This window comes from Halolamina salina (assembly GCF_054653455.1).
Map to the genome: position 1 here is coordinate 641773 of NZ_BAAIGE010000002.1, position 54638 is coordinate 696410.

The window sequence follows — 54638 nt, forward strand, 5'->3', positions numbered from 1 at the left end:
CGAGCTCGTCGGGCTCGAACAGCACGCCGTCGGCGTAGACGGCGCGCAGGTCCAGCCCCACCTCCTTGGGCTCGATGCCCATCTCGGCGAGCACGTTCGCCAGGTCCTCGGAGACGGTCTCACCGGCCTCGAGCACCTTGGAGTCCTCGGTGACCTTGATCGACCCCTCCATGATTCGCGCGGAGGCGCCGACCGACTGGAGCTCGCCCACGAACGGACCGGGGTCGATCCCGGTGTCACCCTCGGGGATGACGATGTCGTTGGGGGCGACCTCGCCGGCGCCGATCGGCGCCGGGGTCTTCGAGGCTTCCAGCTCCTTGAACAGCCCGAAGGGGTTGTCGTTCGAGCCGACGAAGGCGACCTCGCCGCCGATCTCGGCGGCGAGCTGTTCGAGGCCCTCGTCGACCTGCTCGACGGCGCGGGTCATGAGCGTGTTGCGGCTCATGCGCACCTCGGCGGTGCCGTGGAGCCCGCGGCGCATGCTCTGGAGCTGTCGCGAGGGGATGCCCGTGACGCCGACGATGCCGACGGCGTCGTAGCGCTCGAGGAAGTCGACGAGCTCGTCGACCTCCTGCTGCTTCCACTGGGGCACCGTCTCGGTCTTGCGGACGTCCTCGGCTTCGCTCATGCGGGCACCTCCACGGCCGGCCCCATCGTGGTCTTCACGTAGATGGAGTCGATGTTGAGGGGACCCTTCTCGAGGTCGGCCTCGAGACGACGGATGATGACGTCGATGTTGTTCGAGACCTCGTCGGGGGTCATGTCCTGGGCGCCGACGCGGGTGTGGAACGTTCGGCGGTCACCGGAGCGGATCTGAACGGTGTTCTTCATCCGTTCGATCGTCTCCACCACGTCGTCGTCGGGCTGGAGTGGGGTCGGCATCTTCCCTCGCGGACCGAGCACGGTCCCGAGGTAGCGGCCGATGTCTTGCATCATCGCGGCCTCCGCGATGAAGAAGTCCGTATCGTCGGCGAGGTCCTTCGCCTCGTCGTCGTCGTCGCCGAGGTCCTCGAGCTCGTCGGGGCCGAGCACCTCGTCGGCGACGTCTTCGGCGCGGACGGCGGTCTCGCCGGTCGCGAAGACGACGATACGTGTCTCCTGTCCGGTTCCTGACGGGAGCACGACGCTCTCGTCGACCCGGTTGGACGGGTCGTTCAAGTCGATGTCGCGCAGATTAACTGCGAGGTCGACCGTCTCGGTGAAGTTCCGATCGGGTGCGTCCTCGAGTGCGCGGGATACTGCTTCCTCTATTGAATCTGCCATCTTTCACCTCCGTAGTACGCGTAGGTAGCTCCTACGGGTGAGTGAAACAGGCTACGCCTGTCTCACCCGAGACGACGGCGATGCGAGACTTAAAGCCGTCGAACTAGGGACCCGCCGAAACCCGCCGAGGGCGCCGTGTCGGTCCCTGTGACGCCGTCCCGTGGCGCGTCGACGCGCCGCGTCGGCGAAGGCAAAACCCTATACCACGAACTCCACAAGCGAGCACAGGAATGGAGGACCGCACGCGCAACTACCTCAAGGGGCGATTCGGCGACTACTACGCCGACGCCGACATCTCGGTGCCGCCCGCACCCGCGGCCCGGGAGTGGGGGCACATCCCCTACACCGAGAGCGAGGGGACGACGATGGTGCGCCACCGCTCGCTGCTGGACATGGGCGGGGACGCCCAATCGGTCCGGGAGTTCCTCGCCCGCGAGGCGCCCCGCCACGCCTACTTCTCGGCCGCACGCTACGACGACCCCGACAACCGGACGATGGCCGAGAAGGGCTGGCGCGGCGCGGACCTCGTGTTCGACCTCGACGCCGACCACCTCCCCGGCGTCGACGAGGAGGAAGCGAGCTACGCCGAGATGCTCGAAGCCTGTAAGGACGCGCTCAAGCGACTGCTGGACCTGCTCCGGGAGGACTTCGGCTTCACCGACGACGAACTGCTGATCGTCTTCTCGGGCGGCCGCGGCTACCACGTCCACGTCCGCAACGACGCGCTGCTCGACCTCGACAGCGAGGCGCGCCGCGAGATCGTCGACTACGTGCGCGCGGTCGACCTCGACCGCGACGGCCTGATCCGGACCGTCTCCTACGGCGGCACCACCCGCCGTGAGCTCAAGACCGGCGGCGGGTGGGGGCGACGCGTCCACCGTGAGCTCGTGGAGTTCGTCGCCGACCTCCGGGAGATGGACCGCGAGGACGCCCTCGAACAGCTCACCGCGTTCGACGGCATCGGCGACGGCCGCGCGGGCACCATCCTCGACGCCGCGGAGCGCAACCCCGACGCGATCCGCGAGGGGAACGTCGAGGCCGGCGGCCCCGGCCTGCGGAAGCTGATCGAGGCGCTGACCGCACAGGTCGTCGGCAACGAGACGGCGCCGATCGACGAGCCGGTCACCACCGACGTGCGCCGACTCATCCGGCTGCCGGGGACGCTCCACGGCGGGACGGGGTTCGTCGTGAAACCCATCGATCCCGCGGATCTCGACGCGTTCGACCCGCTGTCCGACGCCGTCGCCGACCGCTTCCGCGGCCAGCGAATCATGGTGAACGTCACCGAGCCCGGCCCGGTCGACTTGGGCGCCGAAACAGCTTTAGAGCCTGGTCCGCAATCAGTGGAAGAGTACGTCGGCGTGTTCCTCATGGCGAGGGGGCGCGCCGAGAAAGCCGCAGAGTAACCGAACGAACCCGCAGGCCACCGTCGCGCCACCCGCGCGGCCCCGACACACAGCATGGACATCGACGAACTCCAGACGGTCCAGAGCAAGGAGCGCCAGAAGGACAGCCTCCAGCACCTGCGGGACTCGTTCTACGAGGACGTCGCGGCGTACATCGAGGAGCTGAAAGAGGAGCGCGACCGCGTGGCCGAGGCGGCCGACGAGCCGTTCTCGGACCCGGAGGTCTCCCGGCTCAGCGACGACATCGAGCGCGCGGAGGACGTGGTCGAGGCGATCTACGAGCGCCGGGTCGGGAAGGTCGTCAAGATGGCCTCGTTCAAGGCCGCGGACATGCCCGTCGAGGAGGAGGGACTCACCACGCAGGAGCGGGACCTGTTCGAGGACATGGTCGGCCGCATCGGCGAGAACCGCTCGCGCGTGCTGGACATCCTCGCCGGCGAGGGCGACAGCGTCGCCGCCTCCCCCATGGGCTCGCCGGGCGCCCAGCCCGAACCGACCGAGACGACGACCGCGAGCGAGCCGTCGCCGCCCGGCGGCGAGGCGTCGACGGCACCCGACGACACCGGCCCCTCCCGCGACGAGCCGGCGGTCGGCACGGGAGCGCCCGAGCCGGACAGTTCGGACGACGACGTGCCGCCCGCGCCGCCGGACAGGCCGGCCGAGGAAGTCGAGGAAACGCCGCCGGAGCCGCCCGAGACGCCGGCCGACCCGCGATCCGACGGCGGGGTCGCAGCCGCGACGGCGGGCGACGCGCCCGCGAGTCCGGCGACTGCGGCCGAGGACACCGACGACGAGCGGACCACCGTCCGCGTCACTGAGGACGTGGGGCGGCTGCTCGGCGTCGACGACCGCGAGTACGAACTCGAGAGCGAGGACGTGGTCTCGCTGCCCGCGGACAACGCCGAGGCGCTGCTCCAGCGCGAGGCCGCCGAGCGACTCTGGTGACCGTCGCCGGGAGCGGAAAGCGTTAGTCCCCGCCGGTCGCACGCTCGGGCATGCTCGAACCCGGTGACGACGCGCCAGAGTTCTCGCTTCCCAACCAAGACGGCGACGAGGTCTCGCTCTCGGATCTACCCGGCGAGTACGCGGTCGTCTACTTCTACCCGCGCGCCGACACGCCCGGCTGCACCACCGAGGCGTGTTCGTTCCGCGACGACTGGGACACCTACGAGGACGCCGGCATCTCCGTCGTCGGGATCAGCGACGACCCCGTCGATGATCTCGCGGATTTCCGCGAGAAGTACGACCTCCCGTTCGACCTGCTCTCCGACGAGGACGGCGAGGTGTCCGCGGCGTACGGCTCCTACGGCGAGAAGAACGTCTTCGGCAACGAGGTGATGGGCGTGTTCCGTAACACGTTCGTCGTGAAGGACGGCGAAATCGTCGAAGTGTACGAGGGCGTCGATCCCGAGAACCACGCCGAGGAGATTCTGGCGGACCTCGACCTCGATTAGGCCCGTAGCCGCCGAATTTCCTCGCCGACTGCCTTCCGGTTCAGCACGAGGAAGCCGGCGAGGATACAGCCGAACCCGGCGACGGCCGCCGGTGGGAGCGCTTCGTCCAGCAGCGCCCACCCAGTGACGGCGGCGACCGGCGGCACCGCGTAGCTCACGAGGTTCGCGGTGAACGGTCCCCGGCGGCGCATCAGCGTGAAGTAGGCGCCGTACCCCACAGAGCTCGCGACGACGCCGACGTAGCCGACCGCGACCCACGTCCACGTCCCCGACGGCACGACGATCGGCTCGCCCAACCCGAGGCTGGCGGCGTGGAGCATGATCGCCCCCAGCCCCATCGCCCACCCCGTCGTCGGGAGGCTGGCCATCGGCGCGTCGACCCGGCGCAGCAGCACGCTGCCAGCGGCGACCGCGATCACCGCACAGAACACCAGCGCCGCCCCGAGCCCGTCCGCACCGAGCAGTTCGAAGGCGCCGTCGAGCACGCCGGGCGCGCCGGCGGGCGGCTCGGTCGCCGCGGTCGGCGACGGCCGCGCGATCAGCACGACGCCGACCAGCCCGAGGAGGATCCCCACGACGTCGCGGGGCGTCAGCCCGTCGCCCGAGAGCAGCAGTGCGGCGAACCCCACCGTGAGCACGGGGTTGAGACTGTACACGACCGACGCGATCGAGCCGGAGGTGTAGAGCTGTCCGAAGAAGAGGAAGAAGACGTTCCCGAACACGAGAAACGCCGCGGCGACGAAGATCGCCTGCCAGTCCGCTCGTGTCCGTGGGAGGTCCAACCGCCCCAGCGCCGCGAGCGCGCCCAGCGTCACGACCGCGCCGATGTCGAATCGAAAGCTGGCGAACAGGATCGGCCGAATCGTCTGCAGGCCGACCTCGATCGCCGAGAACCCGGCACCCCACGCGACAGCCAGCACCACGAACAGCCCGGCATCCTGATAGCGAGACACGTCGGGAGTGGTGGCGGCGACGGCTTGAGCGTGTCCATCGCGGCGCGATTCGCCGCCCCGGAAAGGTGTGAGCCGTCCACACACCGGGCGGGGAGTTAAGTGTCAATCTCCCGCTATCGACGCCGTGGGCCGCTATCTGATCTCCGACCATCACTTCGGGCACGCGAACATCATCGAGTACTGCGACCGGCCGTTCGACTCGCCCGGCGCGATGGACAGCGCGATGCTCGACCGGCATTACGAGACCGTCTCGCCCGAGGACGTGCTCGTCCACCTCGGCGACGTGGCGATGGACATGCAGGACGGCCGGGAGACGATCGAGCGGTTCGACCAGCTCGGCGGCGACCTGCTCGTGCGTGGCAACCACGACGTGGGGCTCGACCCGGCGGAGGCGCCGTTCCCGGTCGTCGACGGCTTCGTTCTGGAACACGGCGAGCGGTCGTTCTACTGCACGCACCGCCCCGAGGACGCGCCGGCGGACTGGGAGGGGTGGCTGATCCACGGCCACCACCACGACAACGACCCCGACACCCACCCGTTCGTCGCCGCCGACGCGCGCCGGGTGAACGTCTCGGCGGAGCTACTGGACTACCGGCCGGTCCGGCTCGGGGGGCTGGCGGCGCTGCTCGATCGGTGTGGGTCGACCGAGCGCGTTCGGGACGCGGCGGCCGCCGAGTCGCGGTTCGAGGTCGAACTCCGGTAGCTTCCGTACCGGCTCCGCGAACGGGAGTCGGGAAAAGGGACGCCGGCTCAGTAGCCGCGGTTGATCAGGTAGTCCGCCAGATCCGCGAGCAGCCGACTGGCCTCGTTGTCCGGCAGGGCGTCGAGGTGGCCCTTCGAGCGGGCGGTCAGCTCCTCCGCCTTCGAGCGGGCGTACTCGATGCTGCCCGCCGCTTCGAGCGTCTCGACGGCGTCGGCGACCTCGGCCTCGGTGAGTTCGTCGGCCGTCTCGGCGCTGACCAGCCCGTCCACGTCGACGCCCTGCTGGCGCGCGTGGAGGGTGATCAGCGTCTCCTTCTCGCCGACGAGGTCCGAGCCGCGCTGCTTGCCCAACTCCTCGCTGGGCACCGTCAGGTCGAGCACGTCGTCCTGAATCTGGAACGCGCGCCCGGAGTCGATCCCGTACTGCCGCAGCGCCTCGACGGTCTCGTCGGCGGCGCCGAGCAGGATCGCGGGAATGGCCGCGGAGGCGCCGTACAGCACGGCGGTCTTGAGTTCGACCATCTCGAGGTACTCCTCGGGGAGCACGCCCGCGCGGTTCTCGAACTCCACGTCGAGCGCCTGTCCCTCACAGATCTCGGTACAGGTGCGCGCCAGCCGGTTGGTCGCGGCGACGGAGAGTTCGGGCCGGCTGCCGGTGTCGGTCATGAACTCGAACGCCTTGGCGTACAGCGTGTCGCCGGCGAGGATCGCCGTCTCCTCGTCGTACTCGCGGTGGACCGCCGGCACGCCGCGCCGGAGGTCGTCGTCGTCCATGATATCGTCGTGGATCAGCGTGAACGACTGGATCACCTCGATGCTGACCGCCGCCCGCAGCAGGTCGACCTCGCCGTCGAACAGCGCGGGGAACGCCCGGTAGTCGGCGCTGCCGGGGTCCACGTCGGCCAGCGCCTCGCCCACGAGGAGACACACCGTCGGCCGCAGGCGCTTCCCGCCGGCGTCGAGCAGGTAGCGGGAGGCCTCGTAGAGGCGTTCTGGCTCCTCGATCGGGAGCTCCTCGACGATGGCGTCGTTGACCCGCTCGCGGCGCTGTTTCACCGCGGCGAGCAGCCGTTCGACCGTCGCGTCCTCACTCATCGTTACTCCGTGAGCTGGATCACGTTGCCGTTGCGCGAGAGGTGGACGTCGTCGCCGAGGTTGTACCCCTCGGACTCACAGAGGTCGACGTACTTCGCGAGGTTCTCGAGGTTCTGGTGGGCGGGGACGACGTTCTCGGGCTGGAGCGCCTCCAGCATCTGGTAGTGGCCCTCCTGACTCAGGTGGCCCGAGACGTGGATGTCGTCGTAGATGTGGGCGCCCTGCATCCGGAGCAGCTGCTCGGACTGGTAGCGCTGGCCCTCGTTGGTCGGCTCCGGGATGACTCGGGCGCTGAAGATGACCTTGTCGCCGTCCTCGATGTCGTAGGGGGTCTCGCCGCGACCCATCCGGGTGAGCATCGCGCGCGGCTCGCCCTGGTGGCCGGTGACGATGGGGAGGTAGTTCTCCTTCCCCTCCTTCATGATCCGCTTGAACGTCCGGTCGACGGACTTGCGGTGGCCGTACATCCCGAGGTCGTCCGGGAAGTCGACGAAGCCGAGGCGCTCGGCCGTGCCGGAGTACTTCTCCATCGAGCGGCCGAGCAGCACCGGCTCGCGGCCGATCTCCTGGGCGAACTCGACGAGGCTCTTCACGCGGGCGATGTGGCTGGAGAACGTGGTGGCGACGATGCCGCCGTCGTAATCCTCCAGACTCATCATCACGTCACGCAGGTGCTCGCGGGCGACGCGCTCGGAGGGCGTCCGGCCCTTCTTCGAGGCGTTGGTACAGTCCTCGATGTACGCGAGCACGCCCTCCTCCCGGCTGATCTCGCGGAACCGATCCATGTCGATCGGGTCGCCGATGACGGGCGTGTGGTCCATGCGCTTGTCCAGCCCGTACACCACGGCGCCCTCCGGCGTGTGGAGCACGGGGTTGATCGCGTCGATGATGGAGTGGGTGACGTTGACGAACTCGAGTTCGGTGTCGTCGCCGATCTGCATCGTCTCGCCCGCGTCCATCTTGATGAGGTCGTTGTCGACCTCGAACTTCGACTCGCTCTGGACCTGCTGTTTCACCAGTTCGATCGTAAAGGGCGCCGAGACGATCGGCGCGTCGTAGCGGTGGGCCAGCTTCGAGATGGCACCGATGTGGTCGAGGTGGCCGTGCGTGGGCACGATGGCCTGCACGTCGCCCTCGATCTCGGACATGACCCGGTCGTCCGGGATGGCGCCCATGTCGATCAGGTCGAGGCTGTGCATCTGCTCGGTCTCGACGTTGTCGTGGATCAGGACCTTACTCAGGTTCAGGCCCATGTCGAAGATGACGACGTCGTCGCCCGCGCGGACCGCGGTACACTGTCTACCGACCTCTTCGTAGCCGCCGATTGTTGCGATTTCGACTTCCATGGTTGGATGCACTCAAAGCCACGTTCGTGGCGGTGTGCGTACTGAAACAGCCGCGAGCGTGGGGGTCGTGGACCCCGGCGTCTTACAGCGCGTCGGTCACCGATCCCCGCAACGCCCCGTCGGCGTTTACCCGCGGGATGTTCTTACCCGTCCTTCTGCGTCCGAGGGTAAAAATGGCGCGGGTCGACGGCCGGCGACCGGAGAACGGCTCAGACGCCGAAAACAGCCCGTAGTAGGTCCCGAGACCCCGGCCCCAGTCCGACGGCGCTGACCGCGGTCAACAGCAGCGTCGTGTACCGCGGCGTCTCCTCGACCAGTTCGGGCTCGAACACCCAGATCAGGAACGTCGCCGCCGCCATCTTCACGACGAGGAACGGCCACGCCGCCCCGAACAGGTCGACGATGAACTGGTTCGCGGGGTGTTTGGGGTTGAGGTTGTACGGCACGCCGAGCGCCATCAGGTAGTCCAGCCCGATCACGTTCGCGGCGCCGTCGACGGCGTGGGCGACGAGCACCATCCCGCCCGCCAGTCCCGTCCCCTCGTTGACGCTCGGTGCGAACGTCTCGATGGCGTACCACGTCCCGACGGCCGCGACGGCCGAGAGCCCGACCGTCGCGATCAGCACCAGCGGGTAGAACTGCACCTGCGGGTCCGTCGCCGCGAGGAAGGCGAGGTAGCCGACCGACAGCAGGACCGCGCCGCCGCCCATCGCCGTCAGCGGCCGGACGTAGTCGTCGACGTACCCCCGTCGGGCCAGCCACAGCGAGAGGAGGATGCAGGCCAGCGCGATGACGAACAGCGTGAGGTAGATGATCGGGCTGATCAGCAGCGTGTTCAGCGGGTAGTCGAACCAGCTATCCCCCATCGCGTTGTGGGCGTCCTCGACGGTCCGGAGCGCGCCGCCGAGCAGCATGAACGGCACCATCGCCCAGAACAGCCCGCGGTCCTCCCCGATGCCGAGCCGTTCCAGCAGCAGCACGACGCCGGTGATCGTGATCAGCAGCGCGACGATGTAGCCGACCTCGCTGACGACCGTGTAACCCGGGTAGGCAACCGGCTCGGCCGCCTCCCGACACGCCGACGTGCTGTAGAGGTACTCGACCGTGCTCCCGGGACGGATCGCACAGACCGCGTTGTGTGCGTCGGCCTGTACCGGCCCCCAGAAGTAGTGCCAGATGAAGCCGTCGTACACCGTCTCGGGGGCGAGTACCGACCCCCCGACCAGCGCCACCAGGAGCGCGCCGACGGCGCCGGCCCAGAGCCGCTCCGGGCTCCGGCCGGTCCACTCGCGGAGGGATGACATACCCCAACACCGCACAGCGTGGGGCTTCAGGGTTGCGGTCTCCCGTATCGCCCGGCGCGGGACCAGTAACGTTACCTCCCGCGACTCCCCCGTCGGGAGCATGGTCAGTCCGACACCGATGCTGGTGGCCGGCGGCGTCGCGGTCGCCGTGATCGCCCTCTACGCCGCCTACCAGAAGGGGCGCGCCGACGGGATCGAGCGGGCCCAGCGCGAGCAGTCGCGGCAGGCCCACGAGGCCGCCACCGAGCGGGAGCCGCCGGTCGACGTGGGCGATCGCGTCTCGCTGGCCGTCAAGGAGTTCGAGAGCCACCACTCCGGCGAGCGGGTCGCGGTCTGCAAGAAGGCGGGTTTCGTGATCTTCGTCGACGGCGTGCCCGACAGCGCCGACGTGGGCGACGTGATCGACGCCGAGATCGTCGACTTCGGCCGCGATCGCAACTCCGCCGAGGCGCAGTACGTCGGTTAGATCGGCAGCCCGTCGGCCTCGTAGTCGGTGCCGAGCACCACCATCGTCTGTGAGCGCGTGAACCCCTCGGTGTCGGCGATGTGGTCGAACATCAGGTCCCGGAGGCCGTCGGTGTCCTCGGCGTGGACCCGCACCATCACGTCCCACTGGCCGGTCGTGAGGTGGACCTCCTGGACCTCGGGCAGGCCGGCGAGGTGGGCCAGCGCCTCCTCCTCGCGGCCCTGCTCGGTGCGGAGACCGACGAACGCGCTCACGCCGTACCCCACCGCGTCGGCGTCGACGCTCGCGTGGTACCCCTCGATGACGCCCGCCTCCTCCATGCGGTTCACCCGGTCGTGGACCGTCGCGCTGGACATGTCGATCCGGCGCGCGACCTCGCTGAAGGGGGTCCGGGCGTCCTCCTGCAGGATGCGGAGGATCTGCCGGTCCGTCTCGTCGAGTTCCATACGCGGGACTGTGCGGTCGGGACTCTTTGGGCTTGTGACTGCTTCCCGAAGGTCAGACCGCGTCGTCGATCGCCTGCGCCGCTTCGAGCATCTCCTCGTGGAGCACACCGTTCGAGACGACCAGCCCGCGGGCGTCGTGGTGCCACCGCTCCCCGCGGAGGTCGGTCGCCGTCCCGCCGGCCCGGCGCACGAGGTGGACCCCGGCGATCGTGTCCCACGGCTTCGTCTGGACGTTGGTGATCACGCCCTCGATCGAGCCGGCGGCGACCATCGCGAGCGCGGCCTGTGCGCTGCCCGGTCGTCGGAGGTCGGCGAAGCGGCTCACGATGGCCTCGCACGCGCGGGCGTACTCGTCGCGCCGCTCGCGCGGCCACCAGACGGTCGGCACGACCGCGGCGCGCTCGGGGTCGCTCACCGACGAGACCGAAATTTCGCTGCCGTTGCGGTAGGCCGCCCCGCTGTCGGCGGTGTACACGTCGTCCATCGCGGGCAGGTAGTTGCAGGCCGCGACCGGTTCGCCCTGGACCACGCAGGCGACCGCGGTGGCCCAGGTCGTGAGCTCCCGGACGTAGCTGTCGGTGCCGTCGATGGGGTCGACGATCCACGCCGGTCCCGTCTCCGGTACCGACTTGAGCGCGTCGCCCTCCTCGCCGACGATCGGCTCCTCGGGGCGCTCCTCCCGGATGACCTCCTCCACTTCGCGCTGGGCGGCGCGGTCGGCCTCCGTCACCACGTCGGTCTTTCCCGCCTTCGTCTCGACGGCGACGCCGGTCCGGAAGAACTCCTTCGCCACGTCGCCGCCGGCGACGGCCGCGCGGCGGGCGAGCGCGGCGCGGCCGGCCGCTCCGTGTTCGTCCATGGTTCTCCGTCTCGGGGAGCCAGCCCCAAGAACGCTCTGGGTCCTGCTCGAACGCGGCGTGACTCGACGACGGCGACGCGACCCGTGGCGCTCCCCTCGCGCGGTCCGAGAGGATTCGGACGCCGAAGCGGTGACGCCACGCGAACACGTCACGCCGCTGTCCCGATGCGATAACCTTCAAGGCAACGCCGAGGGAACTGATAAACTGTCTATGGACATCTCGGATATCGCCGTCAAGGAATTCGTCGAAGTCGAGGCCGACACGCGCGTCGCGAAGATTCGGTCGCGGTTCGAGCGGGAGAACCCGAAAGGGGTCGTCGTCATGGAGGACGGCGAGTGTATCGGCGTGATCCGTGAGAAGCAACTGGTCCAGTCTCACGTCGAGGACGACATGAAGGTCGGCGCCGTCGTCCGCTCCTCCCGTAGCGGCGGGAGCCCGCCGAAGGTGGGCCGGCACGACGACGTGCGCGAGGTCTCCCGCGTGCTCGTCGAGGGCGACGTGAAGATCGCGCCCGTCTACGAGGGCGAGAACCTCTGGGGGATCGTCGCGGCCGACGACATCCTGCGGGCGGTGCTCGAGAACCTCGAAGCCATCACCGTCGGCGACATCGCCTCGGAGTCGGTCGTCACCGTCACCGAGGACGACCACGTCGGCAAGGCGATCAACCGCCTGCGCGAGAACGGCATCTCCCGGCTGCCCGTCACCAACGAGACCGGCGACCTCACCGGGATCGTCACGACCAACGACATCGTCGACTTCGCGGTGCGCGACGAGGACCGACAGGGCGAGGGCGACCGCAGCGGCGAACTCGAGCGCATGCTCGACATCCCCGTCTACGACCTGATGTCGAGCCCGGTCCAGACGATCACCGCCGGCGAGACCGTCGAGGAGGCGGTGTCGATCATGTTCGAGAACGGCATCTCCGGGCTGGTCGTGACGGCGACGCCCGACGGCGCCGAGATCGAGGGCGTCATCACGAAGACCGACGTGCTCCGCGCGCTGACCCACACCGAGGAGGAGTCGATGGACGTCCAGATCACGAACATCAATCTGCTGGACGTGCTCACTCGGGAGGACATCGTCGCGGACATCACGAGCGTCGCGGACAAGTTCAAGGAGATGAACGTGCTCCACGCCCACGTCCGCTTCACCCAGCACAAGGAGAAGCTCCGTGGGACCCCGCTGCTGCGCTGTCAGATCCGCCTGCGAACCACGCAGGGGCAGGTCGCCGGCTCCGGCGAGGGGTACGGCGCCGAGCACGCGTTCCACGTCGCGCTCGACCGACTGGAGCGTAACGTGCTCGAACTCAAGGGCGTCAAGGCCGACGAGGAGTACCGCGGTCAGCTGATGCGGAAGCTGAACGAGCTATAGAGGCCGCCCGCGTTCGATTTTTTCGCCGTCGTACGGCCGATCCGGGACGCGTCGCGTCGGCCTTAGAGCTCCTCGGCGGCCGCCAGCCCCTCCTCGACGATCCGAAACGTCGCGGTCTCGCCGGTCGCTTTCGAGCGGTGTTTCTCCAGCGACGCCCGGCGGTTACCGCCGCGGAACCGCTCCAGTCGCAGCACCACGCCGGTCCAGTGTTCCAGCGTGTTCCCGCCCAGTCCGCGGGTCCGATCGGCGTCGGGATCGCGGAACACCTGATTGGTGACGACGACCGCGAGGTCGTGTTTGCGCGCCAGCGAGAGCAGGTGGGTGATCTGGTCGGCGACTTTCCGCAGGGACTCGCCGCCGGAGTCGTCGCCCGCACGCTCCAGCCGGTAGAACCCCGTCGCGGAGTCGAGCACGATCAGGTCCGCAGTCTCCGCGAACTCCTCGGCGTCCCGGACGGCCTCGGCCTGTTCCTCGAAGTCGTGGGCCTCCGAGACGACGATGCGGGAGGCCACCTCCTCGAAGTCGGCGTCGCCGTCGGTCTTCCCGGCGACGATCTGGCGGAAGCGGTCGATCGACAGCCCCTCAGTATCGATGTACAGCGCGCGCCCGCCGTCGACGGCGGCCTCGACCGCCGCCGCGAGTGCGAGGTTGGTCTTCCCCGCGGCCGGTTCGCCGTACACCTGCGTGACGGTGCCGCGCTCGAAACCGCCGCCGAGCAGGTCGTCGATCGGGTCGCAGCCGGTGGGGACGGGTTCGCTCATTGGCGGTGCTTGCGCGGGGTGGTACGAAAGCGCTCGGACTCGCGGCGGTTCGGTGCCTCAGCGAGGGGAGTACGCCCGCCTCGATGTTCTCTCGACCGACTCCGCCGCTGTTCGACTGGAGAATTCGGCATCCGTCTGCTGGTAATTCGCGCCGTTGGTGTACGAAGAAAACCTCGACCTAACGCCACACTTATGCGCGAACACCCCTTGTTTCCACGTAACTCACTCCGGGTTACTCATGAACGAAGTCCAACTGGAAGTCGCGAAAGCGTACCCGAACGACTCGGGCCGCGGTATCGCTCGGCTCGACCCCGACACCCTGCTCCACCTCAAGCTCTCCCCCGGGGACATCATCGAGATCGAGGGCGCCGAAACCACGGCGGCGAAGGTCTGGCGCGCCGACCGACAGGACTGGAACACCGACACGGTTCGCATCGACGGCTTCACGCGCCAGAACGCCGACGTGAGCATCGGCGAGCGCGTCACCATCCGGAAGGCCGAGGCCGAGACCGCCGAGTCGCTCACCCTCGCCCCGCCGGAGGAGGCGTCGGTGCAGTTCGGCTCGGAGGCCGCCGGCATGGTGAAGCGGCAGATCCTCAAGCGCCCGGTGGTCGAGCGCGACATCGTCCCCGTGATGTCGAGCACGAACCACCCGTTCATGCGCTCGCCCGGGCAGGCGATCCCGCTGATCGCCGTCGACACCGAGCCAGACGGCGTCTGCCTGATCACCGAGGAGACCGACGTGGAGCTCCGCGAGGAGCCAATCTCCGGCTTCGACAAGACCGGCGGCGGGATCACCTACGAGGACATCGGCGGCCTCGAGGACGAGATCCAGCGCGTCCGGGAGATGGTCGAACTGCCGATGAAACACCCCCAGATCTTCAAGAAGCTCGGCATCGAGCCGCCCCAGGGGGTGTTGCTCCACGGCCCGCCCGGCACCGGGAAGACGCTGCTCGCGAAGGCGGTCGCCAACGAGACCTCCGCGAGCTTCTTCTCCATCGCCGGCCCGGAGATCATCTCGAAGTACTACGGCGAGTCCGAACAGCAGCTCAGGGAGATCTTCGAGGACGCCAAGGAGGACAGCCCCGCGATCGTGTTCATCGACGAACTCGACTCCATCGCGCCCAAACGGGAGGACGTGACCGGCGAAGTCGAGCGCCGCGTCGTCGCCCAGCTGCTGACGATGATGGACGGGCTCGACTCCCGCGGGCAGGTGATCGTCATCGGCGCGACCAACCGCGTCGACAGCGTCGATCCCGCGCTGCGCCGCCCGGGTCGGTTCGACCGCGAGATCGAGATCGGCGTCCCCGACGAGACCGGCCGCAAGGAGATCCTCCAGATCCACAGCCGCGGGATGCCGCTGTCGGACGACATCGACCTCGACCACCTCGCCGCCGAGACCCACGGGTTCGTCGGCGCCGACATCGAGAGCCTCAGCAAGGAGGCCGCGATGAAGGCGCTGCGGCGCTACCTCCCCGAGATCGACTTAGACGAGGAGGAGGTGCCGCCGAGCCTGATCGACCGCATGATCGTCAAGAAGGAGGACTTCCGCGGCGCGCTCAACGAGGTCGAACCCAGCGCGATGCGGGAGGTGCTGGTCGAGCTCCCCAAAATCACGTGGGACGACGTGGGCGGGCTTACCGACCCCAAACAGCAGGTGAAGGAGGCCGTCGAGTGGCCGCTCTCGACCCCCGAGAAGTTCGAGCGCATGGGCGTCGAGGCGCCGAAGGGCGTGCTGCTGTACGGCCCGCCCGGCACCGGGAAGACGCTGATGGCGAAGGCCGTCGCCAACGAGACCAACGCCAACTTCATCTCGGTCCGCGGGCCCCAACTCCTCTCGAAGTGGGTCGGCGAGTCCGAGAAGGCGATCCGGCAGACGTTCCGCAAGGCCCGGCAGGTCTCGCCCACCGTGATCTTCTTCGACGAGCTCGACTCGCTCGCGCCGAGTCGCGGTGAGCAGGCCGGCACGAACGTCTCCGAGCGCGTCGTGAACCAGCTCCTCACGGAGCTCGACGGGCTGGAGGAGATGGGCGAGGTGATGGTGATCGGCGCGACCAACCGCCCGGACATGATCGACCCCGCGCTGATCCGCTCGGGCCGGTTCGACCGGCTCGTGATGGTCGGCGCGCCCGATCAGGACGGCCGCGAGCAGATCCTCCAGATCCACACCGAGGACACGCCGCTGGCGCCGGACGTGAGCCTGAAGGAGGTCGCCGAGATAACCGACGGCTACGTCGGCTCCGACCTGGAGTCGATCTGCCGGGAGGCCGCGATCGAGGCGCTACGGGAGTCCGACGGTGCCGAAGAGGTCGAGATGCGCCACTTCCGGCAGGCGATCGAGGCGGTCCGACCGACGATCACCGACGACCTGATGAGCTACTACGAGGAGGTCGAAGAGGAGTTCCGCGGCAGCTCCAGCGCGAACGTCGACCGCGGGAACCGCCTCGGCTTCCAGTAGACACAAAACGGTCTTTTCGCCTCCACAAGGGCCTTTTCGTTACCACTCTCAGCAGGGCGTATGCGCCGACGCGCCCTCCTCGCCTCGCTGGCGGCGGGCAGCAGCCTCCTCGCCGGCTGTAGCTCGACCGACCCGACAGAGACCGCCCCAACCGACACGGAGACGGCCGGGACCGACACGCCGACTGCCACGCCGTCGACGCCCGCCGGCACCCCCGACGAGGTGGTCCAACTGGAGGGTAACGCCCTGTTCGGCGCCAGTACTATCGACCTCGGAACTGCCGATCGGACGTACGCGCTCTCGCCGATGCGGTACCGGACCGAGGACGGCGCCGAGATCAGGATGCGGTTCGACGCGACCGCGACCGCCGACCGCCCCGCCCGGCTGGTCGCCTCGCTCCAGAACACCGAACGGTACCGCGAGTCAGTCGACCTCGACTGGCTCCCGCCGTTCGGCCGCCCGAGCAGCGAACCGCCGCGCGACCACGGTGAGCCGTTGATGGGTGGGGGGCTTCGCGACGAGGGGAGCCTGATCTTCGCCCCGACGGCGAACCACGACCTCGTCGACGAGCCGCCCGAAATCGAACGCGACGGCGACGGCCTCTGGCGGCTGGCCGGCGATATCCACCGCTGGCTGCCCGAGACGATCACGCTCGACCCCGGGGAGGCGATCCGCGGCGAGTACGCCGTCGTCGGCCACCCCGGCGGGTCGGGCCGGCCGACCGGCGTGTACGAGTACCTCGGCGGGACCGACGGCGCGGACGCCAGCATCACCGTCTGGGAGACGAGCGCGCCCGGGCCTGCCGAGCGGTCGCGCTTCGCCGGCGAGTCCGTCCCCGCCATCGACGGCGACGGCGAGGCCGGAGCGGGCTGGTACCACACGGCCGACGAGTCCACGGCCGCGTATCTCCGCCCAGAAACCGAGCGAGCGTCGCTGCCGGCGGGGATCACGTTCCAGTTCGTCAACCACACCCGCGAGCAGCTCGGCTGCGGCCACTGGTACGTGTACAAACTGCACGACGGCGAGTGGTTCGACCTCGGTCCGTACGTCCGGACCGCCGACTGTCGGATGGTCCGGCCCGCGGGCACGGAGTCGTGGACGCTGCACGCCTACCGCGGCGGCGGCAGCCTCCCCCCGGAGGACGGCCGCGCCTACCCCTACCTCGGCGGCGGTCGCTACGCCGTCTCGGTCGGCTACGGCGACGAATCCTCCTCAAGTACGGCGATGGTCGAACTGGTCGGCGATCCGATCGAGATCGTCCCGACCGACGACGTGGAGCACGAACGCGACGGCAGCACCGTCACCGTCACTACACCCGAGTGGTCGGGCGGCGACGGCGAGCGCGACGTGACGCTCTCGGTGACCCGCGCCGACGCGGCCGAGGAGACGCTGATCCGCGAGCAGGTGATGCGGGGGTGGTACCGCGGCCTGCGGAACACGCTCCCGTTCTTCGCCGAGGGCGTCGACGAGGTACGGCTCCGGAGCAGCGAGCGGGTCACCTACGGGCTGGTCGGCTACGACGAGTCGCCCTACCGCGCCCGCGTCGACGGGCAGGCGTACGAGGTCAGCCTCGTCGGCGAGGCGTAGCCGGCCCACGCCGGCCGATCGACTGCCGGTAGCGCAACGCCCACCCCGTCGGCGCCACCACGGTCGTGTATGTCGACCAATGAGAGCGACACGTTCGAGATCGGCGAGTACACCGTCCACCGGCTCGGCTTCGGCGCGATGCGGCTCTGTGGCGAGGACATCATCGGCGCGCCCGACGACGAGGAAGCCGCCCGCGAGGTCGCGCGCGAGGCCGTCGATCTGGGTGTCGACTTCATCGACACCGCGGACTCCTACGGTCCCGGCACCAGCGAGCGTCTGCTCCGGGAGGCCGGCGTCGTGGACGACGCGCTGGTCGCCACGAAGGGCGGCCTGCTCCGGAACCACGACGGCGACTGGCTCCCGCTCGGCGACCCCGACTACCTCCGCAACGCCGCGCTGGCGTCGATCGACCGACTGGGCGTCGACAGCATCGATCTCTACCAACTCCACCGTCCTGACCCGGACACCGAGTTCGAGGAGTCGGTGACGGCGCTGGCGGAACTCAAAGACGACGGGCTGATCGACAACGTGGGGCTGAGCAACGTCTCCGTCGAGCAGTTGGAGACCGCCCGCGACCACGTCGAGATCGCGACGGTCCAGAACGAGTACAACCTCACGAACCGCGAGCACGAGGACGTACTGGCGGCCTGTGAGGACGCCGGGATCGGCTTCATTCCGTACTTCCCGATCGGCGCGGGCGACCTCGGCGAGAAAGCCGAAGTCGTCGACGAGATCGCCGACGCACACGACGCCTCGCGCTACCAGATCGCGCTGGCGTGGCTGCTGGGGCGTTCGGACGTGACGCTCCCGATCCCGGGCACGTCGAGCGTCGAGCACCTGCGGGAGAACGTCGCCGCCAGCGGGATCGACCTCTCCGAGTCGGAGCTCGCGCGGCTGAGCGAGTGAGGACGGCTCAGTAGATCAGTTCGTCGTCGTTCTCGACCATGTACAGCGTCCGCGCGGCGATGTTCACCGTGTGGTCGCCGACGCGTTCGAGGTCACGGACCGTCAGCAGCAGCCGCGACACGTCGGCCATCAGGTCCTCGATCTCGCTCTCGTCGTCGGCCTCCTTCTCGATCAGGTCGCGGACGATGATCTCGGAGGCGTCCTCACACAGCGCGTCCATCTCGTCGTCGCGCTCGGCGACCGCGAAGCAGCCCTCGGCGTCCTCGTCCTCGTAGGCCGCCATCGCCATCGCGAGCATCTCCAGCGTCTCGTCGCCGATACGCTGGACGTCCACGTCGGGGAACACCTCGTAGCGGGCCTCGGCGGCGTACTCGCCGAGGTTGGTCGCGAGGTCGGCGATCCGCTCCAAGTCGGTGATGATCTTGAACGAGGAGGCGATGAAGCGCAGGTCGCCGGCGACCGGCTGCTGGAGCGCGAGCAGATCGATGCAGTCCTGTTCGAGCTCGAGGTACAGCTCGTTCACCTCGCTGTCGCGATCGATCACCTCCTGCCCGAGTTCGTCGTCCTGTCGTTCGAGCGCGTCCAGCCCCATCCGGAGGCGCTCGGCGACGACCTCCCCCATGTAGAGCACGTCCTCCCGCAGCGATTCGAGCTGTCGTTGGTAGTCGTCCCGCGGCATGGGCCTCGATTGCGCCGCGGGGTAGATAACTGTTCGAGACTCCGCCCCGTCTCCCGTGGGGAACGTAGCCACGGGGCCGGCTCGGCAGCCGTCGGCGGCGATACGCGCCGCTGTTCGATCGGCGGCGACAGAGAGAATCCGTCGAAAACGCGGTCGGGCTACCCGAACTTCCCGGTGATGTAGTCCTCGACCCGATCGTTCTCGGGGTTCTCGAACACCTTCTCGGTGTCGTCGAACTCCACGAGCTCGCCGCCGGTGAGGAACACGGCGGTCTTGTCGGAGATGCGGGCGGCCTGCTGCATGTTGTGCGTGACGATCACGACGGTGTACTCCTCGGCCATGTCGTCGATCAGGTCCTCGATCTTCGAGGTCGCGACGGGGTCGAGCGCCGACGCCGGCTCGTCCATCAGAACCACCTCGGGGTCGACCGCGATCGCGCGGGCGATGCAGAGCCGCTGCTGCTGGCCGCCCGAGAGGTCCAGCCCCGACTGATCGAGTTGGTCCTTCACTTCGTCCCAGAGCGCGGCGTCCCTGAGCGCCTGCTCGACTTTCTCGTCTAAGTTCTCGGTGCGGTCCTGCAGGCGCAGGCCGTAGGCGACGTTGTCGTAGATGCTCTTGGGGAACGGGTTGGGCTGCTGGAACACCATCCCGATGCGCCGGCGCAGCGCGACGGGGTCGACGTCGTCGTCGTAGACGTTCTTCCCGTCGAACAGCATCTCGCCCTCGACGCGGGCGGCGTCGATCAGGTCGTTCATCCGGTTGATGCTCCGGAGGTAGGTGGACTTCCCACAGCCCGAGGGGCCGACCATCGCGGTCACCCGCTTCTCGGGGATCTCCATGCTCACCGAGCGCAGCGCCTGCTCGTCGTTGTACCAGACGCTGAGGTCGCGGCTCTCGATGATCGTCGACGCCTCGCCGTCGGCGTCCCGGTCGCGCCCCCGTTCTTCGGGGACGCCGACCGCGTACTCGTCGCCGCTCGATCCCTCGCTCATGTCTGTTTGCTGGTCAGCGTTGCTCATAGTGGTTGCGTACGTAGATCGCGATCGAGTTCATGCTCAGCATCGCGGTCAGCAGCACCACGATGCCCGCCGCGAGGACGGTGGTGTAGAACGCCGGGCTGGCGTACGTCGACGCCCAGACGTACAGCTGCAGCGGCATCGCGCCGATCGCGGAGTTCCAGGAGTCCGGCACCCCGAACACCTGCGCGGCGCCGATCACCAGCAGCGGCGCGGTCTCGCCGATCGCCCGCGAGAGCGCGAGGATCGTCCCCGTCAGGATCCCCGGGAACGCCCGGGGGAGGACGACGTTCTTGACGGTCTGCCAGCGCGTCGCGCCCATCCCGTAGGAGGCCTGTCGGGCGGAGTCCGGCACCGCCCGGATCGCCTCCCGCGCGGAGATGATCACGATGGGGAAGACGAGCAGCGCGAGCGTCGCGCCGCCGACCAGCAGCGTCCCGGTCGGCTGGCCCCCGTAGCGGACGAACAGCCCCAGCCCCAGCAGGCCGTACACCACGCTCGGCACGCCCGCGAGGTTGCTGATGTTCACGTCGATGATCCGCGTCAGGGTGGTGTCGGGCGCGTACTCCTCTAAGTACACCGCGGCGCCGACGCCCGCCGGCACCGCGATGGCGGCGACGACGAACATCAGCAGGATCGTCCCCACGACCCCGGAGTAGATCCCGACCGCGGAGGCGTCGGCGCCGCTCTGGACGGTGCTGGTCAGGAAGCCCCAGTCGACCCACGACTCGGGGCCGGCAAAGCCGAGCGCCCCGACCAGCAGTTCGCCCGTCAGGGCGCCGGCGACGACGACCGCGGGCAGCAACAGCCCGACGCGTCGGTCGGGACGCTCCTTCAGGACGATCGCGACGTAGATCCCGGTCGGCACCGCGGCGAACAGCGCGAGCGCGACGCCCGGGATCGCGCCCAGCCCGCTCGCCATCCCCACGACGCCGCCGGCGGCGCTGCCGAGCAGGATCGCCGTGCCGGCGATCCGCCCCGCACGCTGGCCCCACCGACCGCCGAGCCAGCGTCCCAGCAGGAGCGCCTCGGGCACCCCGAGGGTCAGCACGAGCACCATCCAGTCCGCCGGCACCGTCGGAAGCTCCTGGACGAACCCCGGGATCACCAGCAGTGAGCCGATCGTCGTCCCGAGCAGCAGCACCAGCTTCGCGAGGAACGGCACGTCCCGGTCCGTCCGGCGCAGCGCGGCGGCGACGCTGATCGGTACCGCGAGCGCGATGACGAAGGAGAGCCACACCAGCGTCGGGATCACGTCGATGAACAGCGCGGCGAGTCCGCCGGCGTACAGCGCCGCGATCCCCGGCATCACGGTGCCGAGCAGTCCCGTCGTGAGCGTGCCGTAGCTCCGCCGGTAGCTCCACCAGCCCACGCCGACGGTCGGCACGACCAGCGTGAGGAAGAAGGTGAGATGCCAGCCGGGGTCTGCCGACAGCGGCTTGAACGCGTCGTTGGCGACGTACACCAGCAGCACCGCGAGCGTGAGGATGCCCGCGAGCGTCGACGCGAGTAGCACGGCCCGGAACAGCTTCCCGACCCGTCGGCTGACTCGGCCGAACGCGTTCTCGGTGCTCATTGGTAGTCCTCCTGGTACCGTCGGGAAATCAGGTCACTCAGCACGTTCATGGCGAGCGTGATCACGAACAGCACCAGCCCGACCGCGAACAGGCTGCGGTAGGCCAGCCCGCCGCCGGTGATGTCGCCGGTCAGTAGCTGGATCATCGCCGCCGTCATCGTCATCCCCGGCTCGAGGTACGACTCGGGGTCGAACAGCGTGAGGTACGAGGAGAGCCGCGTCGGGTCGAACTCGCGGGCGAGCGAACCGGTAGCGAGCGTGACCGCCATCGTCTCGCCGATCGCTCGCGAGATCGCGAGGATAAACGAGGAGAAGATGCCCGAGATGGCCGCGGGGACGACGATCCCCGTCGACACCTCGTACTTAGTCGCGCCCATCCCGTAGCCGGCCTGCCGGAGGTCGTCGGGCACCGCCTGCATCGCGTCCTCGGAGACCGACGCGACCATCGGGAGGATCATGATGCCGACGACGATACACGCCGAAGCGACGTTGAACAGCCCGTCGACGCCGAACAGCGAGTCGAGCACGGGCGTGATGTACGCCACCGCGAAGATGCCGTAGATGATCGACGGGACCCCGGCCAGGATCTCGAGTGCGGGCTTGAGGTACGACCGCGCGCTCTCGCTGGCGTACTCGCTGAGGTACAGCGCGGTCGCGACGCCAAGTGGGATCGCGATCAGCCCGGAGCCGATCGTCACCATCAGGGTCACCGCCACCAGCGGCATCACGCCGAGGTCCGGCCCCTGCAGCCCCCACTCGCTGCCGGTGAAGAACTCCGTCACCGTCGCGGTCGGTCCCTCGACGCCGACCAGCGACGCACTGATCGAGAAGAACTTGGCCGCCTCGAACACCAGCAGCGCGATGATGCTGAGCGTCGTCAGCACCGACAGCGCCGCACACGCGAAGAAGAACCCTTTGGCGAGGAGCTCCCGCGAGGAGTTCTGTGTCCGTCTGGTCAGCTCCCTCGCTTCGTCCCCACTCATACTGAATCGTTCATCGGCGTATCACGGAAAAAGCGCTTCGTTGTGAGGTCCACGGCGCGGTGGTTACTCCGAGGCGGCCTCGATCGCGGAGTCGAGTCGGTCGAGCATCTCGTCGCGCTCCGCCTCGGTGTTGGGGACGTAGCCAACCTCGTTCGCGACGATCTGCTCGCTCGTGCTGTACTCGAGCCAGAAGCGCGCGAACTCCGCGATATGCTCCTCGGCCAGCGCCGACTGGGCGGGGTAGGTGAACAGCGGCCGCGAGAGCGGCTGGTACTCGCCGCTGCTCGCGGTCTCCAGCGTCGGCTTCACGCAGCCGTCGCCGTTGTCGATCGCCAGCGCGGTCACGCGGTCGGTGTTCTCGGAGTAGTAAGCGAAGCCCATGTAGCCGATCGCGTACTCGCTGTTTGCGACGCCGTTGATGATCTGGTTGTCCTGCTCGGTCGCCTGGTAGTCGGTTCGGTGGCTCCCCTCCTCGCCGATGATCTCCTCGAGGAAGTAGTCGAACGTCCCCGAGGCGTCGGTGGGGCCGTAGAGCTGGATCTCCTCGTCGGGCCAGTCGGAGTTCACGTCGCTCCAGGTCGTCGGCTGGCTCTCGGCGGACCAGATCTCCCGCAGTTCTTCGACGGTGACGCAGTCGTCCTCGCCGAACCAGTCGGCGTCGTTGTTGACGACCACCGTCACCGCGTCGGTCGCGACCTTCAGTTCGACCGGGGTCACGTCGTTGTCCGCGCACTGCTGCTCCTCCGTCTCGCTGATCGGGCGGGAGGCGTTGTTGAAGTCCGTATCGCCCGTACAGAAGTAGTTCGTGAAGCCGCCGCCGCTCCCGGTGGAGTTGATCGAGATGTCGACGTCGGGGTGCTGGTCCGTCTCGTCGACGTTGGGGTACTCGCCGCTGCCGGTGAACGCGCCGCGCATCGCCACCGAGAGCGGGAACACCGTCGAGCTCCCCGAGATGTCGATGTTACCCGAGAGCCCGCCGCCGGTTTCGGTGCCCGTGTTGCTCGTACAGCCGGCTGCCGCGACCGCACCCGTCGCGGCCGCGCTCGCGAGGAACGATCGTCGGGAGACGCCGTCGGTCTGTTTTGCCATCACCGGATACTCCCCTCACGGAGGTAAATACACTACTATGAAATCTATATAGAACAACGTTCGCAAACGGTTCTCACACGCTCGCTTTGGACCGGCTCCCCCGACCGAAGGGGAACGGTAGATGACGGACGCTTCGTCTGTTGCGTCGTCGCACGACGCCGAAATCCGTCTCGATAGTTCGTGGCTCGCTCGGGTATCGATCGGGTCCGGTACTCCCCTGACGTGAAAGTATATAGCTGAGGGGAACGTTTATGACCGTTCCGCCGGCTATCCTCTCCCGATGGCCGAAACCCGGAAGGTGCAGGTGACCGGCGGGTCGACGTTTACCGTGTCGATACCCAAGGAGTGGGCGACCGAGAACGACGTCGAGGCGGGGAGCCGCGTACAGTTCCACCCCGAGGACCACTCGCTCATCCTCACGCCAGTCAGCGAGGAGGGGCGGACGGAGGGGAGCCTCGACGTGGCGGGGCTGGAGGGCGAGGAGCTCCGGCGCGCGGTGATGACGATGTACGTCTCGGGGTTCGACGTGATCGCTTTCGAGGCCGACCGCATCACGACCGACCAGCGCCGGGAGATCCGACAGGCGGCCCAAGGCCTCGTCGGGCTGGAGGTGCTCGAAGAGACCGCCGAGCGCGTGGTCGTCAGGGATCTGCTCGACTCCTCGGAGCTGTCGATCCACAACGCCGTCGACCGGATGCGGCTGATCGCGTCGTCGATGCTCGACGACGCCGTCGAGGCGCTGGCGGCCGGCGACGACGACCTCGCCCGGGACGTGGTCCAGCGCGACGACGACGTGGATCGGCTGTACATGGTGGTCTCCCGCATCTTCCGGGCGACGCTGCGCAGCCCGACCGCCGCCGAGGAGCTCGGCCTCCCCCGCGAGGTCTGCTTCGACTACCACTCCAGCGCCCGGCAGCTGGAGCGGGTCGCCGACCACGCCACCAAGATCGCCCACCTCTCGCTGGAGCTGGAGGGGACGCCGCCGGAGGAGGTGACGGCGTCGCTGCAGGAGCTTCACGGCGCGGCCGCCGAGGTGATCGAGGACGCGATGGCCGCGCTGGTCGCCGAGGAGAACGACGAGGCGATCCGGCTGGCCAACGGCGCCCGCGAGCGCGTCCAGGAGATCGACGCCAGCGCCCGCGAGATCGACGAGCTACTCCGGGAGCTCGACCCCGCGCGGGCACAGCTGCTCGGGCTGATCGTCGACTCGCTCTCGCGGGCCGCGGACTACGGCGGCAACGTCGCCGAGACCGCGCTCCAGAAGGCCGCGCCGACGCCTTAGGCGAACTCGACGCCGGTGATCTCGAAGCGCGCGCCGCCGCCGTCGCTCTCGGTCAGCGTCACGTCCCAGCCGTGGGCCTCGACGATCTCTGCGACGATGTCCAGCCCGTAGCCGGTGCCCTCGGCGTTCGTCGAGTAGCCCCGCTCGAACACGATCTCGCGGTCGGCCTCGGGGATCCCCACCCCGTCGTCGGCGACGTAGAACCCCTCCGGGAGGTCGCCGACGGTCACGGTGACGCTCTCGCCCCCGGGTCGACCGTGCTCCATTGCGTTTCGGAAGAGGTTCTCTAGGAGCTGTCGGACCCGAGTCCGATCGGCGCGGATGGTCCGCTCGGTCGCGTCGACGAGGTCGGCGTCGACCGTCGAGAGATCGCCCCAGCACTCCCGACAGAGCGCCGCGAGGTCGATCGCCTCGGTCTCGCCGATCGCCTCGCCCGCGCGGGCCAGCGTCAGCAGGTCGTCGATCAGCGCGTCCATCCGGTCGAGCGCGGCGGCGGCACGGTCGAGGTGTTCGAGTTCGCCGTCCTCCCGGGCCAGTTCGACGGAGCCGTCGGCCACGTTCAGCGGGTTCCGGAGGTCGTGGGAGACGATCGAGGCAAACCGTTCGAGCCGGTCGTTCTGGCGTTCGAGTCGCTCGTTGGCCCGCTCGCGCTGGAGTTCGTAGCTGACCCAGCGACACATCAGGTCCACGAGCGTCACCTCCCAGTCGGAGAACTGGCCGTTCCGGGGGGTGGTGTCGTAGAAGCAGAACGTGCCGTACACCCCGTCGTCGACGAACACCGGGGCGCCGATGTAACAGGAGATCCCCCAGTCGCGGTAGCCCGCGCGGTCGGTCTCCTCGGGGGCGTCGCGGGCCACGTCGCCGAGTACGATCGTCTCCTCGGTGCTCGCGGCGACCTCGCAGTTGGTGGCCGACAGCGGCACCACGTCGCCCGCCTCGATCGCGTCGTCGCCCTCGTCGGCGTCGACGACCTCGAACAGGTACTCCTCGCCCTCGATCCGGGAGAGCGTCCCGTAGGCCACGTCCAACTCGGCCCGGCCCAGTGCCAGCAGCGCCTCGACCTGCTGCTCGAAGGAGCGCCCCCGGTCGGCGACGATCTCGTACATCTCCCGCAGCACGCGCACGCGGTGGTCGCCGCGTTCGTCGTCGGTTCCGATCAGCGTGACGGCGGGGCCTTCGCCCCCCAGTCGGTGGACCTCGAACGTGACGGAGCGGGCGTCCCCGTCGGCGGTTCGGAGGGTGAGTTCGACGGGACCCGCCGGGAGGTCGGTCGGCGAGGTGGCGTCGCTCTCGAACAGGTCGCCGAACGGCAGGCCGTCGATCGCGGACTCGTCGTAGCCGGCCACGTCGGTCGCGATACCGTTCCAGCTACGCAGGCGGCCGCCCCGGTCGAATCCGAAGACGGCGCCCGTGGTGGTTTCGGCAGGTGTCTGGGTACCGTTTCTCACGATGGGTCTCTACGGGCCGTAGGTGGCGGGAATACTTATAGCTCGCCGCCGGTGCGGCCGCTGACCGACGGGGAGAGCGGGAGAAAGTGCGGCGGTTACTCGTCGACGACGACCGCGTTCACCTGCCCCGTCTGGCCGGGGCGGGAGGTGACGCGGGCCGTGCCGGCGCTGGTCTCGATGACGGCGCCCTTGGTGATGATGTTCCGTCGGACGTAGTTGACGTTCGCGGGGTTCTCGGTCACGTCCTCGATCTCGGCCGCGACGGTCTCGCCGCCGTCGGCGACCTGCGCGACGTTCGTCGAGAGGGCGCGGGTCTTGCGGTTGTCGCCGCGGGCGTCGACGACGCGGAACTTCGGCTCGCCGACCGTGGTCTCGGTAGGCTCGTTACCCAGCTGGTGGCGCTTCTTCTTGTGCGATCGGACGAGTCGACCCCCGGTACGCTTGCGTCGGGAGTGGCCTTGGTCTTGCATACTCCGGGAAACGGTCAGCGAATACTTGAACCGTTCGACTCTCGGCCCAGTATCGGAATTCGGTGGGGTGTGTGGTGAGTCGACCGCGGTTCGTGATTTGTGTTGCTTGGGCCTCATCGATTGCTCAAGGACTGACATCACTGCGGCCGCGAACGGCACCGCTGCTGCATCTGCGAACACCGCGGAGTGAGCTAGACCACTTGTGACCGCAACCGCCCCGCACAGCCCACGAACCTCCCCAGCCGACTCGTTCCTTCGCTATCGCTCAGTCACTCGTCCCTCGCGCGCTCGTTCGCGCACGGAGGCGCTCACGTCGCGCGCCGACAGCGGCCGCGGTGCGGTAGCGGGGCGGTGGACGCCTCGCGTCGGCGACCTGTCGCCGACGCGGGGGGAGGGGTGGGGATTCCGTGCTGCGCCGAACCTCGTGTTCGGCGCACTGCGGTCGCAAGTGCTCTGGCGTCGAGATGCTGTTGCGGTTGCTGTTCAAGTTGCCAACGGACGAGATGCTGTTGCTGTTCGCTGTCGCGGAAGCAGTGCTGTCCGCTGCCGTCGGGCGAGATCCACAGTCGAAGAACCACCAACCGACGGCACCAACGAAAACTACCCAGAACCCACCCGATCCACAACCCTTACCCCCCGCCCACCCCCTCCACACGAGCATGAGTCTGGAGGCCACCGTCGCCGTCCCGTTCCGGCAGGAGGGCCGGGACCGGCTGGGCGACGGCGAGTTCGTCGTCGCGCTCTCGCTCGACCGGGACTGGTTCTCCCCCGATCAGGCCAAGCGTGTCGTCGACGTGGCGTTGGGCCGCGGGCTGCTCGAACGCGATGACGGCGAACTCGTCGCGACGTTCGACCCCGACGGCGTCGACGTGCCCGAGGAGTTCAGCCCCGACGCGGACGTGCTCCGTGAGCAGAGCGCCTTCGAGAAAGTGCTCGACCGCGTCACCGACGCCGGCGTGGAGAAGCAGGCCGCCGTCGCGGGGATCAACGAGCTCCAGCGCGAACTGGGCGTGACCATCGAGGCCGCCGCGGTCGTCTACGCCCGGCGCGAGGGCGTCGACGTGAGCGGGGTCGCCGGCGCGGCCCGAAACTCGGTGCTCGAAGAATGACCACTGACCGACTCCAGGACGGCCACCGCATCGCCCAACTGCTCGCCTCCGAGTTGGAGAGCGGCGCCAGCCACGTCGCGCTCGCGGTCACCGACGCCGACCCCGACGTGGAGCCGACGGCTGACGGCGCGCTCGCGTACCGCGTCCGCAACGCCCCGGCCGACGAGACGATCGCGACCGTCTACGTCCAGCCCGACCGCGCTCGCGTGGAGTTCCGCGCCGCGCCCGCGGCGGTCGCTGAAGCAGCAGAGAATGAGGGACTCCGCGTCCGACCCAAGGCCGCCGACCCGCCACAGACGATCGTGTTCGTCGAGGACGGCGCGCAGGTCAAGCGCGTCCTGCCGGCGTTCGAGGCGGCGATCGAGGCGTAGTCAAGGCTCCAGCCGCGACAGGATCGGAATCTCCTCGAGTCGCTCGTCGTCGAGCGCGTCCCAGTCGATCTCCGAGGGCTTCCCGCCCGCCGAATCGGTCCGAATCGACCGCTCGGGCGTGTGTATCTGCTCCATCGGCACGTCCAGCGCCGTCGTCGGGACGTCCTCGTCGACCACCTGGATCTCGTGGACCGTCGTGGCCGTCGTGGTGTCGTCGTCGACCAGCCCGAACGCCCGGAGGATCGCGAACTCCAGATCGCTGTACCCCTCGCCCTTCCCGACCCGTTCCCCCTCCTCGGTCACGGCGACGCTGCCGGAGACGATCAGGTCGATCGGTTCCATCTCTTCCGGTCCGACCTGCACGCCCAACTCCGACGACCCGCCGATCGTGGTGGCGTGGTCGATGTCGTCGATCGCTGCCGGATCGAGCCGCAGGAAGCAGTCCTCGTCTGCGAGCCGCGGGACGGCCATGTACACCACTTTGCCCGCCTCCAGCGCCCGCCGTCGGACCGGCCGCTGCGGGGAGTCGGGGTTCGACTTGATCGTGTCCGCGGCCGCCCACTCGTCGGTCGACGCGAGCCGTTCGGCCGCCTGCTCGGCCCCGGCGAAGTTGGGGATGCGGCCGTGGGGCGGGAACGGGAAGCGAGCCTCGCCGCTGGCTTCGAGTTCGTCCCAGACCCGTTCGCGGAGCGCCTGTTTCTCCATGCGCCCGCTTGGGCGTCCGATCGCTTATCGACACCGGGGCCGCGCCGACGGCAACGCTTTTTCCGGGGCGGGTGGATGTGAGGTCGTGAGCCTCGGCCAGTTCCCGGACCCGATACGGATGCTCGGCTCCCTCGTCGACCGGCTGGCGCCGCTGTTCCCGAACTGGGGGAGCTCGCCCGCGCTGAGCTTCCTCCTGATGGTGGTGTTCGGCGTCGTCGGCTACACCGTCTCGCGGTACGCCGTCCGGCTGTTCGGGCGCCCGGTCGCGAAGCGGTTCCGGCGACAGAGCGTCGCCCAGCAGGTGCTGCGGCTGATCCGCGCGACGATCACGCTGTTTTTCCTCCTGCTGGCGGCGGGACTGGTCGGCCTCGAACTCGGCAACATCGTGCTCTCGGTGACGGTGTTCTCGGCGGTCATCGGGATCGTGCTGGCGCCGCTGGTGGGGTCGGTGGTCAACGGGCTGTTCCTGCTGGCCGACGAGCCATACGAGATCGGCGACATGGTCGAACTCCCCGACGAGACCCGGGGGTTCATCGACGACATCACGATCCGGTACACGAAAATTTTCACCGTGGACAACACGTTCCTCGTCGTCCCCAACGACGTGATCCGGCAGGACAAGGTGACGAACCTCTCCGCGGAGGACGAGCGGACCCGGCTCAGGCTGTCGGTCGAGGTGACCTACGAGAGCGAGGTGGCCGAGGCGCGGTCGCTGATCGAGAGCGCGGCGCGGAAGGTCGACGGCGTGATCGAGGGCGGGCCGGACATTCGCATCGGCTCGGCGCGCTACCCCGCACGCCCCACCTGCTACATCGACGAGTTCCACGACGACGGCGTGATCCTGACGCTCCGCTACTGGGTCGACCGACCGTACAAGCTCCTGACCGCCCGCTCGCGCGTCCAGACGGCGATCTGGGAGCAGTTGGAGGAGCAGGACGTCGACGTGGAGATCGCCTACCCGCACCGCCACATGGTGTTCGACGACACCAGCGGCGAGGCCCGGATCGCGACCCGCGAGGCGCCCGAGCGGGAGTCCGTCGACTCCGCCGCCGTCCGCGACGAAGATGTCAGTGATGTCGGTGCGGACGACGACACCGACGACGCCGCTGCGGAGGACGCCGCTGCGGAGGATGCCGACGACGCCGGCGCTGCGGATGACGGCGACGACGGCGATCGCTGACTCGCGCGGGCGCGCGCCTGAACCGTTACCTTTCTGGCCCGCCGGCCCCGAGTTCGACGTATGACTACTGGGATCGCCGTGCTCAACTTCGGTGAGCCGGCCGTGGCCGACCGCGACGTCGTCGAGGACTACCTCGAACGAATCTTCCTCGCGAACATGGACATCGAGGGGGAGACCACTCAGGAGGCCGCCCGCGAGCGCGCCCGATCGCTCGCCGAACGCCGCGCGCCCGGCCTCATCGAGGAGTACGGCGAGATCGGCGGCTCGCCGCTGAACGCCCACGCGGACCGGCAGGCCGAACTCGTCGAGACCGAACTCCGCGACCGCGGCTACGACGTGAAGACGTACGTCGGCTACCAGTTCATGGAGCCGTTCGTCGAGGACGCCGCCGAGGCCGCCCACGACGACGGCGTCGACCGCCTCATCGGGCTGCCCGTCTACCCGCTCTGCGGTCCCTCGACGACGGTGCAGGCGCTGGAGAAGCTCTCGAACGCCGTCGACGACCTCGACTGGGACGTGCCGTACACCGAGATCACGGGGTACCACACCCACTCCGCCTACGCTCGGCTGCGCGCGGACAACATCCGCGAGACGCTCAACCGCGAGGGGCTCGAACTCGACTCGGACACCCGGCTGATCTTCTCCGCCCACGGCACCCCGACGTACTACCTCGACGAGGGGAGCCGCTACGTCCAGTACGTCGAGGAGTACTGCAAGATGGTCGCAGGGATGCTCGGCAACCCCGAGTGGGAACTGGGCTACCAGAACCACGCCAACCGGGACGTGGAGTGGACCCAGCCCGACGTGGAGGACGTGATCGAGGAGATCGACGCCGAGCGTGTCGTCGTCGACCCCACGAGCTTCATGCACGAGCAGAGCGAGACGCTCGGCGAACTCGACCACGACCTGCGCGAGGAGGCCGAGGAGGAGGGACTCGGGTTCACTCGCGTCCCGGTCCCCTACGACGACGAGCGGTTCGTCGGCCTGCTCGCGGACCTGACCGAGCCGTTCATCGCCGACTTCGATCCGGACCTCTACGGGCTCCAGCAGTGCAAGTGCCGGCCGGAGCCGAACGCGATGTGTCTCAACGCCCGCCGGAATGACTGAGGACCCCGCGGTCGCCGTCGTCGGCGGCGGGATGACCGGCCTCTCGACCCTACACGCGCTGACCGAGCGCGACGTCGACGCCGTGGCGTACGAGGCCACCGACGAGGTCGGCGGCGTCGTTCGTAGCGGCGAGATCGACGGGAAGCTGCTCGAGTTCGGCCCACAGCGCCTGCGGCTGACCGACGCGATCCGGGCGATGGTGACCGACCTCGACATCGCCGACGAGGTGATCACGGCCGACGACGACCTGCCGCTGTTCGTCTACGCCGGCGGCAAACTCCGGGAGGCGCCCCGGTCGCTGTCGGCGTTCCGGCGGACGGACCTGCTCTCGCCGACGGCGAAGCTCCGCCTGCTGGCCGAACCGCTGACCGATCCGATCGACCCCGAGGAGTCCGCCGAGGCGGCGTTCGTCCGGAAGTTCGGCCGCGAGGCGTACACGAACCTGATCGCCCCCCTGTTCGGCGGCACGTACGGCTCCGACCCGGCGCGAATGCCCGCGAAGTACGCGCTGAAGCCGATCATGGGGATGGAGGAGAAAAACGGCAGCCTGCTCCGGGCGGCGCTCTCCCGGCTGGTGTTCGCCAGCGACGAGACGCCGCCGCCGGCGAGCTTCGAGTCCGGACTCCAGCGCCTCCCCGAGGCGCTGGCCGAGGAACACGCCGACCGACTCCACCGCGAGACGCCCGTGACGGGAATCGAGCGCGCCGACGACGGCGACGGCGAGTGGCTCGTCCACACCGACAACGGGAGCCGGCGCGTCGATCACGTCGTGCTCACGACGCCCGCCGACACCACCGCCGACATCGTCGAGGGCGTCGACGCCGAGAGCGCGGCGGCGCTCCGGGAGTTCAACTACAACCCCCTCGTGATGGTGCATCTGGAGAGCCCCGCCCGCGCCGACGGGTTCGGCTATCAGGTCCGCCGGACCGAGCCGCTGCGGACGCTGGGCGTGACGTGGAACACCAGCCTGTTCGACCGCGACGGCGTCTACACCGTCTTCCTCGGCGGGATGCACGACCCCGGGGCGATCGATCGCGACGACGCGACGCTCGGGGAGACGGCGGTCTCCGAGTTCCGGCGCGTGATGGGCGTCGACGCCGAGGTGGTCAACGTTGAGCGCATGCCCCGCGCGTTCCCCGCGTGGGACGACTCCTGGGCTGCCAGCGAGCGCGTCGACCCCCCCGAGGGGATCACGCTCGCGACCAACTACACCGGCCGGATGGGCGTGCCGAGCCGGGTCCGCGAGGCGCGACGGCTGGCCGGGCGGCTCGCAGGCCCTGAGTAGCTACCACTCCCAGTTCTTCGCGGTTTCGACGAACGCCTCGACGCCCTCGATCGGCGTGTCGCGGTTGACGCCGTGGCCGAGGTTGAGGACGTGCCCCTCGGCACCGGCGGCCTCGATGATCTCGGCGGTCCGCTCGCGGATCGTCTCGGGGTCGGCGTACAGTATCGACGGGTCGAGGTTCCCCTGAACGGGCGTGTCGCCCAGTTCCGAACGGGCGGTCGCCATGTCGACAGTCCAGTCGAGCGCGACGGCGTCGGCGCCGGTCGCCTCCAGGCTCTCCAGTCGCCCGCCCATGTTGCGGACGAACTCGATCGTCGGGAGATCGACGCTCTCGACGATCTCGCGGTGGAGCGGGAGGACGTACTCCTGATAATCCGCCGGCGGGAGCACGCCCGCGTAGGTGTCGAACAGCTGGACGGCGTCGGCGCCGTGGTCGGCCTGCATTTGGAGGTACTCCGCGACCACGTCCGCGAAGCGCTCCATCAGCTCCCGAAACGCCTCGGGATGACGCGCGCGGAACTTCCGGACCTCCTTGCGCCCGCGGTCGGGCCCGCCGGCGACGACGTAGGACGCGAGCGTGAACGGGCCGCCCGCGAACCCTAACACGGCGTCCTCGTCGGCGACGCTCTCGCTCAGGCGGTCGAGCAGGTCCGCGACGAACGAGAGTTCCTCGCGCACGTCGCCACGGCGGCGGGCAACGTCCTCCGGCCCCTCGACGGGGTTCTCGATCACCGGGCCGACGCCGGACTCGATGTGGTAGTCGAAGCCGAGCGGTTCGAGGCAGGTGAGGATGTCCGAGAACATCACCACGCCGTCGACGCCGTAGCGCTCGTACGGCTGGAGCGTGATCTCCTCGGCGACTTCGGGCGTCTCGATCGCCTCGCGGAAACTGTACTCCTCGCGGAGTTCGCGGTATTCGGGCAGGTGGCGGCCGGCCTGCCGCATCAGCCAGACGGGCGGGCGCTCGGTGTGCTCGCCGCGGGCGGCACGGACGAGAAGCGGATCGGTCATAGCGGGGGTTCGGCCGGTCGGGGTTAGTGCGTTTCCGTTCGGGGCTGGCTACGCGTGTCGGCGGCTCTGTGTCTCGACCGACCCGTCCGATTCTCGACGGAGCAACCGTTTATCCGTCGTCCCCCCGGACTGCGACTGTGACTCGAAACGACGAGTACGACGAGGAGCTGACGGCCGACCGTGCGGAGATCGCGTCGATCCTGGAGGGCGTGGCCGACGGGGTTCGCGCCGGCGACGTTCGGCTGGGCGACGGGGCAAACGCGGTCTCCGTCGCGATGCCCGACGAACTCACCCTCGAACTCGAACTGGAAACCGAGGGCGGCGAGGCGAGTCTGGAACTGGAGATCGAGTGGCCCGCGTCCGACGCGGAATCGTCCGTTACGTCAATCGAGGAGCCGATCGGCGTCGAGGAGGAGAACGAGGACGAAACCGAGACCGGGAAGCCCGTACTCGCGGGGGCGACCGACGGACCACAGTCGATGGCCCGCTTCGAACTGTTTCAGGACAGGGCGTCGGAGTGGCGCTGGCGGCTCCGCCACCGCAACGGGAACGTCATCGCGACGGGCGGCGAGGGGTACACGCGCAAGCACAACGCCCTGAAGGGGATCCGCAGCGTGGTCGCGAACTCCCCGGACGCCGAGCTCTCCGAGGAGTTCAGCGAGTAACACCGACCGTTACACCGGGCGCAGGTGTTCGCAGTCGCCCGCAGTCACGCGCTTTCGCTCGCCGTCGTCGGTTTCGACCACCAGCGCGCCGGGGAACGCCACGTCGACGGCTTCGCCGACCACGTCGCCGCCGGGGGTCTCCACGCGCACGCGCTGGCCGAGCGTCGCCGCGTGTTCGCGCCACGCGTCGAGGATCGAGTCGGGGTCGTTCCGCAGGTCGTCGAACGTCTCCAGCAGGCGCTGGGTGAACAGTCGGCGGTCGATCGGCTCGCCGCGTTCGGCCAGCAGGGAGGTGGCGCCGTCGGGTAGCGCGTCCGCATCGACGTTGGCGTTGATCCCGATGCCGACGATCAGCCACGCGACGCGGTCGGCCTCGCCCTCCATCTCGGTGAGGATGCCACAGAGTTTCTGCCCGCCGCGCTCGGCCTCATCGTCGAGGACGAGAACGTCGTTCGGCCACTTGATCCGCGCGTCGACGCCCGCCTCCCGCGCGGCGCGCGTCACGGCGACCGCGGCCGCGAGCGTGTAGACGGGCGAGTGGGCGGGCGGCACGTCCGGACGGAGCAGCAACGACGTGTAGATCCCGCCCGACGGACCGCTCCAGCCGCGGTCCAGCCGTCCACGCCCGGCGGTCTGCTCGTCGGCGACGACGGCCACGTCCGCCCGCCCCTCGTCGGCGAGTTCGCGGGCGCGCTCGTTGGTGGAGCCGATGCTGTCGTGGAACTCGATCTCGAACGGCGCGTCGAGGCCGTACTCGATCGCGGCGCCGCCGAACTCGGCCACGTCGGTCACGCGGTAGCCGTCGTCGGTGCTCTCGATCCCCCAGCCCGTCTCCCGGAGCGCCTCGACCTGTTTCCAGACCGCCGCTCGGGAGACGCCGAGTCGGTCCGCGAGTTCGGGGCCGGCGACGCGGTCGTCCTCGAGGGCATCGAGCAGCGCGCGACGCGTGTCGGTCATGGGTGGCCGTGGGACCGGTGGGGGTAAATCGGTCGTGGTGTGGCGTCGGTGGTTCGCCTGAGGACGATTCCACTCCGTTCCAGTCGCTCGCCGTGTTCCCGACGTCTGGTCAAGTTCCCGCTTAGCACGGGGAGTACGTATGCGAATGCAGTAAGCGTCTGAAACGTATGATACTCGTTGTGCGAATCAGACAGTTTCAGAACTGTTGAACCTCCAGATGAGTCCTAAAAAGATAACGAGCTGACCAGTTAATCAGTCACCGAGCCAATCTTCACCGTCTTCGATAGTCGTGTTCGATTCGTCAGTGTAGGCCTCGATTGTGACGTCGTCCGAGAGGTCGACGGAGTCGACGTCGTCGACTTGGGCGAACACTCGGACGATGACATCGACATCCTGACCTGGGCTCAACTCCAGGTACATCGTCGAAGCCTCGTCGTTACCTTTGAACCGACTTCCGCCACGGGAGCTACCTTTAAACCCACGTGCGTGGACGCCGCCCACACTTTGGGCGATTGCGGCCGGGTTCCCGATATCCCATCCACCAACGCTGCTCACGACGCTGGTCCGATCGAAGAGAACCGGCATGTTGTCCCCGATCACGTTTTCGTCGGCGTCGTCAACAGCGAGGAACTGCACGTCCACACCACCGTCCGTGAGGTCACTGTCGGCCAGTGGGTTCTCCATCTCGACGTATATCGTATCCGTCCCTTGATTCCGGAGCTGGAACGCGGGCCAAATACGCGTCAGGCTGTCGTTCGATACGCCAGTCCCGCCGTGCCCGGAGCTACTGGCGAGATCGATGGAGATCGTGCCTTCGCTACTGGTCGAAACCGCGCTCGCATCGGACGCGATGATTCCGAGGTACGAATCGGCGTCACCGGCGACATCGACCGAAACGTTACGGTTGACCCGCGTACTCGTGAACGCGCCCGTTCCGATTCCAGCTGCCCCGGCGGCAGTGAGCGATCCGACACTGGCAATGAATTTTCGACGTTCCATTGGTTTGACTACCTCGTCGTGCACTCCTCGTGGCACCGCGCCACTCGAGGGCACTCACTCGACTCCAGTCACCATTTGTAGGTAGTATTGACACGACTGAGACCGGTCAGGGAAGGACTGACAATATCTGACTTCCCGCAGCCCAACTCTGAGCGTACGTCAGGTCGCCTCTGATATGTCAACATTCCTAATTTGTTTGGAGAAAGTGCTGGCAGAAAGCCGTTTTACGGGCCTCGTTCCCGGCTTATCGCTCCTTCGAGCGGCTTCTCGACTTCCTTCCGGTCGACGTTTTCCAGCCCCGCTCTCGCAGAGACTTGTCGACACACCTCCGCGACGCTCTCCCTCTCTCGTTCGGAATCCTTTTGCGCTGCCTCGGCGACGTTGCGCACAATGACCGCAGGTGGTCCACAGTGACGATGGAGGACCGCATCGAGGAACTCCGCGAACGCCGCGAGGAAGCCCTGAAGGGCGGCGGCGAGGAGCGCATCGAGCGCCAGCACGAGAAGGGGAAGATGACCGCCCGCGAGCGGATCGACTACTTCCTCGACGACGGCACGTTCACGGAGTTCGACCAGTTCCGAACCCACCGCAACCACAAGTTCGGGATGGAGGAGAAACAGGTGTACGGCGACGGCGTCGTCACGGGCTACGGCGAGGTCGACGGCCGGAAGGTGTTCGTCTTCGCCCACGACTTCACCGTCTTCGGCGGCTCGCTCGGCGAGGTGTTCGCCGAGAAGGTGACGAAGGTGATGGACAAGGCCACGCAGGTCGGCGCGCCCGTCGTCGGCCTCAACGACTCCGCCGGTGCCCGGATTCAGGAGGGCGTCGACGCGCTGGGCGGCTACGCCGAGATCTTCCGGCGCAATCAGGAGGCCTCCGGCGTCGTCCCGCAGATCTCCGCGATCATGGGTCCCTGCGCGGGCGGCGCGGTGTACTCCCCCGCCATGACCGACTTCACGTTCATGGTGAAAGACACCAGCCACATGTTCATCACCGGTCCCGACGTGGTGAAGACGGTCACCGGCGAGGAGGTGAGCTTCGAGGAACTCGGCGGCGCGGTCACCCACGCCTCCACCTCCGGCGTCGCTCACTTCGCCGAGGAGAGCGAGGAGGACGCGCTCGACGACATCCGGCGGCTGCTCTCCTACCTCCCGCAGAACAACGTCGAGGACCCCCCGCGGGTCGAGCCATGGGACGACCCCGAGCGCGCCGACGAGTCGCTGAACTCGGTCGTCCCCGACCAGCCGCGCAAGCCCTACGACATGCACGACGTGCTGGAGTCGGTCGTCGACGAGGGCTCGTTCTTCGAGGTACAGTCCGAGTTCGCGAAGAATCTCGTTGTCGGCTTCGCCCGGATGGACGGCCGCTCCGTGGGCGTGCTCGCGAACCAGCCCCGCGTCAACGCCGGCACGCTCGACATCGAGGCCAGCGAGAAGGGCGCGCGGTTCATCCGCACCTGCGACGCGTTCAACGTCCCCGTCCTGACGTTCGTCGACGTGCCCGGCTTCATGCCCGGCACCGATCAGGAGCACAACGGGATCATCCGCCACGGCGCCAAGCTGCTGTACGCCTACTGCGAGGCGTCGGTGCCGCTGCTCACCGTCATCACGCGGAAGGCCTACGGCGGCGCGTACGACGTGATGGCCTCGAGCCACGTGGGCGCCGACGTGAACTACGCGTGGCCGACCGCCGAGATCGCGGTGATGGGGCCGGAGGGCGCGGTGGACATCCTCTACAGCGACGAACTGGAAGAGGCCGACGACGTGGAGGCCCGGCGACAGGAGCTCATCGACGAGTACCGCGAGGAGTTCGCCAACCCCTACACCGCCGCCGACCGCGGCTACATCGACGACGTGATCGAGCCGCCGGAGACCCGCGAGCGGCTGATCTCCGACCTCGAAATGCTGCAGGGCAAGCGCGAGCAGACGCCCCAGAAGAAACACGGTAACATCCCGATATGACTGACTCGCTCGTCGAGCGCCTCGACCTGCCCGACGACGCCGACGACGCCGAAGCGGCGGCCATCGCCGCCGCGGTCGGCGCCCACATCCGGGACAGCGAGGCGGCGGCCGCGGCGGAGGCGGCCCAGAGCGAGACCGAGAGCTGGCAGGGCAACCGCTGGGGGTTCGCGGGCCGCGTCGAGTCGACACAGCGCCGGACCGTCAGAGTGCGCGACGGGACGCCGACGGACGCTTGGAGCGCCGCCGGCCGGTCCGAGCGGCTCTGAGGCGTTACTCGTCGGAGAAGTAGAGGTACGTCCGCGGCGCGACGATCCCCAACACGACGACGATCCCGAACGCGATCCACTCGGAGACGTTGGTGAACGTCGCGACGCCGATACCCAGCACGGCGGCGACGACGGCGAACGCCAGCCGGACCTTGATCTCGCGGTCGAAGTCGAGCTCTTCGGGGTCGCTCATGCCGTCGCTGGGGGCGGCGGCGTCCTGAACGCGTCGGTTCTACTCGGTCAGCACGTCGTCGCCGACGGCGATCTCGCCGCCCTCGACGATCTCACACCGCAGGCCGCCGCGGTGGACCAGCGCCTCCCGAACCCCTTTCTCCTCCAGCTTCCGTTCGAGGTACGTACAGGGCTCACAGAGCTCGGTCCCTTCGACGACGGCGTCGCCGACGCGGAACTGCTCGCCCAACAGGCGGTTCAGCCCCACGCCGCGGACGGTGAGGTTCCGGCGGTGGACCCCCGGCTCGAACGACACGTCGTAGTCGGCTTCCGCCTGCTCGATCGCCTCGGCCTCGATCAGCGTCAGGTCCCGGGTCCGCTCCTCGTCGTCGGTCGAGAACGTCCCCTCGTTCTCGAAGTAGCGATCGCCGGTCAGCCCCTTGCCCACGACCGCCTCGACGGACTCCCGCGGCTCGGGCGGGGCGCCCGCCTCGCCGGCGACGTGGATGCGTTCGACGGTTCCAGTCACGGTCAGGAGTCGGTGCGGCCACCAATAAGTGCGAGGATGGCGGTGGCTACTCCGCGCCGGCGAACTCGTCGAGCGTCGCCGGCCGGCCGCGGCGTTCGCTTACCAGTGCGCCGTCCACGTCGAGTTGGAGGCGGTCGACCGCCTCGTGGCCCACGCGCTCGGTCGCCTCGGGCACCGTGTAGACGCCCAGCCGCCACTGCTGGTACTGGGCGGTCCGGAGCGCCTTCACCAGCGGCGACTGCCGGCCGAGTTCGCGGATCTCGTCGCCGACCATCACGCGGCTGGTGGACTCCCGCATCGACGGCTCGCTGGGCACGTCGAGGATCACCTCCCGCGGATCGAGGTCACAGGCCGCGGCGATCTCGGCCTCCAGCTCTCGGGTCTCCTCGTGGCCCGCGTCCAGCAGCCAGTCGGGGACGCCGCCCAGTTCGGCCCACACCGCGCGCTTGAACAGGTCGCGCTCGGCGTAGCGGCGGGCGAACGCCGCCGTCTCCTCACAGAGCCGGAGCGCGACGATGAGGCCGTGGTCGTCCATACGCCGGAGCTCCTCGGCGGTCAGGTCGGGGTCGCTCCGGAGCAGGCGCTCGGAGGCCTGCCGCAGCATCGCCTTGCTGATCCGGGCGACGTGGTGGGAGTAGACGGTGGGGTTCATCAGCGCCCGGGCGACCAGCAGCGACTCCGCGCTCTGGACGTTGCCCGGCGCGAGCACGAGCTCGCCGTCGACGAACCGCAGCGCCCGGACGAGCCGCCCGGGGTCGATCGTGCCGTAGGGAACGCCGGTGTGGTGGGCGTCCCGGACGAGGTAGTCCATCCGGTCGACGTCCAGTTCGCCGGAGACGAGCTGGCCGAACTTCCCCTCGCCGGCGACCAGCCCCGCGACCCGGGAGGGGTCAAGCCCGTTTGCCCGGAGCACGTCGCCGACCTGCCCCTCGGTGAGCAGCTCGTCCACGTCGTCGTGGTACTTCCCCGTCTCGCGGTGGGTCAGCGACTCGATGTTGTGCGAGAACGGGCCGTGCCCGACGTCGTGGAGCATCGCCGCCGCCCGGACGCGTTCGGCGTCAATGCCGTCGACGCCCAGCTGGTCGAGCGCCTGCTCGGCGAGGTGGTAGACGCCGAGCGAGTGCTCGAAGCGCGTGTGGTTCGCGGAGGGATACGCCAACTGCACCGTCCCCAACTGCTTGATGTGACGGAGCCGCTGGACTGCGGGGGTGTCCAGCAGGTCGGCGGCGACCCCCTCCACCTCGATGTGGTCGTGGACGGAGTCCTTGATCGTGGTCATACGCCGGGTTTCGGCGGCATCCGGTAAAAAGGGCCGCAGATTTCGACGGTGTCGGACGTTACTCCCCGCTCTCGAACTCCCGCTCGCCGAGGTGGCTGCGCAGCGTGTCAACGTCCTTGTTGCCGGCGCCGGTGTTCAGCAGGACGACCGTGTCGTCCTCGCCGAGTTCACCCTCCTCGGCGAGACTGAACGCCCCAGCGGCCGCGGCCGCACAGGTCGCGCCCATCTCCACGCCCTCGGTCTGTGCGATCTGGACTGCGGCGTCGAGGATCGCCTCGTCGCTGGCGGCGACGGCGCCACCGCCGCTCTCCGCCAGCGCGTCGAGGATCAGCGGGCTCGCGCCCGGATCGGGGACCGCGATGCCGTTGAGCACCGTGGAGATGTTCTCGTCGCCCCACGCCTCGTGGATCGACTTGCCCTGCTCCCACGCTTCGACGACGGGGGCGCAGCCGGCGGCCTGTGCGGCGTACATCCCCGGCAGTTCGTCGATCAGGTCGAAGTCGCGGAACTCCTTCGCGCCCTTGTGCATCCCGACGAGGCCGACGCCGCCGCCGGTCGGGTAGACGACCGCGTCCGGCACGTCCCAGTCGAGCTGTTCGACCGTCTCGTACAGCATCGTCTTCTTCGTCTCGTGGCGGTAGGGGGTGACGAACGTCTTGGTGGAGTACCAGTCCTCCTCGTCCATGCGCTCGCTGTAGGCGGCGCCGGCGTCGGTGATCTCCCCCTCGACGACGTGGAGTTCACCGCCGTGAACCTCCACCATCGCCTTCTGCGTGTAGCCCGCGCGCTCGGCCAGCCAGACGTGGGCGTCCATCCCCGCGCGGGCCGCGTACGCCGCGGCGGCCTGCCCGGCGTTGCCGGCGGTGTTGAGCGCGATCGTATCGGCGCCGTGCTGGGCGGCGGCGGTCACCGCGCCGGTCTGCCCGCGGTCCTTGAACGTCCCGGTGGGGTTGTGCCCCTCGTCTTTGATGTACACCTCGCCGACGCCCATCGCGTCGGCGAGCGTCGGGCACTCGACCAGCGGCGTTGCCCCCTCGCCGATCGAGACGGCGACCTCGCGGGGGAACGGCAGCAGCGCGTCGTAGCGCCACAGCGAGTCGAAGCGCTCCCCCTCGAACGTCTCTCGGGACACGTCGATCTCGTCGTAGTCGTACGCCGGGTCGAGGATGCCGCCGCAGTCCGGGCAGCGGTGGGTCGCGGTCTCGGCGTCGAACCGCTCCCCGCAGTCGATGCAGTCGAGCCCGGCGAACGCGTCGGTGGTCTCCATGGCCGACGGTGTGAGTCCCACGGCTAATGGGTTGTCCGATCCGGCAAGGCACACGCGCGGGCCGGCGACCCCGGACTCCGCCGCTGGCGGCAGAGTTAGGTAGACACAGCCACACACTCCCCTCGTGTACCGTCCCGCTCCCCGCACGGACGTTCCCGGAGGTGGTCCGCGACGATGACCGACGACGCTCGGTCCGACGGCGGCGACGCGGCCGTCGAGACCGGCGGCGACGCCGGCCCGTCGACGCTGGACCCGCTATCGGTCGACGCGGCGGCCGACCTGATCGACGAGATCGTCGACAACGTCGAGCGCGTCATCGTCGGCAAGCGTGACGCCATCGAGCACATCCTCGTCGCGACGCTGGCCCGCGGCCACGTCCTGCTGGAGGACGTGCCCGGGACCGGGAAGACGATGCTCGCGCGCTCGGTCGCGACCTCCGTCGACGCCTCGTTCCGCCGCGTCCAGTTCACGCCCGACCTGCTGCCCTCCGACGTGACGGGCGTGAACGTGTTCAACCAGAAGACCCAGGAGTTCGAGTTCCAGCCCGGGCCGGTGTTCGCGAACGTGGTGCTGGCCGACGAGATCAACCGCGCGCCGCCGAAGACCCAGAGCTCGCTGCTCGAGGCGATGGAGGAGCGACAGGTGACAGTCGACGGCGACACCCGGAGCCTCCCCGAGCCGTTCGTCGTGATCGCGACCCAGAACGACGTGGAGACCGGCCGCACCTACGAGCTCCCGATGGCCGAGGTCGACCGCTTCGCGAAGAAGCTCCGGCTGGGCTACCCCGACGGCGAGCAGGAGGCCGAGATCATCGGCCGCACCGCCGGCCACCACCCGATCGAGGAGTTAGAGCCCGTCACCGACGGCAAGCAGCTTCGGCGCGCCCGCGAGACGGCGAGTCAGGTGACGCTGCGCGAGCCGGTCCGGAGCTACATCAGCCGGCTGGCCGAACACACCCGGAACGAGGCCCAACTCGGCGTCAGCCCCCGGGGGAGCATCGCGCTGGCCCGCACCTCGCAGGTCCGGGCGCTGCTCGACGGGCGCGACTACGTCACTCCCGAGGACGTACAGGCGGAGGCCCGGACGGTGTTCGCCCACCGCATCCGGCCGCGAACGGGCAGCGAGACCGGCGAGGACGTGGTCGCCTCGGCGCTCTCGACCGTCCCCGTGGAGTGATGCTCACGCGCCGTGGCCGTGCCGTCGCCGGGGTCGCGGGGCTGGCGCTGCTGCTCGCGGGGATTTTCGGCGCCCGCGCGCTCAACGCGGTCGTCGCCCCCGCGGCCGTCGCGCTGGTTGCCGGCTACCTGCAGGTCCGATTCGTCCCCGCCGTCGCCGTCGACCGCACGCCGCCGGAGAACGCCCACGCCGGCGAGACACGGACGGCGGAACTCTCCTTCCGCACTCGCGACGGCGACTCGATCTCCCGGCCGTTCCTCGGCGACGTGACCGAGCGCGTCGGCGAGGGGCTGTGGCCGGTCACCTCGGAGAACGCGACGGTCCGGGAGCGCCCCGACGGCGACGCCGAGATCACGTTCGAGACGGCCGTCGGCGCCGAGCCGATCGAGTACGAGGTGGAGTACCGACAGCGCGGCCAGCACACGCTCGGCCCGCTGACGGTGACCGCGACCGACGCGTTCGGCCTCCACGCCCGCGAAACCGAACTCCGGGGGACGGAGACGACGATCGTCTTCCCGCGGGTCCGGCGGCTCGGCGTCGTCGGGCGGCGGTCGCTGGGGCGGCTGCAGGAGTACAGCCGGAGCGACCAACGCGGCGAGTTCGAGGAGCTCCGTGAGTACGTCCCGGGCGACCCGCTGCGGGACATCCACTGGAAGACCACGGCCAAGCGCGACGAACTGATCGTCACGGAGTTCGCCGCCGACACTGACGTGGCGTCGGTGACCGTCGCCGCCGGCGCGAACGCCGAGGGCGCCGACGCGATGGCCGAGGCGACCGCCAGCGTGGTGCTCCCGCTGGTGGCAGACGGCGTCCCGGTCGAGCTCTCGCTCCCGCGCGGGGAGCTTCGGGTCGGCCCCGAGTACGGCGGACAGGGGGCGATGCTCCGGACGCTCGCGGTGGTCGACTCCGGGCCGGTGCCTAACCCCGACGCCGACGTGGTGATCAAGGGCCGGGCCGACGACGCGACCGTCGAGGTGCGCGGGCGCCGCCACCAGTTCTCGGAGATGGTGGAGGCACGGACGACGGGCGACACGACGCCGGCCCCGGAGGTGGAAGCGTGACGACCGCCCCCGGCCGCGGGTCGGGGTTCGCGACCGGAACGGACTGGTCGCTCCGGTCGGCGATCCTCTCCCCGGGGATGCTCGGGTTCGCCGTCCTCACGGCGTCGTACCTCCGGGTGCTGTTCCACGTCACCGACGTAGTCGGCGGCACGGGGGCGTTGCTCCTCGAGGTCGGCGTCGTGCTCGCGCTCGGCGCGGTGCTGGCCGGCCGCGTCGACACCCGGACGGCGCTGGTGGGGAGCGCGGCGGCGCTGCTCGCCGGAATGGCGGCGTACTACTTCTCGATCCCCGCGAGCCAGCGCGCGCTGATCGACGCCGGCGCCGTACTGACCGACCTCGCGGCGCTGCTCAGCGGGCTCTCTGTGTTCCGGCTGGTTCAGGCGGAGATCTGGGCGCTCGCGGTGCTGCCCGCGCCGCTTTTGGGCTCGTGGCTGCTCGCGCTCCGGGGGAACTACCCCCTGAGCGCCGCGGTCGGCGGCAGCGCGCTCGGGCTGTTCGTGCTCACGGGCGACGCCGGCTTCCTCACTACGCTGGCGGGCGTCGTCGGCGCGGCGGTCGCGGTGGGGTTCGGCGAGCTCTCCCCCCGGCGGGCGATCGCGCTCCACTGGGACACGGTTGTGCTGGTGGTGACGGTGATGATCGTGCTCTCCTCGACTGTCTCGCTGGTCCCGGGCGGGGCCGGCGGCCCCGTCCTCGGCGGCAGCGCGACGCCGACGCTCGAAGGCAACGTCGTCGACAACGCCGACAACGTCGGGATCGTTGGCGCGATCCGGCTCTCGCCCGAGGTGCGGTTCTCCGTCGAGTCCGAGCGCCGGGGGTACTGGCGCGTCGGTGCCTACGACCGCTACACCGGCGGCTCGTGGGTCCGGAGCGGCGAGGCGCGCAGCTACGACGGCCGCCTCGACAGCCCGCCCGGCCCGACAATCGGGGTCGAACAGACGATCACCGCCGAGACGACGATGAACTCCATGCCCGCGATCTGGAAGCCAGTCACGGTCGATGGGACCGTCGAGCGGGCGACGCAGGTGACCGCCGAGGGCGGCCTCCGCGCGGCGGCGCCGATCGCCGAGGGGGAGTCCTACAAGGTCGTCAGCCAGCGCCCGGTGTACACGACTCGGGACCTCCGGATGGCCGGCACCGACTATCCCGAGAGGATCGAACAGCGGTACCTCTCGCTGCCCGACAGCACGCCCGACCGCGTGGGCGAGCGCGCGGCCACGGTCGCCGACCGGGCGAACGCCTCCACCCCCTACGACACCGCCGTCGCGATCGAGTCGTACCTCGAACGAACCAAGGAGTACTCGCTGAACGTCGAGCGCCCGCGGGGGAGCGTCGCCGACGCGTTCCTGTTCGAGATGGACGCCGGCTACTGCACCTACTACGCGACGACGATGGCCGTGATGCTTCGCACGCAGGGGATCCCGGCCCGGATGGTGACGGGCTACACCCCCGGCGAGCGCGTCGGGGAGGACGAGTGGGTGGTCCGCGGGCTGAACGCCCACGCGTGGGTCGAGGTGTACTTCCCGGCGACCGGCTGGGTCGCGTTCGATCCGACGCCGAGCACGCCCCGCGAGTCCGCGGCCGAGCAGCGCATCGCGCAGGCGCGCCAGAGCGGCGAGGACGGCGTCGACACCAACCGGACCGGTCCGGGCGGGTGGACGGCGACGCCGACGGCGACGGCCACCCCCGAGACGATCAACGGCACCGTCGACGCGGTGACGGCGACGGAGGGCCTCGAGGACGTCCTCCGGCCCAGACAGGACGCTCCCAACGGCACCGTCGGGAACTTCACCGCCGGCGGCGACGGGGCGGGCTCGGACGACCCGGCGCTGCCCACGCCGGAGGAGGTGGGCTACGGCCTCGTGCTCCTGTTCGGCGGGGTGGCCGCCGGCCGGCGGTTCGGTCTCGACGACCGGCTCTACCGGTTCGTCTGGCTGCGCTACCAGCCACGGGACGGTCCCGTCGCCGACGTGGAGCGGGCGTACGACCGGATCGAGACGCTGCTCGGGGCTCGCTACCGGCCGCGGCGCCCCGGCGAAACCGTCGACGACTACCTCGCCAGCCTCGACGTGACCGACACGCGGGTCCACCGCGTGGCGGCGTTGTACGAGCGGGCGCGGTACGGCGGCGACGCGACCGCCGCCGACGCCGACGAGGCGGTCGAGGCCGCGGACGCGCTCGTCGCGGAGCGCACCCCGCTGCTGGGGCGGCTCCGCCGCGCGCGCTGACTCGGAGCTTCTTGTCGTTACCGAAGGGTTTAGTTACTGGATGTGGTACGCACACTCATGTCCGGTCTGTTGCCGTCCGAATCCGACGCCGTCGCCGCCGACGAGGCGGACGACGAGGGTGGCACCCGGCTGCTCTGGCTCGACGACGAGGAAGTCGATCCGCTGATCGGGTCGCTCTCCTCCGAGACCGCCAGATCGCTGCTGACGGCGCTACACGACGAGCCACGGACGGCCTCCGAGCTCGCCGAGGCGGTCGACACGTCGCTGCAGAACGCCCGCCACCACCTCGACAACTTACAGGAGGCCGATCTGGTCGAGGTCGCCGAGACGCGCTACTCGGTCAAGGGCCGCGAGATGAAGGTGTACGCGCCGGTCGACGACTCGCTGGTGGTCTGTGTCGGGAACGAGGCGGAGCGGTCGGGGCTGCTCGACTCGCTCCGGCAGTACGTCGGCGCCGCAGCCGCGGTGCTCGCAGGGACCCTGCTGGTCCACGCGACGGTGAACGTGGGCGGCGGCGGCATCGCAGGCCCCACGGGGCCTCGGGTCGCCGACTCGATCAGTTCCGACGCGCTGTTCGGCACCGTCCCGCCGGCGGCGCTGTTCCTCGCCGGCGGGCTGGTCGCGCTCGCGGCGGTCGCACTCCAGTACAGCCGAACGGACTGATGAACAACCCCCCGGAGATGACGGCATGAGAGTCGGTACGGCAGCGACACTGTTCGTCGTCGTCGTCGTCGTCAGCAGCGTCTCCTTCGCCGTCCCCGTCGGGTCGAGCAGCCAGCAGTTGGTACGCGGGCCGCCCAATGACGCGCTCGCCGACGCCATCCGCTCGTCGCCGGAGCCTACCGAGGAGACGCGCGATCCGAACCCACTGTCCGGGTTCGACGCGGTCCACGACGCCGGCGTCACCGGCGAGGGGGTCCGTGTCGGCGTCATCGGGAGCCAGTTCTCCCCCGGCGACGGGCGGATCGCCGACTCGGTCGCCGCGAGCCGGACGTTCGCGGACAGGTCGCCCGGGCTGACCGCCGACGGTACGCACGACACCGCCGTCGCCGAGATCGTCGCCCGGACCGCGCCGGACGCGAAGCTGTACCTCGCGAGCATCGGCCTCGACGGGGGACCGGACGCCTACGAGCGCGCGGTCTCCTGGCTGCGCGAGCGCGAGGTCGACGTCGTCGTCGACGCCGGGAGCTACTTCCCCCGGACCGCCGAGGGGATGGCACGCCTGAACGAGGCCGCCGCGGCCGCGGCCGCGAACGACACCGCCTTCGTGACCTCGGCGGGCAACTACGCCGACCGACACTGGACCGGCACCGGAAACGAGGGGTGGCTCGCGTTCGCGAACGAGACGCGGTACAACACGCTGGGCGAGGGCGACATCAGCGGCAGCGTCTCGCTTCGGCTCTACTGGGAGGGCGCCGCCGACTACGACCTCTACCTCTACCGCGCGGAGAACGGCGGTGACCCGCTGGTCGCCAAGTCGGCGACGAACGAAACCGGAGCCGGCAGCCACACCGAGGCGATCGACGCCACGGTCCCCGAGGGGCGCTACTACGTCGCCGTCCGGGGCGGTCCCGACGCCGACAACAGCACCGTCGATCTGTTCTCCTCCCGCCACGAACTCGCCATCAGCAGCGAGGGCGGCGGGATGGTCGCGCCGGCGACCGCCGAGGGCGTCATCGCCGTCGGCGCCGTCGACGCGGTGACCGGCGAGCCGCAGCCGTACAGTTCGACCGGCCCGCGCCTCGACATCTCGGCGCCGAGCGCCGTCGAGACGAACACGGCGGGCGAGATGTACGGTAGCTCCGTGGCGGCGCCGCTGGTGGCGGGGACGCTCACCCTAATGCTCGCGGAGAACGAGAGCCTCTCGCCCAGTGAGGCCCAGCGCGTGTTCCGCAACACCGCCGTCCAGGACGACGGCCGGCTCTACCTCGACGCCGCGGGCGCAGTCACGGCGGTCACGTCCGAGTCGCCCGCGGAGATCGACACCGGCGGGCTGGACTGGTACAACGGGACGGCGAGTTAGGAGAGATCGGCTGGCTCGTCGTCGGCGTGAGCCCGCACCCAGAGCTCGCCGATCCGCGAGAGGGAGGTGCGGTGGGAGTTGCCGTGTGCCTCCTGTTCGACGTACGCCTTCCCGCCGGGGCCGAGCCGATCGACGTTGTAGATCACTTTCGACCGGAAGCTGTCGGTGTACTCCTCGCCCGTGTCCGCTGCCAGCGTCTCCGCGAGCTCGCTCACGCTCTCGAACTCGCCGTGTTCGCCCAGCGTGAACAGGATCACCTCCTCGAACGGCTCGACGCTCGAGAACGCCGCCACCGGGAGCTCGACGATGTGGTTGTCGCCGATCTTCTTGGCGCCGATCGTGGTCCCCCGCTCGTCGAACTCCGAGAGCAGCCCCTCGATGCTCTCTAAGCGCTCGGTGATCTCCCCGTCGTCGGCGCCCGACTCGCGGACCTCGGCGAGCAGGTCACGCGTCTCCCGTAGCTCCTCGGCCATCTCGGTCTCGAGGTACTTCTCGGGGGCGGTGTAGTACGTGTGGATGCGGTGGCGGTCCTCCTGCCGTTCGAGCGTGATGGAGTGTGCCGCGGTCGCGAACGCGAAGCTGACCGGCCGGGGCATCGAGGAGATGTTGACCCAGACTTCGCTGCCCGTGTCGAGGTGGGCGTTGATCAGGTCGTACGCCCGCTCGAAGGCGGCGTCGTAGTCGTACACGTCAGAGAGCCCGACGCGTTCGGTCTCGGCGCCCAGCAGGTTCTGGAAGTCTTGTTCCAGCTTGCCGGCGAGGTTCTGGGAGTACTCGACGTTGGCCTCGCTCCCGACCGCGCCCTCGAGCAGCACCACGCGATCCACGTCGAACTGGTCGCGGATCAGCGGCGCGATCAGCCGGTCGTAGTCGAAACCGACCGGGACGATGTGGGTGCCCATGGGTGTGGGTGGGTCGGGGATCGGTAAAAAGGATCAGTTCGGCGCGGGCGTGGGGTCACCCGAGCCGACGCAGTATTAAGGTGATTCGTGGGCAACTCACCCCACATGGCGTATCAGCCGGACGCGATCCCCGACGACCTGCCGCCACACCCCTCACGAGAGGGGCCGCTCAGCGAGGACACCGAGATCGAGCGACTGGTCAGCGGCGACGGCGTCGACTCGACGGTCGTGATGCGGTGGAGCGAGTACGTACGAGCGTACGCGAGCAGCATCACGCCCCCGCCGGGGCTGCCCGCTCGCTTCGAGGACGCAGACGTCGCGACCGTCCGCCTCTCGGACTGCTCGCCCGAGGAGGTCGTCGCACTCGCCGGCTGGTACATCTGGCACGAATCGGACGCTCGCGACCTGTTCTACGAGAGTGGGCCGACCGACGACGATCGGTACGAGAGCGTCGAGGCGGTCAAGCGCGCCCACCCGATCGTCCACCGGTTCGACCTCGATATCGACCGCGTCCACCCACAGGCGCTGGCGATCTCGATGTTCTCACAGGAGTCCGGCGAGCTACGGAGCCGGAGCTTCGAGACGATCGAGGGGTCGGAGGGGGGCACTGTCGTGTACTACCCACCCCCGGTCGACGACGCGGCAGTCGTTCTGTTCCACGACGGCCGAGGCTTCTACTGCTGTTCCACCGAGGCGGCGGTCGAGGCGGTCGACGACTGGTTCAGAGCCGAGTTCGAGGCGTGGCGGGAGGAGGGGATCGTCCCGGTCCAGTTCGACGACTCCGAGTGAGGCCCTCGGGGCCCCGGACGGATCAGACGACCCCGCGAAGGAGCGAGCCGAACGCCGGCAGCAACAGACCGATGCCCAGTGCGAGCCAACTCGGCTGCCCCATCGCGAGCACCGGGGCGAGGGTCCCCGCGAGTGCCAACTGGGCGAGGAAGCCGACGACGATCAGCGCGCCCATCCCGACCCCGGCGGCGATCCCCCGCCCGAGCGATCGCTGTGGCAGCGCGACCAGCGCGCCGGCCGCGAGGAGTCCCGACCAGTGGAACAGCGAGAGCGCCAGTCCCAGTACGACGGCGCCGGCAGTCGCCGCGATCCAGCGTCGGCGGTCCGTCCGGAGGGTAGTCAGCCCACCCCCCGGCGAGTCGGCGGTCATCGTTCGCCCTCCGTGAACGTCAGATCGACGCCGTCGGGCAGCGTCCGAGTCATCGGCTTGTACTCGCCGTCCGCCCACAGCGAGAGCTGGTCGTCGTAGTGGGCCGAGAAGTAGTCGCCGGAGTTGCCGCCGGGCAGCACCGCTTCCGACTCGCCGTCGAACGTCGCGACCATCCGCCAGCTCGCGCCCGTCGACGCCTCGCTGTGGAAGTTCCGGATCGTTCCCGGCGAGCCCGCGGTGGGGAGTTGCTCGTAGTTGAGGAACGACTGGTCGAAGGGATGTGCGAACCGGACGCGGTTCCAGTCGCCGTACGTCTCCCACCCCTCGCCGTCGATGCGCTCGCGGGCGTCCGTCATCGCGTCGGCCGCGACCGCCGCGCGGTCGCCGTCGAACCACTCGCTATCGACGGGTAGCGTCCCGAGCACCCAGAAGTTCGGTCGGGGGAACCCCTCGGGCAGATCCGCCGCGTCGAAATCGTCGCCGAACGTCCGCTCGCGGAAGCTCCGGAGCCACTGCTCGAACAGCAGCGGCTCGGCGCGGCCGGGGCGCATCTCGCCGTCCCAATCGAGCAGCGACGCCGCGGTCGGCGCGTCGAGATTGCCGTCGGCTGTCCCGCCTGCGTCGACTACTTCCTCGACGATCGGGCGGAACAGGTCGTAGCGGGCATCGACCACATCGGTCTGGAGATCGCGGTGGAACGCGGCGTCCATCGGCGCCTCGCTCTCGGCGCGGGCGTCGAGCCGGTCGTAGAGCCGTCGCCCGCGGAACGGCGGCGCGTACCCCTCCGAAAGGTAGTGTTGGGGATCGTTCGTGATGCGCTGGTTCGCGGTGGCGAGGTAGTCGGGGTTCCGGACGCCCGGCTTCTCCTCGTATGGGACGAACCCGCCCCACGACGACTCGCCGTAGGGCTCGTACCCGTCGCCCCACTCGCCCTCTCCTGCGGAGCCGTCGAAGATTCGGGTGCCCCGAACCGGCTCGCCGTCGACGGTCCGGATCGGGATCTGGCCCGTGACCCAGTAGTAGGTGTCCCCCGAGTCGTCGGCGTAGACGAAGTTCTGGGTCGGCTCGTCGAACTTCCGGATCGCCGCCTCGGCGTCGTCGAGCCCGTCGGAGAGATTGAGCTTCCGGACTGCCTCGACCGTCCGGGTCGCCGACAGCCCCGTCCACGCAACACCGAGTTCGTCGGCGGTCTCGAACCCGTCGCCGTCGGGGTACTGGCTCAGAACCGCGCCGTGGACCGAGCGCTTCACCTCGATATCGACGTTCTCGGCGCCGGCGACTTCGATCGTCTCGGTCCGGCTGTCGAACTGTCGGACGCCGTCGCCGAACTCGTAGCCGGCGCCGTCGTCGACCGTCTCGTAGGCGTAGAAGTCGATCACGTCGGCGCCGGCGTTCGTAAAGCCCCACGCCCCGGCGTGGTTCTGCCCGATCACGACGAACGGGACGCCCGGGAACGCCACCCCGCGGCTGTCGAACGCGGGACCGACGACGTGCTGCTCGTACCAGATCGGCGGCGCCGAGAGCTGGAGGTGGGGGTCGTTCGCGACGATCGGGTCGCCGGAGGCGGTGTGCTCGCCCGAGACGACCCAGGAGTTCGAGCCGATCCCGGGGTCGCTCTCGAACCCGGCGAGCCAGTCGACGAGGTCGGGGTCGGGGGCCGCGGCGTCACCCCCGACCGTCGCGAACGACGCCTCGCCGCCGCGGATGATCGGCGACTCGTGGTCCATGACTCGCGGGTAGAGTTGCTCGGTCGCGTCGGCGCCGAGCCGGTCGCGGGCCAGCGCGCGCCGGAGCGCCCGGAACGAGCCGGTGAGGCCCCACGAGATCTGTTTCTGGACGAGCAGCGACGCCGTCGGCGTCCACCGCTGCGGCTCGAACTCCAGCAGCCCGTACTCCAGCGGCGTCGGCTCGACCTCGCGGGCGCGGTTCACCCCTGCGACGTACGCCTCGACCACGTTGCCGGTCTCGGTGCCCGCGGCGCGCTCCCACGTGGCTTCGGCGGCGGCCTCGAAGTCCATCTGCCGGTGGAACGCGTCGCTGTCGACCGTCGCCGGGCCGACGACCTCCGAGAGGTGGCCGGCCATCCGCCGGCGGTAGAGATCCATCTGAAAGAGTCGGTCGGCGCCGTGACAGTAGCCGACCGCGTAGTACGCCGCCCGCTCGCTCTCGGCCTCGACGTGGGGGACGCCGTAGTCGTCGTAGCGCACCGTCGCGGGGCCGTACGGGCTGTCGAGGTCGTCCGGTGCCGTTCCCGTCGCCGCACCCCAGACGCTGCCCGACCCGGGCGCGAACCGGTCCAAGTACGACCGGGCCTCCGTCAGCGCCATCCCGCCGACGCCGGCGCCGAGAACCGCCGAGAGGAGGGCTCGGCGGGTCGTCTCGCTGTCCATTGCCGGATAGAACGCGGGGAGGCTCGTAAAGTTTTGTCCGCGCTACTGGATCCGGTACCGCAACAGCGCCGCGATCCCGCCGAGGTTCGATAGCTGCTCGCCCGGCGCGAACTCCGAGGAGAACACCACCACCTCGCCGCCTTTCTGCTCGACGGTCTCGATGATCTCGTTTGCGTCCCGCTCCCAGTCGCCCTCGTCCTGTCGCTCGGTTCGCAGGCGCTCGTCGACGACGAGCAGCGTCCCCACCGCGCCGTACTCGGCGGCCTCGGCGGTCTCTTCGATCCCGTAGGTCGCCTTCTCGCCGGTGGAGATGCGCTCGGTGAGTTCGTCGATCAGTTCGCTCTCGCGGGCGATCCGTGTCTGGTCCTGTACGTCCTCGACGGCGCCGCGCTTGAGCACCTCGTGGACGCCGCGGTCGCCCGCCGCGGAGGTGTCGACGGTCGTCGCGACCTTCTCGGCCACGTCGGGGTACTCCTCCTCGAGGTAGTCCAGCGCGTCGCGCTTCGTGAACCCGGGGCCGGCGACGATGATCGCCTCGGCGTCGACGTGCTGGAGTGCTGAACCGAGCTCCTCGAACAGCGTGGTCCGCGGCTGTGCGTACTCCCCCTTCCCCGTCGGCGCCGTGAGGGAGACGTACTCGTCGGTGCCGTACTGCTGGACCGTGTGGACGTACGCCTCGCCCTCCTCGACGGTGACGACCGCCACGTCCGGCGCGTCGGTGGCCTCGGCGGCCTCCTCGATCCGGTCGCGCTGGTCGGGCTTGAGGTACTTCTCGATCGTGAGTTCCTCGTGGGTCTCGACGTTGATCGTGTGATGCAGCCCGATCTGGTCCTCCATCGAGCAGTCACGGATCACGCCGCCGACCCGGAGGCGGTTGGCGAAGCGGGCGAACTCCACGTCCTCGACCTCGAGGGTGACGTGGAGATGTTCGCGCTCGCCGCCGGTGTCGCGCATCTGGTCGTCGTTGCGCTGGATGCGGCGGGTGGTGTCGCCCTCGACCAGATCCCCCGGCTCGAGGACGTGCGAGAGATGCCAGAGGTCGTCGACGGTCTCGGGGACGAGCGTCACCCGGTCACGGCCCTCCGCGCCGTGGCCGCGCTGGACGATTCGCATGGGGAGCACTCCGGCCCCCGGGGTCACGTCTCTTTCCTTCTCGGCGTCAGGCCCGCATCACGCGCGAGTGGAAGAAGCGGACGAGTCGGTCGAACTCGTCGACGATCTCGGCGGCCGCGACCTGATCGAGCGTCGCGAACTGCCGGCTCGCCGCGAACCCGTCGTAGCCGTCGGCGATCTCGTACTCCAGTTCCTCCTCGATCCCGGCCTCGTTCTCCCGGACCACCGCGCGCATCTGCTCCTTCTCGGCCTCGCTGCCGCCGTAGATGTTCACCCCGAACTCCACGGTGCCGTCGGAGCCGACCTGAATCCGGTAGCGGAGCACGCCGCCGGCGTAGGCGGGGTGGTCGGGCCGGACGAGCAGTTCGTTCCCGCGCTCGACGGAGACCAGATCCTCGGGGTCGGTGTCGAAGGTCCCGACGAGGCGGTCCTGTATCCCCTCCGCGACGGCGTCGAGCAACACGGGGAGTTCGAGGCTCTCGGCCTCGCCCGCCTCGTCGCCCGCTTCGTCTCCCGTTCCGTCCTCGGCCGTCCTGTCCCGATCGTGCGCTCCGCTCCCGGCTTCCGATTCACTTTCGTCGTCCGCTCCGGCACCGCCGTCGGCGCCATCGTCCGCCGCGAGCGCCGACTCGTGGCTCGGCGCGTCCGCGGTGTCCTCACCACTGTCAGATTCGCGTTCCCCGCCTGCGGCCGTCTCGGCGCTCGCGTTCGTGCCGGCGACCCACTGCTCCGCGCTGTCGGTGCTCTCCGCCTGCTCCCCGTCGTCGGGGACGAACTGCACGAGGAACTCCTCGCTCTCCGGC

General features: G+C 69.3%; 53 protein-coding genes (2 of these 53 only partly in view). 24 read left to right on the forward strand and 29 right to left on the reverse strand.

The features are described from left to right. Both ACYQZ5_RS03930 and ACYQZ5_RS03935 read right to left on the reverse strand, forming a co-directional pair. Positions 1–628, reverse strand: partial view of a 50S ribosomal protein L10 gene (locus tag ACYQZ5_RS03930; protein WP_379732069.1) — the 5' portion only. The gene continues 425 nt to the left of window position 1, outside the view; the window shows 628 of its 1053 coding nt (coding positions 1–628); the start codon lies at positions 626–628; the stop codon falls past the left edge of the window. Then, positions 625–1263, reverse strand: coding sequence for a 50S ribosomal protein L1 (locus tag ACYQZ5_RS03935; protein WP_379732068.1), 639 nt, complete (start codon positions 1261–1263; stop codon positions 625–627). The genes ACYQZ5_RS03930 and ACYQZ5_RS03935 overlap by 4 nt, the downstream gene beginning before the upstream one ends. A gap of 230 nt (positions 1264–1493) precedes the next feature. Here ACYQZ5_RS03935 and priS point away from each other — a divergent pair, with 230 nt between their 5' ends. The 3 genes from priS to bcp are packed head-to-tail and all read left to right on the forward strand — an operon-like array spanning position 1494 to position 4123. Beyond that, entirely contained in the window at positions 1494–2669 is a 1176-nt protein-coding gene (gene priS / locus ACYQZ5_RS03940) for a DNA primase small subunit PriS (protein ID WP_379817667.1), read from the forward strand. Positions 2670–2723: 54 nt separating this feature from the next. Beyond that, a complete protein-coding gene (locus tag ACYQZ5_RS03945; protein WP_459845249.1) occupies positions 2724–3614 on the forward strand; it encodes a DNA replication complex subunit Gins51 in 891 nt (296 codons plus the stop codon). 50 nt (positions 3615–3664) lie between these two features. Then, positions 3665–4123: a thioredoxin-dependent thiol peroxidase gene (gene bcp / locus ACYQZ5_RS03950; RefSeq protein WP_379732373.1), complete on the forward strand. Its 459-nt coding sequence runs from the start codon at positions 3665–3667 to the stop codon at positions 4121–4123. On the opposite strand, the gene ACYQZ5_RS03955 is transcribed toward bcp, so the two are convergent. Next, entirely contained in the window at positions 4120–5076 is a 957-nt protein-coding gene (locus ACYQZ5_RS03955; RefSeq protein WP_379818754.1) for a DMT family transporter, read from the reverse strand. The genes bcp and ACYQZ5_RS03955 overlap by 4 nt on opposite strands. Before the next feature lie 124 nt (positions 5077–5200). On the opposite strand from ACYQZ5_RS03955, the gene ACYQZ5_RS03960 reads away from it, so the two are divergent. Next, positions 5201–5779, forward strand: a complete 579-nt coding sequence (locus ACYQZ5_RS03960; RefSeq protein ID WP_379731604.1) for a metallophosphoesterase family protein — start codon at positions 5201–5203, stop codon at positions 5777–5779. A 47-nt stretch (positions 5780–5826) separates the two neighbouring features. On the opposite strand, the gene idsA3 is transcribed toward ACYQZ5_RS03960, so the two are convergent. The 3 genes from idsA3 to ACYQZ5_RS03975 form a co-directional block, all read right to left on the reverse strand. Next, positions 5827–6873, reverse strand: a complete 1047-nt coding sequence (idsA3, locus tag ACYQZ5_RS03965; protein ID WP_379731605.1) for a geranylfarnesyl diphosphate synthase — start codon at positions 6871–6873, stop codon at positions 5827–5829. A gap of 2 nt (positions 6874–6875) precedes the next feature. Beyond that, positions 6876–8219 carry an RNase J family beta-CASP ribonuclease gene (locus ACYQZ5_RS03970; protein ID WP_379731606.1) on the reverse strand — a complete coding sequence of 448 codons (1344 nt, stop codon included), beginning with the start codon at positions 8217–8219 and terminating at the stop codon, positions 6876–6878. 209 nt (positions 8220–8428) lie between these two features. Then, a complete protein-coding gene (locus ACYQZ5_RS03975) occupies positions 8429–9523 on the reverse strand; it encodes a DUF63 family protein (RefSeq protein ID WP_379731607.1) in 1095 nt (364 codons plus the stop codon). A gap of 100 nt (positions 9524–9623) precedes the next feature. On the opposite strand from ACYQZ5_RS03975, the gene ACYQZ5_RS03980 reads away from it, so the two are divergent. Continuing rightward, complete coding sequence (locus tag ACYQZ5_RS03980) at positions 9624–9989, forward strand: hypothetical protein (RefSeq protein ID WP_379731608.1); 366 nt, start codon at positions 9624–9626, stop codon at positions 9987–9989. Here ACYQZ5_RS03980 and ACYQZ5_RS03985 read toward each other — a convergent pair. Further along, entirely contained in the window at positions 9986–10435 is a 450-nt protein-coding gene (locus ACYQZ5_RS03985; protein ID WP_379731609.1) for an Lrp/AsnC family transcriptional regulator, read from the reverse strand. The two genes, ACYQZ5_RS03980 and ACYQZ5_RS03985, sit on opposite strands and share 4 nt — an antisense overlap. Positions 10436–10487: 52 nt before the next feature. Then, a complete protein-coding gene (locus tag ACYQZ5_RS03990; protein WP_379818755.1) occupies positions 10488–11294 on the reverse strand; it encodes an inositol monophosphatase family protein in 807 nt (268 codons plus the stop codon). A 211-nt stretch (positions 11295–11505) separates the two neighbouring features. Here ACYQZ5_RS03990 and ACYQZ5_RS03995 point away from each other — a divergent pair, with 211 nt between their 5' ends. Further along, positions 11506–12666, forward strand: coding sequence for a CBS domain-containing protein (locus ACYQZ5_RS03995; protein WP_379731707.1), 1161 nt, complete (start codon positions 11506–11508; stop codon positions 12664–12666). A gap of 62 nt (positions 12667–12728) precedes the next feature. On the opposite strand, the gene radB is transcribed toward ACYQZ5_RS03995, so the two are convergent. Further along, the gene (gene radB, locus ACYQZ5_RS04000; protein ID WP_379731708.1) at positions 12729–13427 is read right to left on the reverse strand and encodes a DNA repair and recombination protein RadB; all 699 of its coding nucleotides are present in this window, start codon (positions 13425–13427) and stop codon (positions 12729–12731) included. Between the two features lie 238 nt (positions 13428–13665). Here radB and ACYQZ5_RS04005 point away from each other — a divergent pair, with 238 nt between their 5' ends. The 3 genes from ACYQZ5_RS04005 (at position 13666) to ACYQZ5_RS04015 (ending at position 18378) form a co-directional block, all read left to right on the forward strand. Beyond that, positions 13666–15885 carry a CDC48 family AAA ATPase gene (locus tag ACYQZ5_RS04005; RefSeq protein ID WP_379731709.1) on the forward strand — a complete coding sequence of 740 codons (2220 nt, stop codon included), beginning with the start codon at positions 13666–13668 and terminating at the stop codon, positions 15883–15885. Between the two features lie 60 nt (positions 15886–15945). After that, positions 15946–17472, forward strand: a complete 1527-nt coding sequence (locus ACYQZ5_RS04010; RefSeq protein ID WP_459845255.1) for a hypothetical protein — start codon at positions 15946–15948, stop codon at positions 17470–17472. Positions 17473–17541: 69 nt separating this feature from the next. Further along, on the forward strand, positions 17542–18378 hold the full coding sequence (locus tag ACYQZ5_RS04015) for an aldo/keto reductase (protein ID WP_379731949.1): 837 nt from the start codon (positions 17542–17544) through the stop codon (positions 18376–18378). Between the two features lie 7 nt (positions 18379–18385). Here the strand turns inward: ACYQZ5_RS04015 and phoU are convergent, their stop codons facing one another. From phoU to ACYQZ5_RS04040, 5 genes are all read right to left on the reverse strand, one after another. Further along, positions 18386–19057, reverse strand: coding sequence for a phosphate signaling complex protein PhoU (gene phoU / locus ACYQZ5_RS04020; protein ID WP_379731950.1), 672 nt, complete (start codon positions 19055–19057; stop codon positions 18386–18388). A 158-nt stretch (positions 19058–19215) separates the two neighbouring features. Next, complete coding sequence (pstB, locus tag ACYQZ5_RS04025) at positions 19216–20049, reverse strand: phosphate ABC transporter ATP-binding protein PstB (RefSeq protein WP_379731951.1); 834 nt, start codon at positions 20047–20049, stop codon at positions 19216–19218. A gap of 13 nt (positions 20050–20062) precedes the next feature. Further along, positions 20063–21649, reverse strand: a complete 1587-nt coding sequence (gene pstA / locus ACYQZ5_RS04030) for a phosphate ABC transporter permease PstA (RefSeq protein WP_379818756.1) — start codon at positions 21647–21649, stop codon at positions 20063–20065. Beyond that, positions 21646–22632: a phosphate ABC transporter permease subunit PstC gene (pstC, locus tag ACYQZ5_RS04035; RefSeq protein WP_379731379.1), complete on the reverse strand. Its 987-nt coding sequence runs from the start codon at positions 22630–22632 to the stop codon at positions 21646–21648. The genes pstA and pstC overlap by 4 nt, the downstream gene beginning before the upstream one ends. A 63-nt stretch (positions 22633–22695) precedes the next feature. Further along, on the reverse strand, positions 22696–23721 hold the full coding sequence (locus ACYQZ5_RS04040) for a PstS family phosphate ABC transporter substrate-binding protein (protein ID WP_379731380.1): 1026 nt from the start codon (positions 23719–23721) through the stop codon (positions 22696–22698). A 280-nt stretch (positions 23722–24001) separates the two neighbouring features. Here ACYQZ5_RS04040 and ACYQZ5_RS04045 point away from each other — a divergent pair, with 280 nt between their 5' ends. Next, positions 24002–25003 (forward strand): PhoU domain-containing protein, encoded by a 1002-nt coding sequence (locus ACYQZ5_RS04045; protein ID WP_459845260.1) that lies wholly within the window; start codon positions 24002–24004, stop codon positions 25001–25003. On the opposite strand, the gene ACYQZ5_RS04050 is transcribed toward ACYQZ5_RS04045, so the two are convergent. Both ACYQZ5_RS04050 and ACYQZ5_RS04055 read right to left on the reverse strand, forming a co-directional pair. Further along, on the reverse strand, positions 25000–26451 hold the full coding sequence (locus ACYQZ5_RS04050; RefSeq protein ID WP_379731382.1) for a sensor histidine kinase: 1452 nt from the start codon (positions 26449–26451) through the stop codon (positions 25000–25002). The genes ACYQZ5_RS04045 and ACYQZ5_RS04050 overlap by 4 nt on opposite strands. A gap of 95 nt (positions 26452–26546) precedes the next feature. After that, positions 26547–26921: a 30S ribosomal protein S8e gene (locus tag ACYQZ5_RS04055; protein WP_379731383.1), complete on the reverse strand. Its 375-nt coding sequence runs from the start codon at positions 26919–26921 to the stop codon at positions 26547–26549. A gap of 659 nt (positions 26922–27580) precedes the next feature. On the opposite strand from ACYQZ5_RS04055, the gene ACYQZ5_RS04060 reads away from it, so the two are divergent. Both ACYQZ5_RS04060 and ACYQZ5_RS04065 read left to right on the forward strand, forming a co-directional pair. After that, positions 27581–28030: a DUF2240 family protein gene (locus tag ACYQZ5_RS04060; protein WP_379731384.1), complete on the forward strand. Its 450-nt coding sequence runs from the start codon at positions 27581–27583 to the stop codon at positions 28028–28030. Beyond that, the gene (locus ACYQZ5_RS04065) at positions 28027–28401 is read left to right on the forward strand and encodes a DUF7993 family protein (protein ID WP_379818760.1); all 375 of its coding nucleotides are present in this window, start codon (positions 28027–28029) and stop codon (positions 28399–28401) included. The genes ACYQZ5_RS04060 and ACYQZ5_RS04065 overlap by 4 nt, the downstream gene beginning before the upstream one ends. On the opposite strand, the gene ACYQZ5_RS04070 is transcribed toward ACYQZ5_RS04065, so the two are convergent. Beyond that, complete coding sequence (locus ACYQZ5_RS04070) at positions 28402–29106, reverse strand: 5-formyltetrahydrofolate cyclo-ligase (protein ID WP_379731478.1); 705 nt, start codon at positions 29104–29106, stop codon at positions 28402–28404. 85 nt (positions 29107–29191) lie between these two features. Between ACYQZ5_RS04070 and ACYQZ5_RS04075 the strand changes: the two genes are divergently transcribed. The 3 genes from ACYQZ5_RS04075 to hemG are packed head-to-tail and all read left to right on the forward strand — an operon-like array spanning position 29192 to position 32678. Next, complete coding sequence (locus ACYQZ5_RS04075) at positions 29192–30286, forward strand: mechanosensitive ion channel family protein (protein ID WP_459845263.1); 1095 nt, start codon at positions 29192–29194, stop codon at positions 30284–30286. A gap of 60 nt (positions 30287–30346) precedes the next feature. Beyond that, positions 30347–31393, forward strand: a complete 1047-nt coding sequence (gene hemH / locus ACYQZ5_RS04080) for a ferrochelatase (protein WP_379731477.1) — start codon at positions 30347–30349, stop codon at positions 31391–31393. Then, positions 31386–32678 carry a protoporphyrinogen oxidase gene (hemG, locus tag ACYQZ5_RS04085; RefSeq protein ID WP_459845266.1) on the forward strand — a complete coding sequence of 431 codons (1293 nt, stop codon included), beginning with the start codon at positions 31386–31388 and terminating at the stop codon, positions 32676–32678. The genes hemH and hemG overlap by 8 nt, the downstream gene beginning before the upstream one ends. Here the strand turns inward: hemG and hemE are convergent, their stop codons facing one another. Next, on the reverse strand, positions 32679–33689 hold the full coding sequence (gene hemE, locus ACYQZ5_RS04090) for a uroporphyrinogen decarboxylase (protein WP_379731475.1): 1011 nt from the start codon (positions 33687–33689) through the stop codon (positions 32679–32681). 137 nt (positions 33690–33826) lie between these two features. Between hemE and ACYQZ5_RS04095 the strand changes: the two genes are divergently transcribed. Beyond that, on the forward strand, positions 33827–34354 hold the full coding sequence (locus ACYQZ5_RS04095) for an amphi-Trp domain-containing protein (protein ID WP_379731474.1): 528 nt from the start codon (positions 33827–33829) through the stop codon (positions 34352–34354). A gap of 9 nt (positions 34355–34363) precedes the next feature. Here the strand turns inward: ACYQZ5_RS04095 and ACYQZ5_RS04100 are convergent, their stop codons facing one another. Together ACYQZ5_RS04100 and ACYQZ5_RS04105 are read right to left on the reverse strand one after the other, a co-directional pair. Further along, the gene (locus ACYQZ5_RS04100; protein WP_379818763.1) at positions 34364–35311 is read right to left on the reverse strand and encodes a biotin--[acetyl-CoA-carboxylase] ligase; all 948 of its coding nucleotides are present in this window, start codon (positions 35309–35311) and stop codon (positions 34364–34366) included. Positions 35312–35563: 252 nt separating this feature from the next. After that, a complete protein-coding gene (locus tag ACYQZ5_RS04105) occupies positions 35564–36334 on the reverse strand; it encodes a hypothetical protein (RefSeq protein ID WP_379732223.1) in 771 nt (256 codons plus the stop codon). A 392-nt stretch (positions 36335–36726) separates the two neighbouring features. Here ACYQZ5_RS04105 and ACYQZ5_RS04110 point away from each other — a divergent pair, with 392 nt between their 5' ends. Beyond that, entirely contained in the window at positions 36727–38271 is a 1545-nt protein-coding gene (locus tag ACYQZ5_RS04110) for an acyl-CoA carboxylase subunit beta (protein WP_379732225.1), read from the forward strand. After that, complete coding sequence (locus tag ACYQZ5_RS04115; RefSeq protein ID WP_379818764.1) at positions 38268–38537, forward strand: DUF8022 family protein; 270 nt, start codon at positions 38268–38270, stop codon at positions 38535–38537. Before ACYQZ5_RS04110 ends, ACYQZ5_RS04115 begins: the two co-directional genes overlap by 4 nt. Positions 38538–38541: 4 nt before the next feature. On the opposite strand, the gene ACYQZ5_RS04120 is transcribed toward ACYQZ5_RS04115, so the two are convergent. Genes ACYQZ5_RS04120 through ACYQZ5_RS04135 form a run of 4 tightly spaced genes read right to left on the reverse strand, consistent with a single transcriptional unit; the run spans position 38542 to position 41783 of the window. After that, positions 38542–38730 carry a DUF7987 family protein gene (locus ACYQZ5_RS04120; protein WP_379732321.1) on the reverse strand — a complete coding sequence of 63 codons (189 nt, stop codon included), beginning with the start codon at positions 38728–38730 and terminating at the stop codon, positions 38542–38544. Between the two features lie 39 nt (positions 38731–38769). Further along, positions 38770–39237, reverse strand: a complete 468-nt coding sequence (locus ACYQZ5_RS04125; RefSeq protein WP_379732322.1) for an MOSC domain-containing protein — start codon at positions 39235–39237, stop codon at positions 38770–38772. A 46-nt stretch (positions 39238–39283) separates the two neighbouring features. Next, on the reverse strand, positions 39284–40516 hold the full coding sequence (locus tag ACYQZ5_RS04130; RefSeq protein ID WP_379732323.1) for an HD domain-containing protein: 1233 nt from the start codon (positions 40514–40516) through the stop codon (positions 39284–39286). 58 nt (positions 40517–40574) lie between these two features. Continuing rightward, positions 40575–41783, reverse strand: coding sequence for a threonine synthase (locus ACYQZ5_RS04135; RefSeq protein WP_379818766.1), 1209 nt, complete (start codon positions 41781–41783; stop codon positions 40575–40577). 174 nt (positions 41784–41957) lie between these two features. Here ACYQZ5_RS04135 and ACYQZ5_RS04140 point away from each other — a divergent pair, with 174 nt between their 5' ends. From ACYQZ5_RS04140 to ACYQZ5_RS04160, 5 genes are read left to right on the forward strand one after another with little or no spacing between them, the layout of a single operon-like run. Next, positions 41958–42959, forward strand: coding sequence for an AAA family ATPase (locus ACYQZ5_RS04140; RefSeq protein ID WP_379732723.1), 1002 nt, complete (start codon positions 41958–41960; stop codon positions 42957–42959). Further along, on the forward strand, positions 42959–44020 hold the full coding sequence (locus tag ACYQZ5_RS04145) for a DUF58 domain-containing protein (protein WP_379818767.1): 1062 nt from the start codon (positions 42959–42961) through the stop codon (positions 44018–44020). The genes ACYQZ5_RS04140 and ACYQZ5_RS04145 overlap by 1 nt, the downstream gene beginning before the upstream one ends. Continuing rightward, a complete protein-coding gene (locus ACYQZ5_RS04150; protein WP_459845272.1) occupies positions 44017–46248 on the forward strand; it encodes a transglutaminase TgpA family protein in 2232 nt (743 codons plus the stop codon). Before ACYQZ5_RS04145 ends, ACYQZ5_RS04150 begins: the two co-directional genes overlap by 4 nt. Positions 46249–46305: 57 nt before the next feature. Further along, complete coding sequence (locus ACYQZ5_RS04155) at positions 46306–46911, forward strand: ArsR/SmtB family transcription factor (RefSeq protein WP_379818888.1); 606 nt, start codon at positions 46306–46308, stop codon at positions 46909–46911. A 25-nt stretch (positions 46912–46936) separates the two neighbouring features. Continuing rightward, the gene (locus ACYQZ5_RS04160; RefSeq protein WP_459845274.1) at positions 46937–48271 is read left to right on the forward strand and encodes a S8 family serine peptidase; all 1335 of its coding nucleotides are present in this window, start codon (positions 46937–46939) and stop codon (positions 48269–48271) included. Here the strand turns inward: ACYQZ5_RS04160 and ACYQZ5_RS04165 are convergent. Next, positions 48268–49173: an HFX_2341 family transcriptional regulator gene (locus ACYQZ5_RS04165; protein ID WP_379731994.1), complete on the reverse strand. Its 906-nt coding sequence runs from the start codon at positions 49171–49173 to the stop codon at positions 48268–48270. The two genes, ACYQZ5_RS04160 and ACYQZ5_RS04165, sit on opposite strands and share 4 nt — an antisense overlap. A 105-nt stretch (positions 49174–49278) precedes the next feature. Here ACYQZ5_RS04165 and ACYQZ5_RS04170 point away from each other — a divergent pair, with 105 nt between their 5' ends. After that, positions 49279–49962: a hypothetical protein gene (locus ACYQZ5_RS04170; protein WP_379731993.1), complete on the forward strand. Its 684-nt coding sequence runs from the start codon at positions 49279–49281 to the stop codon at positions 49960–49962. Between the two features lie 22 nt (positions 49963–49984). Here ACYQZ5_RS04170 and ACYQZ5_RS04175 read toward each other — a convergent pair whose 3' ends face one another. The 4 genes in view from ACYQZ5_RS04175 to ACYQZ5_RS04190 are tightly spaced (at most 46 nt apart) and all read right to left on the reverse strand, a layout consistent with a single transcriptional unit that may run on beyond the window. Continuing rightward, entirely contained in the window at positions 49985–50332 is a 348-nt protein-coding gene (locus tag ACYQZ5_RS04175) for a hypothetical protein (protein WP_379731992.1), read from the reverse strand. Further along, positions 50329–52722 carry a penicillin acylase family protein gene (locus ACYQZ5_RS04180; RefSeq protein ID WP_459845277.1) on the reverse strand — a complete coding sequence of 798 codons (2394 nt, stop codon included), beginning with the start codon at positions 52720–52722 and terminating at the stop codon, positions 50329–50331. Before ACYQZ5_RS04180 ends, ACYQZ5_RS04175 begins: the two co-directional genes overlap by 4 nt. A 42-nt stretch (positions 52723–52764) precedes the next feature. Further along, on the reverse strand, positions 52765–53835 hold the full coding sequence (locus tag ACYQZ5_RS04185) for an mRNA surveillance protein pelota (RefSeq protein WP_379732336.1): 1071 nt from the start codon (positions 53833–53835) through the stop codon (positions 52765–52767). Between the two features lie 46 nt (positions 53836–53881). Then, positions 53882–54638, reverse strand: the 3' portion of a protein-coding gene (locus tag ACYQZ5_RS04190; RefSeq protein ID WP_459845279.1) for a hypothetical protein. The gene runs 497 nt beyond the window's last position; the window shows 757 of its 1254 coding nt (coding positions 498–1254); its start codon lies off the right edge, out of view; its stop codon occupies positions 53882–53884.

What these genes read in the sequence shown, in the direction of transcription:
- ACYQZ5_RS04060 (WP_379731384.1), top strand. Translation starts at nt 27,581, where the DNA reads ATGAGTCTGGAGGCCACCGTCGCCGTCCCGTTCCGGCAGGAGGGCCGG.
- ACYQZ5_RS04070 (WP_379731478.1), bottom strand. Translation starts at nt 29,106, where the DNA reads ATGGAGAAACAGGCGCTCCGCGAACGGGTCTGGGACGAACTCGAAGCC.
- ACYQZ5_RS03985 (WP_379731609.1), bottom strand. Translation starts at nt 10,435, where the DNA reads ATGGAACTCGACGAGACGGACCGGCAGATCCTCCGCATCCTGCAGGAG.
- ACYQZ5_RS04110 (WP_379732225.1), top strand. Translation starts at nt 36,727, where the DNA reads ATGGAGGACCGCATCGAGGAACTCCGCGAACGCCGCGAGGAAGCCCTG.
- ACYQZ5_RS04065 (WP_379818760.1), top strand. Translation starts at nt 28,027, where the DNA reads ATGACCACTGACCGACTCCAGGACGGCCACCGCATCGCCCAACTGCTC.
- ACYQZ5_RS04130 (WP_379732323.1), bottom strand. Translation starts at nt 40,516, where the DNA reads ATGACCACGATCAAGGACTCCGTCCACGACCACATCGAGGTGGAGGGG.
- hemG (WP_459845266.1), top strand. Translation starts at nt 31,386, where the DNA reads ATGACTGAGGACCCCGCGGTCGCCGTCGTCGGCGGCGGGATGACCGGC.
- ACYQZ5_RS03975 (WP_379731607.1), bottom strand. Translation starts at nt 9,523, where the DNA reads ATGTCATCCCTCCGCGAGTGGACCGGCCGGAGCCCGGAGCGGCTCTGG.
- ACYQZ5_RS04145 (WP_379818767.1), top strand. Translation starts at nt 42,959, where the DNA reads ATGCTCACGCGCCGTGGCCGTGCCGTCGCCGGGGTCGCGGGGCTGGCG.
- pstC (WP_379731379.1), bottom strand. Translation starts at nt 22,632, where the DNA reads ATGAGTGGGGACGAAGCGAGGGAGCTGACCAGACGGACACAGAACTCC.
- ACYQZ5_RS04165 (WP_379731994.1), bottom strand. Translation starts at nt 49,173, where the DNA reads ATGGGCACCCACATCGTCCCGGTCGGTTTCGACTACGACCGGCTGATC.
- pstB (WP_379731951.1), bottom strand. Translation starts at nt 20,049, where the DNA reads ATGAGCGAGGGATCGAGCGGCGACGAGTACGCGGTCGGCGTCCCCGAA.
- ACYQZ5_RS03980 (WP_379731608.1), top strand. Translation starts at nt 9,624, where the DNA reads ATGGTCAGTCCGACACCGATGCTGGTGGCCGGCGGCGTCGCGGTCGCC.
- hemE (WP_379731475.1), bottom strand. Translation starts at nt 33,689, where the DNA reads ATGACCGATCCGCTTCTCGTCCGTGCCGCCCGCGGCGAGCACACCGAG.
- hemH (WP_379731477.1), top strand. Translation starts at nt 30,347, where the DNA reads ATGACTACTGGGATCGCCGTGCTCAACTTCGGTGAGCCGGCCGTGGCC.
- ACYQZ5_RS04175 (WP_379731992.1), bottom strand. Translation starts at nt 50,332, where the DNA reads ATGACCGCCGACTCGCCGGGGGGTGGGCTGACTACCCTCCGGACGGAC.
- ACYQZ5_RS03995 (WP_379731707.1), top strand. Translation starts at nt 11,506, where the DNA reads ATGGACATCTCGGATATCGCCGTCAAGGAATTCGTCGAAGTCGAGGCC.
- phoU (WP_379731950.1), bottom strand. Translation starts at nt 19,057, where the DNA reads ATGCCGCGGGACGACTACCAACGACAGCTCGAATCGCTGCGGGAGGAC.
- ACYQZ5_RS04100 (WP_379818763.1), bottom strand. Translation starts at nt 35,311, where the DNA reads ATGACCGACACGCGTCGCGCGCTGCTCGATGCCCTCGAGGACGACCGC.
- ACYQZ5_RS03935 (WP_379732068.1), bottom strand. Translation starts at nt 1,263, where the DNA reads ATGGCAGATTCAATAGAGGAAGCAGTATCCCGCGCACTCGAGGACGCA.
- ACYQZ5_RS04040 (WP_379731380.1), bottom strand. Translation starts at nt 23,721, where the DNA reads ATGGCAAAACAGACCGACGGCGTCTCCCGACGATCGTTCCTCGCGAGC.
- ACYQZ5_RS04180 (WP_459845277.1), bottom strand. Translation starts at nt 52,722, where the DNA reads ATGGACAGCGAGACGACCCGCCGAGCCCTCCTCTCGGCGGTTCTCGGC.
- ACYQZ5_RS04160 (WP_459845274.1), top strand. Translation starts at nt 46,937, where the DNA reads ATGAGAGTCGGTACGGCAGCGACACTGTTCGTCGTCGTCGTCGTCGTC.
- ACYQZ5_RS04115 (WP_379818764.1), top strand. Translation starts at nt 38,268, where the DNA reads ATGACTGACTCGCTCGTCGAGCGCCTCGACCTGCCCGACGACGCCGAC.
- ACYQZ5_RS03990 (WP_379818755.1), bottom strand. Translation starts at nt 11,294, where the DNA reads ATGGACGAACACGGAGCGGCCGGCCGCGCCGCGCTCGCCCGCCGCGCG.
- radB (WP_379731708.1), bottom strand. Translation starts at nt 13,427, where the DNA reads ATGAGCGAACCCGTCCCCACCGGCTGCGACCCGATCGACGACCTGCTC.
- ACYQZ5_RS04010 (WP_459845255.1), top strand. Translation starts at nt 15,946, where the DNA reads ATGCGCCGACGCGCCCTCCTCGCCTCGCTGGCGGCGGGCAGCAGCCTC.
- ACYQZ5_RS04135 (WP_379818766.1), bottom strand. Translation starts at nt 41,783, where the DNA reads ATGGAGACCACCGACGCGTTCGCCGGGCTCGACTGCATCGACTGCGGG.
- ACYQZ5_RS04155 (WP_379818888.1), top strand. Translation starts at nt 46,306, where the DNA reads ATGTCCGGTCTGTTGCCGTCCGAATCCGACGCCGTCGCCGCCGACGAG.
- ACYQZ5_RS04185 (WP_379732336.1), bottom strand. Translation starts at nt 53,835, where the DNA reads ATGCGAATCGTCCAGCGCGGCCACGGCGCGGAGGGCCGTGACCGGGTG.
- bcp (WP_379732373.1), top strand. Translation starts at nt 3,665, where the DNA reads ATGCTCGAACCCGGTGACGACGCGCCAGAGTTCTCGCTTCCCAACCAA.
- ACYQZ5_RS04140 (WP_379732723.1), top strand. Translation starts at nt 41,958, where the DNA reads ATGACCGACGACGCTCGGTCCGACGGCGGCGACGCGGCCGTCGAGACC.
- ACYQZ5_RS03970 (WP_379731606.1), bottom strand. Translation starts at nt 8,219, where the DNA reads ATGGAAGTCGAAATCGCAACAATCGGCGGCTACGAAGAGGTCGGTAGA.
- priS (WP_379817667.1), top strand. Translation starts at nt 1,494, where the DNA reads ATGGAGGACCGCACGCGCAACTACCTCAAGGGGCGATTCGGCGACTAC.
- ACYQZ5_RS04005 (WP_379731709.1), top strand. Translation starts at nt 13,666, where the DNA reads ATGAACGAAGTCCAACTGGAAGTCGCGAAAGCGTACCCGAACGACTCG.
- ACYQZ5_RS04170 (WP_379731993.1), top strand. Translation starts at nt 49,279, where the DNA reads ATGGCGTATCAGCCGGACGCGATCCCCGACGACCTGCCGCCACACCCC.
- ACYQZ5_RS03945 (WP_459845249.1), top strand. Translation starts at nt 2,724, where the DNA reads ATGGACATCGACGAACTCCAGACGGTCCAGAGCAAGGAGCGCCAGAAG.
- idsA3 (WP_379731605.1), bottom strand. Translation starts at nt 6,873, where the DNA reads ATGAGTGAGGACGCGACGGTCGAACGGCTGCTCGCCGCGGTGAAACAG.
- ACYQZ5_RS04045 (WP_459845260.1), top strand. Translation starts at nt 24,002, where the DNA reads ATGGCCGAAACCCGGAAGGTGCAGGTGACCGGCGGGTCGACGTTTACC.
- ACYQZ5_RS04055 (WP_379731383.1), bottom strand. Translation starts at nt 26,921, where the DNA reads ATGCAAGACCAAGGCCACTCCCGACGCAAGCGTACCGGGGGTCGACTC.
- ACYQZ5_RS04120 (WP_379732321.1), bottom strand. Translation starts at nt 38,730, where the DNA reads ATGAGCGACCCCGAAGAGCTCGACTTCGACCGCGAGATCAAGGTCCGG.
- pstA (WP_379818756.1), bottom strand. Translation starts at nt 21,649, where the DNA reads ATGAGCACCGAGAACGCGTTCGGCCGAGTCAGCCGACGGGTCGGGAAG.
- ACYQZ5_RS04015 (WP_379731949.1), top strand. Translation starts at nt 17,542, where the DNA reads ATGTCGACCAATGAGAGCGACACGTTCGAGATCGGCGAGTACACCGTC.